Raw genomic sequence first — 52,948 nt, 5'->3', positions numbered from 1 at the left:
CTGCGCCGCCGATACCGCCAGCGCCGCCGCTGCCGCCCGCGCCGCCACTGCCGCCCGCGCCGCCACTGCCGCCCGCGCCGCCTTCACCGGCCGTGCCGCCTTGCCCACCCGCGCCGCCCGAGGCGCCTTGTCCACCCGCGCCTGCCGCGCCGCTGCTCGAGCTCGAGCTCGACGTCGATAAGGTGCTGCCTTCGTCTCCACACGCGGCGAGCGCGACGGTCGAGGCGAACATGCAGGCAAAAAAAGCGTCGCGGACGTGGGCCATGAATCCTCCGTTCGAGGCGCGATGAAAGCATGGCGAACGGGGAATTTGGAGCCCGCGTTGCGTCACGAACGGCGCGGATCGGGAGAAACGCGGGTCCCGGTCGGGAAAGCACGCACGCTTTGCCCGCCCTCGCCGGAGCCACGAACGGTGGGGTTCACCGGTTGTCCACCGTTGGTGTTCGAATCATCTTCGACATGTCGCTTTTTGTCCGCGCGATAGACGGATTCGCGCGGACGAACGAAACGCGACGGGTGCGGAGACTCCGGGGGGAGATTTCGATGCACGACCTATCGACGTTCTCGCTCGATGACATGATCAGCTGCGGCGCAATGCTGCGCGGCCTCGGAGCCGAGGCCCGGAGCATGGAAGACACGGCCGGGCGCGTCGTGCGCGCTCTCCACGAGAACCTCGCGTGCCCCACGGCAGGCGCACGCGCATGCGCGCTCGTGAGATTCTTCGAGACCCAAAGGTTCGAAGCGCTGCCGGCGGAGCGACGGAGATTCGCGCTGCGGATGGCCGGCGGCGAAGCGCTCACGCCGGAGACGACGTGTTTGCAATTGCTGGCGAGCGCAGGCGACGAGTCGGCCTGGAACGATCCGATGGCGTCGGCCGAGCACCTCGCGATTCCCCTGCCGAGCGAGGAGGCGCTCGCGCGAATGCCGATGATCGCGCGGCTCTGCGCGCAGCTCGGGATCGGGACGAGCTCGGTGCTCAAGCCCTCGCGGTTCACGGAGCTCGCCGAGCGGACGTACGACGTGTTCCACGTGGAGCACGCCGCCGAGAGCCCGTACGTGCCGGCGAAGGCGAGCTTCGTGGAGCGTCACAAGATCCGCTCGGTCGTCGGCTGCGGCGGCGTCTTGCCGAGCGGGCAAATGTTCGCCGTGCTCTTGTTCTCGAAGGTGCACGTGACGCCGGCGACGGCGCAGCTCTTCCGGCCGCTCGCGCTGGCGATCAAGCTCGCGATCCTGCCGTGGTCGTTCGTCGAGCAGGCCGACGCTGCGCCAAACGAGGCGACGCGGGCGGCGCGAGAGGGGGTGCGCCCTTGCGCCCCGTGACGCTCGACGGCGAGACCGCGGTGCTCCGGGCCCGGGTGGCGACGCTCGAAGCGCTGCTCGCGGAGCACGAGCGGGCCGCGGCGGAGCGCGTGCAGCGGATGGAGCAGCTCGTCGCGGATCTGTCGGCGCGTACGCAGGTCTTCGAGGCGACGCTGCGGAGCATCACGGACGGGGTCGTCGTGTGCGACACGTCGGGGCGCATCACGCACGTGAACGAGGCGGCGGCGTCGATCATGGGCTCGAACCGGTCCGGCGGCGCTCCGAGCGAGGACTGGGAGACGCGGTACGGCATCTACTACCCCGACGGCGTGACGCCGTTCCCGAGGGAGGAGACGCCGCTCTTCCGCGCGGCGCACGGCGAGCAGGTCGACGACGTCGAGATGCTCGTGCGGCACGCGAAGAGGCCGGAGGGCGTGCTCATCGAGACGATCACGCGGACCATCCACGACGAGCGAGGCGAGCGGCTCGGCGCCGTGGTGGTCTTCCGCGACGTGACCGAGCACAAGCGGCACGAGCAGGAAATGGCGCAGCAGCTCGTCGTGGAGCGGGAGAAGAACGAGACGCTGGAGCGGCTGCGGATCGCCGTGCACGAACTGTCGACGCCGATCCTCGAGGTCTGGGACGGCGTGCTCGCGCTACCGCTCATCGGCGTCGTCGACTCGAAGCGGTCGGCCCAGGTGATGGAGACGCTGCTGGAGTCGGTGGTGCGGATGAAGGGCCGGTACGTGATCCTCGACGTGACCGGCGTGGACGTGCTCGACACGGCGACGGCCGATCACCTGCTGAAGATCGTGCGCGCGGTGGAGCTGCTCGGCACGCGCTGCGTGCTCAGCGGCGTGAGGCCGTCGGTCGCGCAGACGCTGGTCGAGCTCGGGGTTTCGTTCGGCAAACTGGTGACGCTCCGCAACCTGAAGCACGGCCTCAAGGCGTGCATGCGGTGGAAGGAGACGGACGCGGCTAGTGCAAAAGGAAGCGGCTGAGGACGAACAGCGCGATCATCCCAAGCGCGACGCCCACGCCCGCAGCGAGGATGAGAACGCCGCGTCCGCTTGATTGCGCGCCCTGCGGGGCCATGGGCTCCATCGGCGCATGCGGCGCATGGGCGAGCGGCGCTGAGGGGATGTTCGGGCGCGGCATGCTCTGCGGCACGCTCGGCAGGCGCATCGCGCCGTGCGAGGCCGTCTGCGCGGGGTGACGCATCGGCTGCATCTCGTGCAGGGCCGCTTCGAGGCGCGCCGCGAGCACACCGGCGGTCGGGCGACGATCGCGATCGCGGCGAAGGCAGTCATCGATGATCGACGCGAGCGCGGGAGGCAGGTCTGGCCGGCGCGAGACCACGGGGTCGGCGTCGCGCGTCATGATGCGGACCATGAGCGCGTTGTAGTTCGGCGCCTCGTGCGGGAGCGTGGCCGTGAGGGCCTCGTGCATGACGACGCCGAGCGACCAGACGTCGGCGCGGCCGTCGATGTCGTCGCGGCCCGCAGCCTGCTCGGGGCTCATGTACGCGGGCGATCCGACGACGGTGCCCGTGCGCGTGAGCGTGAGGTGCTCGGGGTTGCCTTCGAGCATCTTGCTGATGCCGAAGTCGAGGATCTTGAGGACGAGCTCGCCGGTCTGCGCGCGGTGCGCGTAGAGGTTCGCGGGCTTGAGGTCGCGGTGGATGATCCCCTGCTGGTGCGCGCTGTCGAGCGCGCGGACCACGCCGACGAAGAGATCGGTGAGCATCGCCGGGTCGAGCATGCGCTCGCGCGCGATCCACGCGTCGAGCCCCTCGCCGTGGAGGAGCTCGAAGACGAGGAAGGGCGAGCCGTCCTCGGCCTGTCCGAGATCGAGGATCTCGACGATGCTGGGGCTTCGCACGCGGCCGCTCGCCTTCGCCTCGTTGAAGAAGCGCTGCAGCGACACGGCGTCGGCCGCGACGTCGGGGTGCAGGATTTTGAGCGCGACCTCGCGGTCGATGAGCTCGTTCTTTGCAGCCCAAACGGTGCCGCTCGCGCCGGATCCGAGCATCCGGACGAGGCGGTACCGTGACTGGATGAGATCGCCAGGGTTCAACCGGCTGGGGAGGATACCAAAGCTCGGCCCGCCGGCGTAGCCGAGAGACGCGCGGCGGGCGTTCCTGTCCTACGGATCAAGTGTCGTAGTAGAGGAAGAACTCGTAGGGGACGGGGCGGAGGCGCACAGCGTCGAGCTCGCGCTCGCGCTTGTACTCGATCCACGTGTGGATGATGTCCCGCGTGAAGACGTCGCCCCGGAGGAGGAACTCGTGGTCGCGCTCGAGGGCCGTGAGCGCCTCGTCGAGCGAGCCAGGGCACTTCGGCACTTCCTTGAGCTCCTCGGGCGAGAGCGCGTAGATGTCCTTGTCGAGCGGATCGCCGGGATCGATGCGGTTCTGGATGCCGTCGAGGCCCGCCATCATCATCGCGGCGAAGGCCAGGTAGGGGTTGCACGAGGCGTCCGGGAAGCGGACCTCGATGCGGCGGCCCTTCGGCGAGTTGCCGGCGGCGACCGGGATGCGGATCGCGGCCGAGCGGTTGCGGCTGGAGTACGCGAGGTTGACGGGCGCCTCGTAGCCCGGGACGAGACGGCGGTAGCTGTTCGTCGTCGGGTTCGTGAGGGCCGCGAGCGCCTTCGCGTGCTTCAAGATGCCGCCGATGTACCAGAGGCCGATGTCCGACAGGCCCGCGTAGCCGTCGCCCGCGAAGAGGGGCTTGCCGTCCTTCCAGAGCGACTGATGGCAGTGCATGCCGCTGCCGTTGTCGCCGAAGAGGGGCTTCGGCATGAACGTCGCGCTCTTGTTGTGGCGCTTGGCCACGTTCTTCACGACGTACTTGAACCACATGAGCGTGTCGGCCATCGACGTGAGCTTGTCGAACCGCACGCCGATCTCGCACTGGCCCGCGCTCGCGACCTCGTGGTGGCCGACCTCGACCACGACGCCGCTCTCGATGAGCGTGGTCATCATGTCGCCACGCACGTCACCGAGCGAGTCCGTGGGCGAGACGGGGAAGTACCCCTCCTTGGAGCGGATCTTGTGCCCGAGGTTCGGGCCCGCCTTGCCCGTGTTCCACGCGGCCTCCTCCGAGTCGATCTCGTAGAACGCGCCGCGCGGCGAGTTGTCGTAGCGGACCGAGTCGAAGACGAAGAACTCCGCCTCGGGGCCGAAGAACGTGGTGTCGGCGATGCCCGTCGCGCGGACGTGGTTCTCCGCCTTCTGCGCGATGTACCGCGGGTCGCGGCCGTAGGGCTGGCCCGTGACGGGGTCGGAGATCTTGCAGATGAGCGAGAGCGTCTTCTGCGCGTGGAACGGGTCGATCTTCGCCGTCGTCGGATCGGGCGTCATCGACATGTCCGACGCGTTGATGGGCTGCCAGCCGCGCACCGAGGAGCCGTCGAAGCCGATGCCCTCTTCGAACATGTCCTCGTTCAGCCGAGCCGCAGGGATCGTCGTGTGCTGCCAGATGCCCGGCAGGTCGATGAACTTGAGGTCGACGAACTTGCAGTCGTGATCTTTCGCGAATTGAATGACGTCTTTCGGCTTCATGATTTGTTCTCCGTCAGATCGCGTCCTCGCCGCGCTCCCCGGTGCGGATGCGGACGGCTTCGTCGACCGGGACGACGAAGATCTTTCCATCGCCGATGCGACCGGTCTTCGCGCTCTTCTCGATGGCGTCGATGACGCTCTGGACCATGTGGTCCGGGACGACGATGTCGAGCTTCACCTTGGGGACGAAGTCGACGACGTACGCCGAGCCGCGGTAGACCTCTTTCTTGCCGCCGGTGCGACCGAAGCCCTTCACCTCGGTCACGGTCATGCCCTGGATGCCGACCTCTGCGAGGGCATCCTTGACCTCGTCGAGCTTGAACGGCTTGATGATCGCCTCGACCTTCTTCATCTCTCGGACCTCTCGCTCGGGGGGCCGGACGTGGTCTACGGCCCCCACCGTTTCGGGAATGTTTCAGGCCCCGCGGGGGGCGAGAATTTCCGAGCCACCCCCATGAAGGACGGAAATTTGGTGACCTCCGTCGCCAACGACCGGGCGCAGAGTGCAAGAGGGCACGTGGGGGCGTTCGTCCGAAGCCCGCTCTTCCGCGCCTTCCGAGGGCAATCTGCATCCGCCTACGTCGTAGAGTTGTCGGCGGGTTCCACCTCGCCTACCCTCGCGGTCCAGTTCGCCCTTTTCCGTTCGTTGCCGATGACCTGATGGCCTCACCGACCTCGACGAAGCTACCGGTAGGTACCATCCTGTCGGGGAAGTACAAGATCACCCGCGAGATCGGCCGTGGTGGGATGGCGGCCGTCTACGAGGCCGAGAACATCGACATCGGCAAGCGGATCGCGATCAAGGTCCTCGCGCAGGAGCTGACGACGTCGATGGTGGTCGTCGAGCGCTTCTTCCGTGAAGCGCGCGCCGCCGCCGCGATCCGCAGTCCGTACATCTGCGACGTCTACGACTCGGGTCGCCTCGAGGACGGACCGCCGTTCCTGGTGCTCGAGCTGCTCGAAGGCGAGTCGCTGTACGAGCGGATGACGAAGGTCCGCTACTTCGACGTCCCGACGACGCTCGCGATCATCACGCAGGTCTGTCGTGGCCTCACGAAGGCGCATGCGGCGAACATCGTCCACCGCGATCTCAAGCCGGAGAACATCTTCCTCGGCAAGGACGAGGACGGGCAGCTTCTCGCGAAGATCCTCGATTTCGGGCTCGCGAAGTTCTACACGCCGCTCGACGGCTCCGGCGGCGCGCAGCAAGCGCGGTTGACGCGCGAAGGCGCGGTGTTCGGGACGCCCGCGTACATGAGCCCCGAGCAGGTGCGCGGGCAGGGCGCCGTGGATCATCGCGCCGATCTCTGGGCGCTCGCGTGCATCGTCTACGAGTGCTTCACGGGACGGACCGTGTGGCAGACGGAGCAAGGCGTCGCGATGACGTTCGCGCAGATCGCGAGCGCGCAGCCGCCCGATCCGCTCGTCTATCGGCCCGATCTGCCGCCGAGCTTCAAGGCGTGGTTCGACAAGGCGCTCGACCGGAAGATCGATCTTCGCTTCCAGACGGCGCGTGAGTTCGCCGAGGAGCTCTCGGCCGCGTTCGAGACGGCGCGGCCCGAGTTCTCCGGGCTCTTCCCCGCCGATCAGCTGAACTCGATCCACAGGACCATGCCCGCGCCGCCGCCCTCGAAGTCGGGCTTCACCGCGACGGGGAGCGAGCTGCCGATGGTGTCGATGTCGCCGCCGTCGTCGACGATGCCAAACGCCTTCGGATCGATCCCGCCGTCCGTGCGCGGAGGTCCTTCGTTGGACGGCGGATCACCGCGGCACACGAAGTCGACGTTCGAGGCGCCGCCAGGCACGCTGGAGCCGCTCGGCCCGGGTTTGTCGCAGGCGCCCCCGCGCCCGAAGACGAGGGCGCTCGGGATCGTGACGGCCTTGGTGCTGGTCGCGCTCGTGGGCGGCGGCTACGCGGCCTGGTCCAAGTTCAAGCCGAGCTCGAAGGGCGGCGAGGTCGGGACCGCGTCGTCGTCGACGCCGAGCGGGAGCGCGAGCGTCGCGGCGCCGCAGCCGCCGTCGTCGTCGAGCGTGCGCCCGGCGTCGACGGATACGCCGCCGACCGCGTCCTCGCTGCCGTGGAGGCCGTTCGTCGCGGATGCGCAAGCGACGCTCGCGAAGGGCGATCACAAGGGCGCGCTGAAGCTCCTCAAGGACGCGTTCGACAAGGGCGGCCACGGCGTGCCGCGCACGATGCTCGAGCACGTGCAGGTGGCGATCTCGGCCGACGCGGCGAAGTCGCCCTGCTCGCTCGTGGGCCTCGCGCGGCCGCGCTCGTACGATCTCGGATCGGCGCAGCCGCGTCGTGTCGCCGCCGGGCGGCCGTGGATCGCGCTCGGGCCGCGCGGCCCGATCATGACGTGGACCGATACGCACGAGGGCCCGGAGCACGCCTACGCGGTCGCGCTCGACGAAGCGCTGCGTCCGCTCTCGGATCCGATCGACGTGACGCCGGAGGGCGCCGCGGTGACACGGCCGGTGGTGACGGCGTTCGATGATCAGCTCGTGCTGCTTTACTCGGACGGGCACGGGACCGAGGCGGGCGTGCACGCGCGCTTGCTCGATCCGGACGGTCGGATCGGCGGGCCGATGGTGAAGATCGCGCCGCTCGGCGGGCCCAGCTCGGGGACGTCGATGCAGCGCGCGGCGGACGGCACGTTCCTCGTGGCCTGGTCGGCCGAGGCCGACACGGGCAACGACGAGCTCTTCCTGCGTCGTCTCTCGGCGAAGCTCGAACCTCAGGGCGAGGTCGTGCGCGCGACGGACTTCGTGCCCGCGGGCCCGCAAAAGCCGCGCGTGCGTTCGCCGATGGTCGGCATCGCGGGCGATGTCGCGCATGTCTCGTTCCGGCTGGAGCGCACGCCGAACCAGGTCGCGTATCACATGCGCTTGCCGCTCGCGAACGTGGGCAAGGGCGTCGAGGCGCGCAAGAAGGGCGACCGCAACGATCGCTGGATCGGCGACACGATCGTGGTGAACAGCGACAAGTCGAAGGCCGACATGACGGGGATCGCGTGCGGCAAGGACGCGTGCTTCCTCGTGTGGGACGGCGAGAGCAACTCGGGCGTGTCGGCGGCATACATCGATGCGGCGAACGCGGAGCCGCTCTGGCGGGACAAACGCTTCAGCAAGGTCGGCGGTCACCCGTCGGTCGGCGTCGACGCCTCGGGCAACGCGCGCATCGTGTGGTTCGAGAAGGGCGGCGTGATGACCGCGCCTCTCAGCCGCGACGGCGTCGGTCCTTCCACGAAGGTCGCCCGCGTGAGCGGCGCGCAGCCGAGCCCCGCGATCATCGCCGGCAAGGCGCCCGGCGAGTGGTTCATGGCGTGGCTCGACTTCGAAGCGGGGCAGCTCGAACCCTACGCGGCGCGCTTCGTCTGCAAGTGACGCGCATGCTGGTCATCCCGCCGCGCGCCGATCTCCGTGCCCAGCCCATCGAGACGCCTCGTCTCCTGCTCGCGCCCGTCGATCCCGCGGACTCGCCCGAGGTGTGGCTCGCGGTGAACGGGTCGCGGCCGCTGCTCTCGAAGTGGCTGCCGTGGGTGCAGTACTACACGGAGCCCGCGTCGAGCGTGCGTTTCACGGAGGCGTGCGTGGCCGACTGGGATCAAGGGCGCGCGGTGCGCTTCGCGATCCGGGAGCGCGCGGGGCGCACGTTCGCGGGCGTGGTGGGGCTCGAGTCGTGCGTGCACATGCATCGCTCGTGCGAGCTCGGGTACTGGCTGCGCAAGGAGAGCATGCGGCGCGGGCTGATGACGGAGGCGGCGCGCGCGGCGGTGGAGTTCGCGTTCCGGTACATGGGCGCGCATCGCGTGCGGGTCGCGGCCGCGACGGACAACCACGCCTCGCTGCGCGTGATCGGACGGCTCGGCTTCCGCTTCGAGGGCATCGCGCGGCAAGCCGAGTGGTGTGAGAACCGCTGGCTCGATCACGCGGTCTTCGCGCTCCTCGCGACCGATCCGCGTCCGACCTGAGCCTTCCCCTTGAAGGCCGCGCGCGGGCGGACGATGCTCCTCCGCGGGGGAGACGAACGTGCGGCGCATCCCGTTTCGACTGTTCCGCGGCACCCTCCCGCTCTTGCCGGTGTCGCCGGTGCTGGTGCTCGTCATCGGCATCGCGACGGCGTTCGCCATCGCGATGCTCGGGATCGCGCAGCTCCGTCGGATCAGCGACGACGCGTCGTCCCTGCGCGCCGCGGCGATCGCCGGCACGCTCGCCGCGCGGATGCGCGTCGCGACGGTGGAGGAGCGGCCCGAGATCGTGGGGCGGGCGGCGCGGCGCAGCGGCACGGAGCTCCTGCTCGTCGAGCACGGCGGGCAGATCCTCGTGGACGAGAGCTTCGGCCCGCCGAACAAGGCCGAGGTGCAGCGGCTCCTCGCGGCCGGCAGCGGCGAGACGCGCACGGCGCTCGGGCGCGTGCGGTTCGCGGCGCGCCCGCTGGATCCGCCGCTCGACGGGATCGCGGTGCTCGCGTTCGTCTCGGCGCCGAGCCCGCCGCCGGGCTACGTGCCGCTCGTGAACGCGGTCGCGGCGCTGACCGTGCTCCTGCTCGGCGTGGCGGTCTCCGTCGCGGTCGCGTTCACGAAGCAATTGCGCGACGACGTCGACTACGTGCGCGAGCGGATCGTGGACATGGCGCGGTCCGACGCGGCGCCGACGGGCCAGCCGATCCCGATCCGCTCGCTCGATCAGGTCGGCGTGCTGACGGCCGCGTTCAACCTGCTCGTCACGCGCTTCGCGGCCGCCGAGCGCAGCTATCGCGCGGATTTGCTCCAGGCCTCGGAGATGGACAAGGAGCGCTCGGCGTTCCTCGCGGGGCTCAGCCACGAGCTGCGCACGCCGCTGAACGCGATCCTCGGCTTCGCGCACGTGCTCGAGAGCGAGGTCGACGGCCCGCTCAGCGACGAGGCGCGCGAGTCGCTGGCGGTGATCCGGACGAGCGGCGAGCACCTGCGGCAGCTCATCGACGACATCCTCGAGCTCTCCGCGCTGGAGACGGGCACGCTGCAGCTCTCGCGCGGGCCCGTGGACGTCCGTCAGATCGCCGAGCAGGTCGTGCGCGAGGCGACCGCGACCATCACGGACAAACCGTTGCGGCTCGAAGTGATGGGGGAGAGCCGCCTCTACGCGTACGCGGACAAACGGCGCGTGCGGCAGATCATCACGAACCTCGTCTCGAACGCGGTGAAGTTCACGGCGCGTGGTTCGGTGACCGTGACGATCGAGGCGCGCGGATCGTTCGTGGCGATCGTCGTGCGCGACACGGGGCCGGGTATCCCGCGCGAGCAGACGGCGGCGATCTTCGAGGAGTACCGGCAGCTCGGCGACGCGCAGTCGCGTCGCAGGGGCACGGGGCTCGGCCTCGCCATCACGAAGCGGCTCGTGCACATGCACGGCGGCACGATCGACGTGAGCAGCGAGATGGGGCGCGGCTCGACGTTCACCGCGACCCTGCCGTACCTCGCCGATCCTGGCGCGCTCGTGGAGTCGCCGAGCGACTCGCGCGTGATCGATCTGTCCTCGGATCCGCCGCCGCCGCGCGCGCGCCTGCTCGACTCGATGACGCCGCCGCCGATGCCGCTTCCGCGGAGGGACGGGGAGCGATGAACGACGTCGCCCGCACCTTCACGCGCGCCATCCTGGGTCGCCAGCTCCTCACGGGCCTCGGGGGCTTGTGCGCCATCGCGCTGCTCGCGCCGAACCTCATCGTGCTCGACTGGACGATGACGAAGAACGTCCTCGCCGGCGGCGCCGTGCTCGTGGTCGTCGCGTTTGGCCTGTGTTTGCTCGTGACGTTGCTCCGGGTCTACAAGCATCGCGAGCTCTTGCGTTTGCTCTCGGGCGGCGCCGCGACCGTACGCGCGCAAGCCTTCGGCGATCTCGCCTCGCTGCCGAGCGCGATCACACTGCGGACCTTCGTCGTCGGCTCGGTCGTCTCCTTCGCGGGCCTCGTGCCTCCCCTCCGCCCGGAGAAGCTCGATCAGGGCCGCTCGATCAGCCTCCTCTGCCTCTCGATCACGATCGTCGGCGCCTCGTCGCTCATCCAGTACATGCTCATGCGCGCCGCCACGGTGCGCCTGCTCGAGCGCGTCCCGATCGAGCCCATCACCACGCTGCTCGAGTCGCAGGAGCTGCACCAGATCCCGCACCGCAGGCTCCTGCAGAAGTTCCTGATCGCCGTCGTCGCGCCCGTCGCGCTCGTCGGCGTGGGCGCGGTGCTCACGACGCACGCGCACATGCGCACGCTCACCGAGCAGAGCCGGAAGAACACGGCGCTGCTCCTCGCGAAGATCGCGCTCGATCCTGGGACGGTGCAGGGCAACAAGAACGCGCGCGAGGACGCCGTCGCCGCGGCCGCCGAGCACGGGTTTCTCGCGCGGATCACGGGCCCGCGGCGCGACGGTGAGCCCACGTTCCGGCGCGAGGCCGACGGCGAGCTCGTGCTCAGCGTGCCGCTCGAAGACGGACAGGCCGACGTGCGCTTCACGGCCGAGCTCGATCCCGCCGTGACGACGGAGGGCGTGGGGATCGCCCTCGCGTTCGTCCTCGTCGCGGCGCTGCTCGGCGTGCTCATCGGCCGGGCCCTCGCGTCCGACCTCAAGCTCGCCACGCACCGCGTGCGCTTGCTCGGCACGGAGAGCGTGCTGCGCGGCGTGACGCAGATCGCGCGGCCCGCGCGCTTCGAGCTCGTCGCGAGGCTCGGCCGGGCGATCGAGGTACTCGCCGAGCGGTTCCGCATCTTCGCCGGCGCGCAGGAGCGCGCGCTCGAAGCGCAGGAGGCCGCGCAGCGCATGCGAGGCCTCTTGTTCGCGAGCGTGAGCCACGATTTGAAGAGCCCGCTCAACGCGATCCTCGGCTTCGCGGAGCTCGTCGGCCGCGAGGAGCTCACCGTGAGCCAGCGCGAGAGCCTCGCGCTCATCGAGAACCGCGGCCGCGAGCTGCTCGGCCTCATCGAGTCGATCCTGGACACGGCGCGCGTCGAGGCCGGACAGCTCACGCTCATGCCGCGCGCGACCGAAGTCGCGCTTCTCGCCAGGGATGCGGTGCGCAAGGCGCGCGAGCTCACGGTCGACACGCAGACCGACGTCGTCGTCGAGGTCGCGGAGGGGTTGCCGACGATCCCCGTGGATCCTGCGTACACCGCGCGCGCGATCGCGGTCGTCGTGGCGCACGCGATCCGGACGTCGGCAGCCGACGCCGCCTCTCGCGCGGTTCGTGTGCGTGCCCTCCGTCCTGCCGAACCGGGCCAGGCCGTGCGCATCGACGTCGAGCTCGGCAGCCGCAACACCACGCGCGCCGAGCTCGAAGCCCTCTTCGCGCGTCGCGCCACCTCGCGCGGCCGCGGCCTCACCCTCGGCTTGAGCCTCGCGCAGTCGATCATGGAGCTGCACGGCGGCTCCGTGAAGGTGGAAGACACCCCCGACGGCGCGCCCGTCATACAGTGCTGGCTCCCCCTCGTGATCCCGGGCAGCCGCCCGCGGCTCTCCTCGAAGCCCGCGCTCGGCTGAACCGGCGCCTTCCCTCCTCCCTTCGTACGGGCTACGTCCTGCCGCATGTCCGAGCGCGTGATCTCACCGGCGTCCACCGCGGACGACGACCGCTTCGATCGGCTCTTCCGGCCGGACTCGCTCGACGAGTACGTCGGGCAGGACAAACACCGGCAGAACCTCAAGGTCTTCGTCGAGGCGGCCAAGCGCAGGCGCGAGCCGGTCGATCACACCCTGTTCTGCGGCCCGCCCGGCCTCGGCAAGACGACGCTCGCGCACATCGTGGCGCGCGAGATGGGCGTGAACCTGCACGCCACGAGTGGCCCGGCCATCGAGCACAAGGGCGCGCTCGCCGGCCTGCTCACGAAGCTCGAAGCGCGCGACGTGCTCTTCATCGACGAGATCCATCGGCTCACGCCGGCCGTCGAGGAGAGCCTCTACCCCGCGATCGAGGCGTTCAAGATCGACATCATGACGGGCGACGGACCGTACGCGACGACGATCCAGCTCGCGCTCAAGCCCTTCACGCTGATCGGCGCGACGACCCGCACGGGCCTCTTGACTGCGCCGCTGCTCTCGCGTTTCGGGTACGTCGTTCGCCTCGATTTCTATCCCGTCGAGGATCTCCAGCGCATCATCACGCGCAGCGCGCGGCTCATCGAGGTGCCCATCGACGACGCTGGGGCCCGCGAGCTCGCCGCGCGCGCCCGCGGCACGCCGCGCGTGGCGAACCGCCTCTTGCGCCGCGCGCGTGACTTCGCCGAGGTCCTCGGTACTGGCCGCATCACCGTGAAGATCGCCAGCATGACCGCCGAGCGCCTGGAGATTGACGCCGCGGGTCTCGACGAGATGGATCGGCGCCTGCTCATGGTGATCATCGATCATTACGACGGGGGCCCGGTCGGCATCGACACGATCGCCGCCGCGCTCAGCGAGCCGCGCGACACCATCGAGGACGTCTACGAGCCCTACCTCCTCCAGCAGGGTTTCCTCGGCCGCACGCCGCGCGGGCGCATCGCCACGCGAAAGGCTTACGAGCACCTCGGCAAGCCGATGCCCGTGAAAGGAACACCCCAGGGCGATCTATTCTCCTGAAGCGGAAGAGCGGCGGCGTGTTTCCCTTCTGCGCGACCGCGGATAATCTCGGTACGTGCTCCCCGCGCTCCCCGTGCTCGTCGTCGACGACGACGCCGTCAGCCGACATGTGCTGACGCAGGCGCTCGCGGGCGCCGGCATCCCCGTGGCCACGGCGGCGTCCGGCACCGAGGCCCTCGCGTGGCTCGCCGAGCGAGACGCGTCGCTCGTCCTGCTCGATCTCGTCATGCCACAGCCCGACGGCTTCGAGGTGCTGCGCCACCTGCGCGAAGACACGCGCATCGGCGATGTCCCCGTCGTGGTGCTGACGGCGCTCGACACCGACGACGACATCACGCGCGCCTTCGACGCGGGCGCCGACGACTTCGTCCGCAAGCCATTCCGCCCGGCCGAGCTCCTCGCGCGCATCCGCGGCCAGCTCCGCATGCGCGAGTACGTCGACGCGCTCTGGCGTCGCGAGCGAGACGCGCGCGTCGTCCTGGAGCTCACGCAGGCGCTCTCGTCGACGCTCGACTTCCGCGACATCCTCTTCACGGTCGTACGTCGCATCGCCGAGGTCGCGCGGGTCGATCGATGCAGCATCGTGCTCGTCGGCGACAACGTCGACACGGGCTACGTCGTGGCCGCGAGCGACGATCGCGATCTGCGCGATCTGCCCATCGTCCTCGACAAGTACCCCGAGATCCGGCGGACCCTCGAGACGGGCGATGTCCTCGTGATCGAGGACGCCGCGACGCACCCGCTCTTCGAGGTCGTTCGCGCGGATCTGCCGCAGAACTCTTTCCGCTCGCTCGCGCTCGTCCCGATCGTCTACGACGACAAACCCATGGGCGTGCTCTTCCTGCGGGCGCGGCAGCCGGGGACGATGCGTGATCACGAGCTCTCGCTCGCGCGCACGGTGGCGAACGCGACGGCCATCGCGCTTCGCAACGCGAAGATCCTGCAATCGCTGCGCGATCAGACGCAGGAGATCAACGTCGCTCGCTTCGAGGCCGAGCGCCGCCTCGCTGCGCTCGAACGGTACGCCGACTTCTTCCACTCGGCCGCGGACGGCATCCTGGTCGTCGACGTCGACGGCCGGATCCTCTTCTCGAACTCTCGCGCGCGGGAGATCACGGGCCTCACGGAGGAGCAGCTCGCGACGAGCCGCCTCGCTGACGTTGTCGATCCGAAGGATCTCCCGACGCTCGCGCGGATCCGCAAGAGCTTCAAGCAGAACATCTTCGCGCACATGGTCGACATCACGATCCGCCGATCGAGCGAGATCGCCTGCGAGCGCCGCATCATCAGCGTGAGCTCGAGCTCGGTGCTGCGCGAGGACGGCGGCGCGATCCTCGTGAGCCTGCGCGACGTGACCGACGATCGCGCGACGGCCGCCGAGCTGAAGAAGACGAAGGAGTTCCTCGAGCGCGTCATCGAGAGCTCGGTCGACGCGATCATCTCGACCGACAACGAGGGCGTGGTTCGTCTGTTCAACCGCGCCGCGGAGCGCATCTACGGCTACCGCGCGAGCGATACCATCGGCGTGATGAACGTGCGCGACCTCTACGCGCCGAACCGAGCCTCGCAGATCATGAAGCTCATCAAGTCGCCGGAGCACGGAGGCCCTGGGAGGCTCGAAGGCTACCGGACGGAAGTGCTCGCAAAGGACGGAACGTTGATCCCGGTGATCCTCTCTGCCGCGCTGATCGTCGAGGACGGTCGGCCCGTGGGTTCCGTCGGTCTCTTCACGGACCTTCGCGAGCGGCTGCGCATGGAGGCGAAGCTGACGAAGGCGCAAGACGAGCTCCGCGCGCGCGAAAAACAGGCGCTCATCGCGGAGCTCGCGGGCGCGGCCGCGCACGAGCTGAACCAACCGCTCACGAGCGTGCTCGGCTACGCGGAGCTCATCAACCGGAGGGCGGAGGACCCAGCGTCCGTCCGCTCCGCAGCGGCGACGATCCTCGGGGAGGCGGAACGAATGGCCGAGATCGTCCGGAAGATCGGCAAGATTACGCGCTACGAAACCAAGGCGTACGTGGGGGCAGCGAAGATCATCGACCTGGACCGGTCCAGCGAAGAGGACCCCAACCGAGCGCTCGGGTGAGAGATGGGTGCCGAAGGTCTCGAAGCTCCGATGCGGGAATCTCAGATCCCGATCACGCAAAGAAAAGCAATGCGCCGCGACCTGCCGGTCGAGTGGCTCGACGCGCTGCTCGTCGCCGCATGCGAAATGCGGCCCGACGCGAGCGCGGAGGAAGCAGCCACGTCGCTCGTCACCGCGGCATTCGAAGTGCTGCCCGACGCTGCGATCGGCGTCTGCGTGCCGGGCGGCAGCGAGGGACAGGTCGTCGTGCGAAGGGGCGCGCGCGGCGACGGCGTCGAGTCACCTGATCCGACGCGGCTCTTCCCCGAGTACGCGTTCGAGCGTGTCGTCGTCATCAACGCCGACGAGGGTTCGACGTTGCACCTCGCCTCCGACGACGAAGCGCGTTTCTCCGGCACGGGCTCGATGGATGCGTTTGTCGATCGCCTCGCGCTCGCGCTCGCCTCTGCGCTCCGCAACGCGCGCATGCACCGCGCCGCGCGCGCGCACGGCTCCGAGGTGAAGGAGCTCGAAGCGCAGGTCATCCAGGCGGGCAAGCTCGCCTCGCTCGGTCAGATCGCCGCGGGCATCGTGCACGAGCTCAACAACCCGCTCACGTCGATCGTCGCGTACTCGGACTACCTCCACAAGAAAGCGCTGCGCTCGGAGGCCGATCCCGCCGACGTCGAACGTCTCGCGCGCATCAACGAGGCCGCCGAGCGCATCCTGCGTTTCTCGCGCGACCTCATGGCGTACTCGCGCCCCACCGCGTCCGTGCCCGCGCCCGTCGCCATTCACGAGACGATCGAGCGCGCGCTCGTGTTCTGCGATCACGTGCTCGGCGAGATGAACGTCGCGGTCGAGCGCGAGTTCGGCGACGTGCGCCTCGTCCGCGGCGTCGGCGGTCAGCTCACGCAGGTCTTCGTCAATCTCTTCACGAACGCCGCGCACGCGATGCGCACGTACGGTGGACGCTTGATCATCAAGACCGCGATGTCCGAGGCCGGCGACGCGGTGCGCGTCACGATCCAGGACGAAGGTCACGGCATCGACGCCGCGCACATCGAGAAGATCTTCGAGCCGTTCTTCACGACGAAGACCGACGGCACGGGCTCGGGCCTCGGGCTCAGCATCGTGCGAAACATCGTCGCTTCGCACGGCGGGAAGATCCGCGCATACGGCCACCCGGAGAAGGGCACCGTCTTCGAGCTCGATCTTCCGCTCGCCGCATCTCCCAGCGAGCCCCCGCAGCGCTGACGGCGCGCTCTACTTCACGAGGAGGCGATCGCCCTTCTGCGGGAGGTCGGCCGACATCGTGCCGTTGCGCTCGTAGGGCGTGTACCGAGGCGGAACGCCGCGCGCAACGTTCGCGTCCGCGTCCGTCATGATCTGCCAGTGCAGGTGCGGCGCGAACGAGTGCCCCGAGTTGCCGCATCGACCGAGCTCGGTGCCGGCCGGGACGAACATGCCTTTGCGCACGCGAACGGTGCCCGGGATGAAGTGCGCGAAGAGCGAGTACTCGCCGTTCTGATGATCGAGCACGACGAAGTTGCCGTGCATGTCGTACTTGTTCGCGCGCCCCGGGACGTTGTCGGGGACGCCGTCGACCGCGATCACCACGACGCCGGGCGCGTCGGCGACGATGGGCTGGTTGTACGAGGGATGGTCCTCGTTGCGCTGTGACCGCGGCATGTTGTCGTCGATCACGAGATCGAGCGCGTAGGCCTGGTCGTTGTTCGCGCCGTAGTGCGTGCGATAGACGCGCCACTTGCCGACGACGGGGAGCCGGTAGAGCACCGTCCCGGGCGCGTAGCGGGGCATGTTCGGAGGAGGAGCGCTTCCGCCGCAGGCCGAGAGCAGGAGGCTTCCGGCGATCACGAGGGGAGCGAAGAAAGACGAGCGGGGGAGCATCCGCCCTTCACTATACCGAGTTCAGGGATTGACCTTGATCCCGATGACGAGGACGCCGCCCTTGTGGTTCTGGCCCGCAACGAAGAAGGTCTCGCCGGCCTTCGCGTTGACCTCGAGCAGCGGGAGGAAATCGCTGCCGCCGGGCTTCTGGATGCTCGCGCTGATGACGTAGCGCTTTGAATCGCCCTTTTTTGCCGGCTGAACCACGTCCTTCAGCGAGACCTTGAGCACCCGGTCGTTCGGCAGCTTCAGCGTGGAGGGGCTCGCCTTGGACGAGGTCTGCTTCGAGCGATCGAGCAGCTTGTAGCTGTTGTACGAGGAGAACGGCGGCTTCGCGAGCTCGGGCATCTTGCCGATCTTGGGGTCGATGCCCGTGCCGTCGTTCGTGCCGTGGAGGACCACGATCTCCATCGAAACGGACGCGTCCGCCTGCACGGCGGCGTCCTCCGCATGCGCCACGGAGGCGCCGTGCCCGAGCGACAGCCCGAATGCGGCCACGAGCAAAGCAAACAGCGGGAGCCTCATTGTTCTCCTCCAGCGGAATCGTCGGCCAGCCACACGACGGTGGTGGTGTGGTTCGACGTGGCAGCCTCCGCCGGCACGTAAAAGATCGTGCCGATTTTGGTGCCGAAGTCGACGGCCGCGACGGCCACGCCGGGCTCGGCATCTCCGTCCTGCGCGTCCGCGTCGGCCGCGCGAGGCGCCTCCGCAGGCGTGGGGGCCGGCGCCGCAGGCAGCTCCGCAGGCGTCGTGACCGCGGCCACCGGCGCGCCTTGCGGTTGCGGCGCACCGACATCCATCCGCCCCCAGATCATGAGGCCCGCCGCCGCCGCGACAGCGATCGCCGCGAGCGCGAAGATCCCACGCGAGTTGTCGTTCGACGGAGCCGACTTCGACGCCGCCTTGTCGAGGCCCGGCCGAAGCAGCGGTTTCACGTCGGCGCCCTTGCGCTCGACCGGTACTTCGAGCAGGGCGGGCGCGGCGTCCCTCGCGTCACGCGTCGAGCTCTCGTCGGCCGCGATGCGGGCCATGATCCCGTCGGTCAGGTCGATCGACGCGGCGCTCTCGGCGTTCTCCCGGACGATCGAGGCCGAAAGCGAGAGCGCGGCGACCTTGTTTCGCAGCACGCTGTCTCGCGAAAGGGCCTGACGAACCTCGCGCAGCCGCTCGCCTTCGAGCTCGCCGTCCACGTACATCATCAGCTCGAGGTCCGTCGGCGGCCGCTTCGTGCGCGTATCGTGCGCTTCTCCGTTCATCGTCTTCGTGGTCACGGCGCCTCCTCCGGCTCGGCTGGGATCTCGTCAGTATTGCCGCTCCGCGAACGCCCTTCCTCCGCATAACAATCCGCGAGCGCGCGCTGGAGCTTCTGCCGGGCGTGGAACAGCCGGCTCATGATCGTCCCCTTCGAGACGCCCATGGCAACGGCCATTTCTTCGTACGACATGCCTTCGACCTCACGCATCAGAATCACGCCTCGGTGGTAGGGGGGCAGGGCATCGAGGGCGGCCTGGATGCGGCCCGCGATCTCCCGCCGGCGCATGACGTCGATCGGGTCGGCGCCATCGATGCGAGAGACCAGCGGGAACTCCGTCGGCTCATCCGAAGCGGCTTGCCCGTCGACGAGCTCGGCGTCCCGACGCCCAGGCTTGCGCATGAGGTCGATCGCCAAGTTCGTGACGATCCGGTAGAGCCAGGTGAAAAACGACGATCCACCCTGGAAGGAGTTGAGATTGCGGTACACCCGCAGGAAAGCATCCTGAACCAGCTCGCGCGCGTCGTTCTCGTCCCGGACGAGACCCATCGCGATCGCGAAGGCACGGCGTTGGTGGCGCTCCACGAGCCGCCTGAACGCCGCCTGGTCCCCCTTCTGTGCCCGAAGGATGAGCTCACGATCTTCCTCTGCCTCCCGCCTTCGGGCCTCTTTGTTGGACGCCTCCTGCGAAGGCCTATTCACGCGGCCGAGACGGCCGATCGCGGCTTCGGGGAGCGGCGGGGCGTCAGGGAGATCGTCCGGCAGCCCCAGGGCGCCTTCAGTCTGGTCGTCCGTCGGATCGGCCGGCTCGGGCCGGAGGGACTCGTCCGGGGGCGTGGGAATGGGGGGCACGGCGAGGTCGTACTCTAGGCGATCGGCCTTCCGGCCGGAAGGTCAAGGCTCCTCACGGTCGTCGATCGGCTCGAGCTCGCCGAGCGTCACGCGGACGTCGAAGACCCGCTCGATGCGCGAGATCCGCAAGGTCACCGTCTTGTTGACGCCCGCGATGCTCGCGAGCCACCGAAGCTCGTTCGGATCGGAGACCGGCTTGCCATCGAAGGAGACGATGACGTCGTCGGGCGAGAGCCCAGCCCGATCGGCCGGCCCACCCGCGATCACCTTCTGCACCCACGCGCCCTTGCGATCCGGCCTGCGCAGGCGCCCCGCCTCGATCGGGTTCAGCGCGTCGACGAAGACCCCGAGCGCGCTGCGCCGGATCTTCCCATCCCGCAGCAACATGGGCAGGAGCTGCTTGACCATGTTGATCGGGATCGCGAAGCCGATGTTGTTCGCGTTCGCGCGGACGGCCGCGTTGATGCCCACGACCTCGCCGCGCATGTTGAGCAGCGGGCCGCCCGAGTTGCCCGGGTTGATGCTCGCGTCCGTCTGGAGGAAGTTGAAATAGCCGCTGGGATCGAGGCCCTTCACGTCGTCGCGCGTGCGGCCCTTCGCCGAGAGGATCCCCGCCGAGACGGTGTGCGAGAGGCCGAACGGGTTGCCGATCGCGACGACCCAGTCGCCCACGTCGATCCCATCCGAATCGCCGAGCGAGAGCGAAGGCAGCCCTCGCTCGTCGACGCGCAGGACCGCGATGTCCGTGTGCTTGTCCCGGCCGACGACCGTCGCCCGCATTTCACGGCCATCGATGAAGCCGACGACGATGTCCGTCGCGTCCTCGATGACGTGGTTGTTCGTCAGCATGAACCCCTCGGGGTCGTAGACGAACGCGGTGCCGAGGCCTTCGGAGACGGCGCGCCTTCGGCCGGACGAGGTCTCCTTCTCGACGCGCGCCTTCACCGTCGCCACGGCCGGATCCGCTTTCTTCGCGAGGGGCGCGAAGGAGATCGGCGTGCCCTCGGCCGTCACGATCGCCGGCCCAGAAGGCGCGGTCTGCGCGAGCGACGGAGGAGCCGTGGACGCGGAGCCGCTCGGGAGCGGGATGGCGCCGGGCGGGAGCGACGACGTGCCCTCGCCCGTGGGGGACGAACCGCCCGACGCGCCGCCACCCTTGCCACACGCCGACGCGGCCACGAGGAGCCACGAGATCAGGACGACGAGCGAGAGCGGCGGGCGACGTGAGCTCACGCTTCTTTGGATACCTCGGCGAGGCGCTCGCGCAACTCGTCGAGGGCCTGCGCAAGGAGCCGCTCCTCGTCGCCCGTGAGGTTGCCCTTCGTCTTCTCCTCGAGAAGCGTGAGGAGATCGATGTCCTGCTGGGCGAGGTCGAGGCTGCGCTCCGAGTGCCCATCCGGGCCGGGCATGTCGCCGAGGTGGACGTGCGCCGAGCCGATGATGGACATCACGAAGATCGAGAAGTCGAGCTTCGGGAGCTGCCCCATGGGCGGCTCGTCGCGATCGCCCAGGCTGCTCACGCCTCGCCTGCCTCGTCGGCTACGTCGTCGTCGTCGTCGTCGTCGTCCTCCTCCTCGACCGCCGCGCTGCTCGCGACCGGAGCCGCCGCCGCCGTCGCCGTCGCGACGGGCTGCGGCGCCGGGGCCGCCGGAGCCGAAGACGCCGCCGAGACGAGCGCAGGCTGCGGGATGCCGAGCCCCTCGGCCTGCGTCTCGAGCTCGGGGAGCTCGCCGAGGTAACGGTCGATGTCCGCCTGCGTGATCACGCCCGCGGCGAGGAGGCGCTCGCGCACCCGAAGATCATGGGCAAGCGCGGAGAAGTAACCCTGATCGGAAGCAGCTTTCATCGGTCGTCGTGTCTCCCTTGGTCGGACTTGCTCCCCCCCGGGTGCAGAAGTCTCAGCGCTTGCGCGAGAGCTGGACGAGATGTCCGCCGCCCTCGGCCGCATGGCCATGATCGTGGCCGTGATCATGGTCGTGGTCGTGGTCGTGATCGCAGCAGCCGCCGCCGTCGCCGAGGGCGCGCTCTTCGAGCTCGGCCTGCGCCTCCGCGATCTCGTCTTCGCTCGCCGCGCGCACGTCGTGCACGACGACCTCGAACCGGATCTTCTGGCCCGCGAGCGGGTGGTTCGTGTCCACGACGAACGCGTCCGGCAGCACCTCGACCACGCGCATCGCGATGGATTCGCCGTCGGGGGCCTGCGCGATGAACTCGTCGCCGGGCGTCACGTGCTCGCTGTCGGGGAAGTCGGTCTTGTCGACCTCGAAGACGCCCTCGTCGTCGTGCTCCCCGAAGGCGTCCGCGGGCTCGACGACGATCTCGCGGCGCTCGCCGGCCCGCATGCCCTCGACCGCCCGCTCGAGGCCCGGGAGGATCTGCGCATAGCCGTGGACATACTCGAGCGGCTCGCTTTCCGTCGCGCGATCGACCGTGTCTCCGTCCTCATCGAAAAGGACGTACGAGAGCGAGACGCGCGTATCGGGACCAATGGCGGGCTGGGACATGGGCCCGTGGATGTGCCACGTAGGTGCCGCCCCATCAAGCCCTGCGTAGGATCCTTCGCCACGGCCGCGCCCGGAGGCTCCCCCGTGCTATCACGGGGTCCGTCATGGCCAATCCGGGAGTGCATCTCGACGCGGGCGGACAGGCCCAGAACAACGCGGCCGAGCGGCCCGACCTGAACAAGGCGCTGTCGCGCGTCGAGGGCCGCGGAAAATGGCTCCGCTGGCTCATCATCCTGGTCGTCCTCGCCGGCGTCGTCTCCGGCGGGATGTTCTATCTGCAGAAGACGAAGCCGCCGCCGCCCGCGCGGTACGTGAGCGCCGCGCTCACGCAAGGCGACGTCTTCGAGACGATCCAGTCGACCGGGCAGATCAAGCCGGTCACCGAGGTGCAGATCGGCGCGCAGGTCTCCGGGCGCATCACGAAGGTCCACGTCGACTTCAACAGCCACGTGAAGGCCGGGGATCTGCTCGCGGAGATCGACACGCAGCTGCTCGGCGCGGAGATCGACGCGAACGCGGCGCAGGTCGCGGCCGCGAGCGCGAGCGTGAAGCGTGCCGAGGCGAACCTCGAGACGGCGAAGGTGCGGCTCGAACGGGCGCGCAAGGTGTTCAAGGAAGGCGTGGGATCCCAGGCGGATCTCGACGCCGCGCAAGGCAGCCACGACATCGCGCTCGCCGACGTCGCCGCCTCCAAGGCGCAGGTCGCGCAGCTCAGCGCGACGCTGCGGCGCTCGAACACGAACCTCGCGTTCACCAAGATCTACTCGCCCATCGAGGGCGTCGTGATCAACCGCGCGATCGATCCCGGACAAACCGTGGCCGCGAGCTTCCAGACGCCGACGCTCTTCGTGATCGCCCAGGACCTGCGCAAGATGCGCGTGCTCGCGGACATCGACGAGGCGGACGTCGGGCGCTTGAAAGAGGGCATGACGGCGGACATCCGCGTCGATGCGTTCCCCGGCGAGTCGTTCAAGGGGCTCGTGAGCCAGGTGCGCTACAGCCCCGTGAACCAGGCGGGCGTCGTGACGTACGCCGCGGTGATCGAGGTCGACAACCCCGACATCAAGCTGCGCCCCGGGATGACGGCGACGGCGACGATCCACTCGGCCGAGGCCAAGGGCATCAAGCGTCTGCCGAACGCGGCGCTGCGCTTCAAGCCCTCGCCGCCGATGACGAAGGAGGGCAAGCCGATCCCGCAGGATCCGCTCCCGTCGCTCTCCGCAGGCAAAGGGCGCATCTACGTGCTCGTCAACGAGACGCTGGGCGCCGAGCAGATCGAGATGCGCGAGGTCGACATCGGCATCACGGACGGCATCCACACAGCCCTGCGCACGGACATCGGCAACCTGAAGGTCGTGACCGAAGAGACCGACGCGGGGGCTGCAGGCGGGCGCGGCGGCCGCAGGCCGTTCTAGGCGGGGGACGTGATGAAGGACGCCCCGCCGATCATCGAGTTCGTCGAGATTCACAAGGACTACGTCACGGAGGCCGTCGTCGTGCGCGCGCTTCGCGGCGTGAACCTGACCATCCGGCGTGGCGAGTTCGTCGCGATCATCGGGCAGAGCGGATCGGGCAAGAGCACGATGATGAACATCATCGGCTGCCTCGATCGTCCGACGCGCGGCAAATACATCCTCGACGGGATCGACGTGGGCTCGCGGAGCAACGACGCGCGCGCCATCGTGCGAAACCACCTCATCGGCTTCGTGTTCCAGGGCTTCAATCTGCTGCCCCGCACGACCGCGCTGGAGAACGTCGAGCTGCCCCTCGTGTACCGAGGCGTCGCCGCCGCGGAGCGAAGGAAGCGCGCGCTCGCCTCGCTCAGCGCCGTCGGCCTCGGCGCGCGCCTGCACCACACGCCGAACCAGCTCTCCGGCGGTCAGCAGCAGCGCGTCGCGATCGCGCGCGCCCTCGTGACGCAGCCGCCGCTCCTGCTCGCCGACGAGCCGACGGGCAACCTCGATACCCGCACGAGCTACGAGGTGCTCGATCTCTTGCAGCGGCTGAACCGCGAGCAGGGCATCACGATCGTGCTCGTCACGCACGAGCGCGACATCGCCGACTGCGCGGGGCGCGTGATCGAGATGCGCGACGGCTCGGTGCGGCGCGACATCGTGAACGAGAGGCCGACGGACGCGGGGCGCGCGCTCGCGGAGCTGCCGGTCCAGGATGAGCACGGAGCCGCTTCGTGACGGCGATCCTCGCCGCGATCCGGCTCGCGCTGCGCGCCATCGTGCGCTCCAAGTTGCGCTCGAGCCTGACGGTCCTCGGCATCCTCATCGGCGTCGCGGCCGTCGTGATCGTGGTCGCGCTCGGCACGGGCGTGCAGGCGCAGGTCGTCGGGCAGATCTCGAACCTCGGCGCGAACGTCATCTTCATCTTCCCGCAGTCCACGCAGACCTCGGGCGTACGCAAGGACGACGTCAATCGCCTCACGGAGGCCGACGGTCGCGCGCTCATGGCGGAGGCGACGAGCATCGCGAACATCGCGCCCTTCAGCGCCACGGGAGCGCAGGTGATCGCGGGCGATCGCAACGCCGTGACGCAGGTGATGGGCGTGTCGCGCAGCTACTTCCCGGTGCGCGGTTTCTCCGTGGACAAGGGCCAGATGTTCACGGAGTCGGAGGAGCTGCTCAAAGCCAAGGTCGTGATCGTCGGCGAGACCGTGCGCGAAAAACTCTTCGGCACCGGAGATCCGATCGGGCAGTACGTGCGCATCGGCCGCTATCCGTACCGCGTCGTCGGTCTGCTCGCGAAGAAAGGGCAGTCGCCTTTCGGCGAGGATCAAGACGATCGCGTGCTCATGCCCATCGGCAGCTTCCGCGCGCGCGTGGTGCCGAGCCCGCCGGGGCGCGTGCAGCAGCTCATCGCCTCCGCGACGGACGAGCGGACCGTCGATCGCGCGGTCGCGCAGATCGACGCGATCCTCCGGCAGAGGCACGGGATCGCGCCTGATCAGGATCCGGATTTCGGCATCCGCACGCAGGCCGAGTTCCGCAAATCCTCGGAGGAGATCGTGGGCACGTTGACCGCGCTCCTCTCGTCGATCGCCGCCGTCTCGCTGCTCGTCGGCGGGATCGGCGTGATGAACATCATGCTCGTCAGCGTGACCGAGCGGACGCGAGAGATCGGCATCCGCATGGCGATTGGCGCTTCGGCGGCGGACATCATGACGCAGTTCCTCGTCGAGGCGATCGTGCTCAGCGTGATCGGCGGCGTGTTCGGGCTCGGCATCGGCGCGGGCGTGATCAAGCTGATCGGCGGCGCGCTCGGGTGGTCGCTGCAGCTACCGATCCCCGCGGTCGTCGCCGCGATGGGGACGAGCGCGGTGATCGGGATCGTGTTCGGGTTCTTCCCCGCGAGGAGGGCGGCGCTGATGGATCCCATCGTCGCGCTGCGGCAAGAGTGATCGGCCTCTCGCGTATCTTCTCCGCAATCGCGATCGCGCTGCGGGCAGTCCTGCGCAACAAGCTGCGCGCGGCGCTCACGGTCCTCGGCATCACGATCGGCATCGCCGCCGTCGTCACGATGACCGCGCTCGGCGACGGCGCGCGCTCCAAGATCAACGGACAGATCACGAACCTCGGCTCGAACGCGTTGATCGTCTTTCCGCAGTCGGCGCGGGCTTCGGGCGCACGCACGACGGGAGGCTCGAAGCTCTCGGAGTCGGACTGTCAGGCGCTCGAACGCGAGTCGACGAGCATCAAGGCCGCCGTGCCGTTCCTGCGTGCGTCGGCGCAGGTCGTCTACGAAGGGCAGAACGCGAAGGTCGAGGTGATCGGCTCGCGCATCGCGTACCTGCAGGTGCGCAACTGGAACCTCCAGAGCGGCGAGCCGTGGACGACGTCGGCCGAGAACGTCTCCGAGAAGATCGCGGTCATCGGCGCCGGGACGGCGAAGGAGCTCTTCGGCAAGGCCGATCCCGTGGGCCGATGGATCCGGATCGGCCGGCATCCGTACCGCGTGCTCGGCGTGCTCGAAGAGAAGGGCCCTTCGCCGTTCGGTCGGAGCCAGGACGACGTCGTGATCATGCCGATCACCACGATGCGATCCCACGTGCGCTTCACGCGGCCGGGCGAGACGGACGCCATCATGATGAGCGCCACGAGCCCGGAGACGACCGACCGCGCGAAGAAGCAAGCCGAGGAGATCCTCCGCCAGCGGCACCACATTCGCGAGGGAGAGGAGGACGACTTCCTCATCCGCTCGCAGGCCGAGTTCCAGCAGATGCAGGACAACATCTACGGCGTCCTGTCGCTGCTGCTCGTCGGGATCGCGGCCGTGTCGCTCGTCGTCGGCGGCATCGGCGTCATGAACATCATGCTCGTCAGCGTGACGGAGCGGACGCGCGAGATCGGCATCCGCATGGCGATCGGCGCGCGCGAGATGGACATCCTCGTGCAGTTCCTCGTCGAGTCGCTCGTGCTCGCGACGCTCGGCGGGGTCGTGGGGACGACGATCGGCTACGCCGCGATCGTCGGTCTCGGCGCGGCGCTCGATCTGCCGATGAAGCTCGCGCCCCAGGCGCTCGCCGTCGCGCTCGGGACGAGCACGGCGATCGGGCTCGTCTTCGGGTTTTTCCCGGCGCGGAGGGCCGCGCGCATGGACCCGGTGCAGGCGCTCGGCCGCGAGTGAAATGATTTGACCCCAAAAGGCCACGCGCCCCGGGCCTTTCGGCCGTGGGGCGCGCGATCGTTCAGCTCCTAGGTCGGGGGGTTTGGGGGCGCAGCTCTGCTTGCCAGAGCGGAGCCCCCAAGCGTCGACTAGTGGCTCGATTGGCTCTTCTTCATGAGGTCGGCGAACGTGCCGAACTTCGCCTCGCGGGCGACGCCGGCGCGGTACGACTGGTAGGCCTGCTTCTCGGCGTCCTCCTTGAGGGCGCGGATCGAGAGCTTCGCCTCGCCGCGGCGCGGGTCGACCTCGAGCACCTTCGCGTCGAACTTCGTGCCCACGGGGAACTCCTTGCGGAGATCGGTGCCGCGCGCCGTGCCCGTGTGGCCCGCCGGGATGAAGCCGCGCGCCGCGCGACCGGTGACGCCGAGGATGCGGACCGAGAGGCCTCCCTCGACGGCCTGCACGACGGCGACCTTCACGGCCTTGTACTGCTGCACGCGCTGACGCGGCTCTTCCTCCTCGCCGCTCGGCGGCGCGGGGTGCAGGCCGATCTTGTGCGCGCCCGGATCGCAGCTCGCGACCACGACGTCGATCTCGTCGCCGACCTTCACCACCTCGCTCGGGTGCTCGATCTGCTTGAACGAGATGTCCGCCGTGTGGCAGAGGCCGTCGATCCCGGGCTCGAGCTCGATGAACGCGCCGAACGGCTGCAGGCGCGCGATCTTGCCCTTGTGCTTCGTGCCGACCGCGTACTTCTCCTTCACCGTGTCCCACGGATCCGCGGTCGTGGCCTTGTGGCTGAGCCACAGCTTGCCCTTGTCGTCGATGCGGATGATCTTGACGTCGATCTCCGCGCCGGGACGGAAGAGGTCGTTCAGGCGCGCGCTGCGATCGTGGCTCGCCTCGGTCATGTGGATGAGGCCCTCGACGCCGCCCGCCTCGGGCAGCGCGACGAAGACGCCCCACTGCACGACCTTGCGCACGATGCCCTTGTGCACGCTGCCGGGCGTGACCTTGCTCAGCGCCTCGGTGCGGACGCGGCGCGCGTCCTCCTCGAGCATGCGCTTGCGCGAGACCACGATGTCCCGGCCCTTCTTCGCGTACTGCGCGACCACGAAGTCGAGCCTCTGACCGACGAGGTGCGAGAGGTCCGCGCCGTGGCGCAGGTCCACGTGCGAGGCCGGCGCGAACGCGCGCAGGCCGCCGAGATCGACCTCGAGGCCGCCCTTCACCGCGCCCGTCACGAAGCCGAAGACCGGCTCGCCGCTCTGCGACGCCGCCTCGAGCTGCTTCTTCAGCTCGTCGAGCGGCTTCGGCTGCCCCTTGCAGAGCACCAGCATGCCGCCGCGAACGCCCGTGCTTTGCACGCTCGCGATGAACTGATCGCCCTCGGCCGGCACTTCCTCGTCGCCGAGCTCTGCCCGATCGAAGAGGCCCGTCGCCTTGCCTGCGATGTCGATCCAGATCGCCTGGTCCGTCACCTTGCAGACCTTGCCGAAGACCTCTTCGCCGACGCTGAACGCAGGACGCTCGCGCTGGGCCGCAGCCGCCGCAGCGGCCTGTTTGTCCTTGCGACGATCCTTGCGCTTGCCTTGCGCCGCTTCGCCTCCGGCCTGGGCCTCGGAAGCCTCGCCGGCCTCCGCTTCCTCGCCGTCCGCGTCTTCGTCGCCTTCGCTCGCCTCGGCGCCTTCGACCCCGCCCTCTGCCGCCGGACCTTGCGCGCCCGGAGGACCCTTGCGCTTCCTGCGGCGCTTGCGCTTCTTCGCGTCGCCGCCCGGACCCTCGGCCGTCGCCGCAGGGCTCGCCTGCGGCCTTCCGCCGGGACCAGGCAAGCGGTTGCCGATGTCGTCTCCCGGCTGCTCGTCCTCCCACTCTTCGCGGGAGGGAGCGGCGGTGGACGAGGCGGCCTGGGCCTCGGTGCTCGCCTCGGGCTTCTGATTCTGCGGCTGCGCCTCGGGCGCCGCGGCGTCCGTTTGGACCTCTGCCGCCTCGGTGTTGTTGTTGTCCGTGTTCATCCGGGATCTCGGGCCGCGCTCGCGGCGCGCATCGTCGGGGGACGACCTTCGCGCATACGCGTAGCTCGGAAGGGGACGGAAAACATAACGTACCTCGCGCACAGGCGCGAGGTCTCTGCGCACAGCGCTCGAACTTCGAGACGCTTTTTCAACGTACGATGGGTAAAAACCGCTGCTGGCCGCCGCTTCGGTCGATGCGGAGGGAGCCGCCGCGACCGAGGTCGTGCACGCTCACCTTGGCCGCCAGCCGCTGCGCCACCTCGAGGAAGGCGCGACCCACCGAACTATCGGGCGCTGCTTGCACGACGGGCGTGCCCGCGTCGCCCCACTCCCGCACCGAAGGATCGAGCGGGATCTGACCGAGCAGCGGGGCGCCCGCGAACTCGGCGATCTTCTGACCGCCGCCCGAGCCGAAAAGCTCGTGACGCGCGGAGCAACCGTCACAGATGAAATAACTCTCGTTCTCGACGACGCCGAGGATGGGGATGCCCACTTTTTGGGCCATCGAGACCGATTTGTAAACGTCCTGGAGCGCGACTTCCTGCGGCGTCGTCACGACGACGGCGCCCGTGGTGCGCAGCTTTTGCGAGATCGTGAGCACGATGTCGCCCGTGCCGGGGGGCAGGTCGAGGATGAGGTAGTCGAGCGTGCCCCAGTCGACGTCTTTCATGAACTGGAGCAGCGCGTTCTGGATCATCGGCCCGCGCCAGACGACGGCTTGACGCGCGTCCTCCAGCAAGAAGCCGATCGACATGAGCTTCACGCCGAAGCGCTCGAGCGGCAGGAAGTGCTGGCCGTCGGACGAGGTCGGTCGGCCCATCACGCCGAGCATCGTGGGCACGCTCGGCCCGTACATGTCCGCGTCGAGCAGGCCCACGCGGCAGCCGAGTCGGTTCAGCGCGAGCGTCAGGTTCGCGGCGACCGTGCTCTTTCCGACGCCGCCCTTGCCGCTCATCACGAGCACGATGTTCTTCACGCCCGGGCAAGGATCGTCGGCCATGATGTTGCGCTCGGGAACGTTCGAGCTCCAACGAATCGACACGTTCGCCGCGCCCGCGGCCTTGAGCGCCGCCGTCACGTCGTCCTGGATCCGCGCCTTGTACGGGCACGCGGGTGTCGTGAGCGTGACGCCCACGGTGACGTCGTCGCCCTCGACGGCGACGTCGCCCAGCATGCCGATGTCGGTGAGGGGGCGAGACAGCTCGGGGTCCTCGACCTTTGCGAGCGCGTTTTTCGCGGATTCGACCGTGATTGCCATGATTTCCTTCGGGGCAGGCGCGGGGCAGCCGGTCTGTTAGGACCAGCCAAGGGTGTCGTCAACCCGTTCCGCGGTCGTCGGGGCGCGCTGCCGCCAAGAAAAACGGCCAGGGCGAAACAAAAAGAAAACGCGCCGCTCGGCACGACGGGCGGCCGAGCGGCGCGTCGATCAGGCGCTCAGTTGACGGAGCCGGCAGCCTTGCCGCCGATGCTGGCGCTGGCCTCGACGGAGACCTGCACCTCGACGCTCGCGTTGAGCGCGGCGCTCGCGGCCGTCGTCGCGCAGACGAGGGCCTTGCCGCTCGACGTGAGCGCGCCCTTCAGGTTCCCGCCGACCTCGACGAGGACCTTGCCGGCGTCGAGCGCGGCCTGACCACGCGTGATGCCGGTCTCGATGAGCCGCGGCAGGTGCTGCTCGAGCGCGGTGGCGAGCGCCTCGAGATCGGCGGTGGCGCCGGCCGAGAGCTCGATCGTGACCTTGGGCGGCGTGCACGACGCCTCGGCCTGGATCTCGGCGTTGCAGCTCGCCTGGCAGTCGGCGTCGAGCTCGCACTCGGGCGGCGTGATCTTGCCCTCGCAGTGCGGGGCCTGGAAGTCGACGGAGCACTCGCCGCGGCAGGTGCCGTCGCACTGCACCGAGGCGTTCGCGTCGAGCTCGCACGCGCCCGAGCAGGTGCCCTCGCACGTGCCGTCGCAGCGGCCGTTGCAGTTGTTCGCGTCGCCCGAGGAGCACTGGCCGTCACACTTGCCGTTGCAGACCGCGCTGCACGAGCCGCGGCACTCGACCGTCGCGCCGACGTCGGCCGTGCAGGCGCCCGTGCACTCGGCCGTGCACTTGCCCGCGAGCTTGCCGGGCTCGCACTTGGCTTCGAGCTGCGCCGGCGTGCACTTGGCGTCCACGTCGCAGCGCGCGTTGCACTCGGCGGCCGCGTCGAGGCTCGCCTCGCACTTGCCGCCCTCGACGAGCGCGACGAGCTCCACCTGCGCGTTCGCCTTGATCACCTCGTCGAAGCCGAGCTGCGCCTCGGCGCAGACGGCCTCGAGGCGCTTCGCGCCTTCCATGGAGGACCACTTCGTGGCGTCGCGCTTGGTCGCCGTGGCGATGCCCTCGCAGGCCGTGGTGACGTCGGCGATCATCTGATCGGCGAGGGTGATGAACGAGCCCGAGGCGGTCATGAACGACTTCACGCGGAAGTCGATGTCGAGGTCCGCGCCCCACCGCGCGTCGGCCCGGAACTCGTCGCAGCCGTCGACGATGTCGGCGACGTCGCTGCAACCGATGCCCGCGGTGATGCCGACTCCGAGCACGAAGGCGGGCGCGGCGACGAGGCGGATCCACTTATTTTTCTGCGTCATGTGAAGCTCTCCTTGTTGAAGAAGTGATGGGTACGTTGAAGCGCACGTGCACCTTTTGCGCCATGCGAAGTGCGACGTGAGCACCCTCCCGTCCATTCCCCGATGTCCTTGCGTATTTCCCGGATCACGGAGGGAGGGTGCGAAAGCTACGTGCCGCGCGTGGCGAAAACCTTTGCGCAGCAAGGGTCCATCGCGACCCGAAGAGACCAGCGTGTCTTACCAGCAGCTCGCCTCGCCGCCCTGATTCGGGTTCGCCGGGTTGGCGAGCGTGTAGGGGAGGAGCTGGCACTTCTGGTAGTTCTGCGAGCCCGGCGTGAGGTCGCACTCGGCGTGCTTGCCGCTCGGCGAGAGCGGGCAGTCGTCGTTCGACATGCAGGCCGCGCCCGAGGTGCCGAGATCGACGCAGCCGCGGCTTCCGTCGGTGGCCTGGAGGCAAACGGAGAGGCCGGTGAGCGGGCCGCAGTCCTGGTCGTTCACGCAGGGCTCGCAGTACTTGCCCTCGCCGACGCAGGCGCCGAAGCGGTGGAAGCACGCCTTCGGCCCGTCCGGCGCGGCGTCGCTCACGGGCTTGCACTCGAACGCGCGCCCGCAGTCGGAGTCCTTCACGCACTCGGAGGCGCAGCGCTTCGTGCTGTCGTTCGGGAGCGAGATGCAGTGGCTGTTCGGGACCTGGGAACAGTCGAGGTCACTGTTGCACGGGGCGCACGTGTCGCGCTGGATGCACGTCTTCCGGAGTACACAGAGCTGGCCCTCGAACATCGTGTTGCCCTGCCCGAGCGAGCTCGGCTCGATGCACGGGTCGTTCGACTCTCCGCAGAGGCCGTTGTTGCCCTTGGACGGATTCATGCTGCCGCAGAGCGCGCGCGACTCGCGGGTCGTGCCGCAGTAGAAGCCGCCGGGGCACTCGTCGTCGGCCTTGCAGTCTTGCTTGGTGCAGAAAGCATCGGCGTCACCCTCAGCGGCCGAGAGGCAGGAGAGCGGGGCTGTGCACTCGCCCGGCGCGCACGTGAGCACGGTGCAGGGCGTGTCGTCGGGGCATTTCCCGACGAGGCAGTTGGCGCGCCCGTAGCAGAAGTCGATGTCGAGCTTGCAGGTGTCAGGCGCGCCGCCGCACTGATCGAGGAAGCAAGGCGAGCCCGTCTGCGGGCAGGAGAGGGTCTTGCTGCACTCGTCGCCGAACGGACATTTGAAGCCGAATCCGAAAGGCTTCTGGTTCGGCTGGCACGTGAGGATTTCGCGCTTCGTGTCGTCCTCGACCGCGGGCGCGCAGTCCTGGGTGCCGTCGGGCAAGCAATCGACGTGCCCGGCGCACTCGAGGACGCAGCGGTTCCCCACGCACGTGTTGCCGGGCAGGCACGACTCAGGCGTGCACTTTCCCTCGCATACGCCATCCGCGGTCACAAAGCCGCCGAAGCAGAACGGCACCGGATCCTCCCCAGAGCAGGCGCCGAGCGCGCCACCAAAAAGGAGCGAGAGGAGCGAGAGGGCCGCGGCAAAGCCAAGGCGCGGCTGCCGGGGACGGAGAACGTGAGAATGCTGCATGATGACCTCGAAACCTCGGAGGCCGTCCCTCCGTGGATGTGGGTATGCATGGGACGGTGCCGTGTTCCACGCATCTTGCCTGGGTACGGATCCGGTCCGGGCGAGGCCTTTTGCAAGGAGGGTGCTTGACGCCCTGAACCCCCGCGAGGACCATTCCGACCTACCTCATTCCAGGCGCGGTGGCATCATGCGAAACGACGTGCTCTTTCGGTGCTTGGTTCTCGGTCTGACGGCAGCTTTCGGTTTGATCGGCTGCGGCAGTGACGAGGGCGATGGCAACGTGACACCGGGGTTCCCGGATCAAACGGGACAACTCCCGCGTGGATCGTGGGCGCTTCCGTATCCCGCGGGTCCTTTTGGCATCAGCAAGGGCTCGATAGCGCAGAATTACGAGCTGATCGGTTTTCCGAACGCGAAGGAAAATATCGGCGACGGCGTGCGATTCATCTCCTTCGCCGAGTTCTACAATCCGACGGGCGACGAGGTTTTTCCGGAAAACTCCGTGTTCCCCGCGGGCACGCCGAAGCCGAAGGCGCTCGCGATCATCATCTCCGCTTCGTGGTGCGGCCCTTGTCAGTACGAGGCGGCCGAGGTCCTTCCGGGCCTGCGCGCGAAGTACAACCCGACGGGTGGCGAGTTCCTGCTCGCGCTCGCGGAGGGAATCTCCGGCTCGCCGGCGACGCCCGACGACCTGACGAAGTGGGTGAAGAAGTTCGCCATCGACTACCCGTCGGTGACCGATCCGGGCGGCAAGCTCGCGGCGCTCTGGGAGAGCGATTCGTTCCCGGCGAACATCATCATCAACACGCGGACGATGGAGATCGTTCAGACCTACGCAGGTCCGCCTCCCACGACGTACTGGAAGACCTTCGAGAAAGTCATCGCAGGGACGTTGTAGGCGTATCGCCGCCTTTTGCGCGCGTGCCGCTCCTGCCCGTTTGCGGCATGATGCGCGGATGAACGCGCGAAAAGCTCATGTCCTCGGCGCCGCGATCGCCGGCCTTCTCCTCAGCTCGTGTGGCGGCGAAATGCCCAGCGCGAAGGCCGGCGGCGGCGCCACGGCGCCCGACTTCACGTTGCCGTCGCTCGACGGCAAGCAAGTCCGGCTCTCGGACTACAAGGGCAACAGCGTGGTCCTGATCGACTTCTGGTCGACCACCTGCGACCCCTGCATGATCGAGATGCCGCACCTCGTCGACCTCTACAAGAAGCACAAGGATCGCGGGTTCGTCGTGCTCGCCGTCTCGGCCGACGGGCCGGAGTCGCGCGCGCAGGTGAGCAGCGTGGTGCGCTCGAAGGACATGGTTTTCCCCGTCCTGCTCGACGAGGAGACCGTCGTGACGGCCCGCTACAACCCGAAGCGCGAGCTGCCCTTCACGGTGCTGATCAGCAAGGACGGTTCGATCGTGCACAAGCGTGGCGGATACACCGCGGGTGACGAGAAAACGCTCGCCGTCGAGGTCGAGAAGGCCCTCGCGGAGTGATCGGGCGCCCCGCCATGGTAGAAGGCCCCGCGTGAGCTTTTCCTCGCGCCGGGCCGCTGCCGCGCTGGCCGTCACCCTCGGAAGCCTCGCGATCGCGCCCGCGGCGAGCGCGCTCGACCTGCCTGGGCCGGCCGGTGAGCCGATCGGGCTCGACGTCACCAACACCACGGTCGTCGACTACCGCTGGGACAACCGCAACAACGATCCAAGGGCGTTCAACCCGCGGCCGATCGTCGATGACGACTACGGCGAGTGGATCAACCGCCTGAACGTGCAGGCGACGTGGTGGCGCTTCCGCGTCGGCGTGCGGCTCGACTCGGCGCTCTACTACCTGACGACGACGCGGAGCGAGGCGCAGGTGATCGCGCAGCGCCAGATCGACGCGGTGAAGCAGGCGGATCCGAACGCCCAGGTGCCGCAGACGCTCGACTACGCGAACCGCTTCTACAACGAGCTGAACACGCGGTTTCTGAACAGCGTGTACCCGGCCAAACTCTACCTCGGGTACAACCAGCCGGGGCTCGACGTCACGATCGGCGATTTCTACGCGCAGCTCGGCCGCGGCCTCGTGCTCAGCGTGCGCAAGATCGACGAGCTCGCGATCGACACGACGATCCGCGGCGGCAAGGTCGTCTTCGACAAGAAGCTCGGCCCGGCGCGGATCGGCGCGACGCTGCTCGCGGGGCAGATGAACCCGTTGCGCTTCGACGAGGTGAGCGGCCGGCGCCTACACGGCGCAGGATCGCCCTTGTTTTTCGGCTTTCCGGACGCGAAGCCCGCGACGACGTACGCCATCAACGGGCGCCCCATCGTGGCCGAGCCGAGGCCGAGCTACCTCGAAGACACGATCTTCGGCGGCCGCGTCGAGGGCGGGATCGACGCCGTCCAGTTCGCCGCGAACGCGTCGGTGCTGATGCGCAAATCCTTCACCGAGGAGAACCTCGCGTGCAAGAACGCCTGCCCGACGGGCGATTCGACGTGCGTGGACCACTGCTACGCGCAGTTCCCCGAGTTCACGGTCCTGCCGGGAGGCCGCTCGCACAACCAGATCCGCACGTTCAGCGGGTCTGTGAACGTGCCGTCGCTCGCGGGGATCGGCGACCTCTACGTGGAGGTCGCGGGGCAGCAGCTCCGGGACGGTCACGTGGGCGCGATCGACGCGCAAGGCGTGGCGACGGAGCGACAGGCGGACGTGTCGGGCTACGCGGTGTACGCGAACGCGAACTTCGGCCTCGGGAAGCTGCAACTTTCCTTGGAGGCCAAACATAACCGGAAGTTCTTCCCGCTCGGCTCGAACATCGACGTGACGACGCCCGGCTACAGCGCGCCCGAGTACAGCGTCGTCGCGTACAGCGCGCCGCCGACCGCGGAGCCGATTTACATCGAGCCGATCGAGTCGCCGAACGTGTGCATGACCGGCGGTCGCGCGACCGCGAACTTCAAGTACGACGATCACACGTCCGTGTACGGCTGGCTCGGTCGTTACCGGAGCTGGACCGAGGTGCCCACGAACGACCTCTGTCAGTCGATGGACGACCAGTTCCGCACGGACACGTGGGACACGGCCGTGGGCATCGACATGAGCCGCGAGCAGGGCAAGTCGCACGCGCGGGCCTGGATCGGCGCGCGCATCGCGGAGCGCGCGGTGCCCACGCTCGGCACGCGGGCGCCGGGCGAGACGGACGTCCTCTATTACGAGGGCTACATCCGCTACGACCTCGTCAAGCACCTGAAGGGCCCGTTTTCGTTGCAGCTCCAAGGGTTTCACCGGAACCGCTACCTGCCGGCGACGCACGGGCGGGTGTGGAACGAGGGCGAGAACTACACGGCGCTCCACTGGTCGCCGCACCTCTCGGCGGTCTTCGGCTACGAGTACTCGACGCGGCCCGGCTGCCAGCCCGAGCTCGCCGGCGAGGACGAGTTCAAGGTGGTGCTCTGCCACTACCTGAGCGGCGGTCTCACGTACCGATCGGGCAGCACGGACTCGTGGGCCTCGCGGCTCGTGAACACCGTGAACCTGTTCGTCGGACAGCGGCGCGGCGCGATCCGCTGCGTCTCCGGCGTCTGCCGCCTCTTCCCGCCCTTCGAGGGCGCGCGGCTCGAGGTCGTTTCGCGGTTCTAGCGCAACAAACCGCTACTTCGCGCGGAGCATCGCGCAAGCGACGCCCGTGCGCACGCGCGGGTCCGCGTCGACCGCGAGCAGCGCGGCCCGCCCGAGCTCGCCGAGCGCCACGAGCGACGTGCCCGCGACCTTGCGCGCCTGCTCGCTCTTCGAGCGCGCGTCCTCCGTGAGGAGCGGGAGCACCTCGCGCGCGCCCGCCCGCGCGAGCGCGGCCTTCGCGAGCAGCGCGCGCATGCCTTTGCCCTTCGCGATGCCGAGGAGCTTTTGCGTGATCTCCGCGCGCTCCTTGGGCTTGGCGCCTTCACCTTCGGCCGGCGCCATCTCCAGGCCGCGGCCGAGCGCCGCGATCGCGACGTCCTCGTCCGTGTCGCCGCGCGCCTTCACGAGCGCCTCGCGCACGCTCGGCGTATCGAGCGTCGCCGCGTGGATCGCGAACACCCGCTCGCGCGTCGAGCCCACCTCGATCGACCGAGCGAGCACGCCCGCGGCGTCCTCCGCGCCCGGCCCCGGCTGACGGACGAGCACGGCCGCCGCTGCGATCTGCGGCAAGCCTCGCTCGACCTGCGCGACGCGCGCGAGCTGCGCGCGCCCGCCCGCGTCCAGCGCGCGGGACGAGGCCCACGCGCCCACGATCGCGACCCGCTCGTCCTCGTCGGCCTTCACGAAGAGATCCTTCAGCGCGAGCACGACGCGCTCGCCGCCGAGGTTGCCGACCGCGTCGATCGCCTGCAAACGCGCGGGCGGGTGCGGATCGAGCCGCGCCGCTTCGAGCAGCGCCTCGGTGTCGTTCGGATCGAACGCGTCGAACGAGGCCTTGAGGGCCGCGAGGCGCACGGCCTGATCACCATGAGCGAACAGGCTCCTCCGCTGCGCGCCGTCCGCGTACGCGACGAGCCCACGCGCCTCCACCGCGCGCCACGCGCCCGACGCGCCCTTCGATGCGAGCGCTGCGCGCGCCGCCGCCGCGAGATCGTCGCGGTCCCACAGGCGCGCGTCGAAGCGGATCAGCGCTGCGATCGCTGCGACCTCATCGCTGCCTGCGGCGCGCGCTTCGAGCACGTCGTCGAGCCCTTCGGCGCACGACGGCAGCTCCTTCAGCTTGCTCACGCCCGCGTCCCCCTTCGCGGCCTTCACCTCTTGTTCGAGCACCACGCGCGCGATGCGACGCGCTTCGCCTTCATCGACAGCGTCCTGCGCGGGATCACTCGCGAGCGCGCGCCGCGCTCCGCCGAGATCGCCTTGCTCCGCGGCGCGCAGGGCCGGGCCTCCGCCGCAGCCTGCGGCGAGAGCGAGGACGAGGAGACTTCCAAGGGCGCGCGGGAATTTCGTGCGGCGAGCGATCATCGGGCGTTCCTTTCGAGCTACCTGACCTCGCCCCGACTCGCAAAGCCTTCCGTGGCCCGCGCGCGCTCGACCCTTTCCCCCGCGCCTCCGGTGCGTCACCCTGCGCGCTTCGGGCAGCTCTTTGTCTCCCGATCGCGCCCATCGCGTCCGCTCCCCTACAGGCCTCGGCGTCGCCGAGGGCCGTCCGTTCATGCGTTTCGACGTCATCGCCAACATCACGGCTCGCCTCTACCGACGAAGGCCCTCGCTCCTCGACGAGATGAAGCGCGTCTCCGCGGGCGTCGCCGAGGTTCACCCCACGACGCACGTCGACGAGCTCGACGCCGTCTGCGCGCGGATCGCGGCGCGCGGCACGGACCTCGTGGTCCTCTCCGGCGGCGACGGCAGCTTCATGGCCGGCGTCACGGCGCTCGCGCGGGCCTTCGGCGAGAGCTCGCTCCCGCGCCTCGCGCTCCTGCCCGGCGGCACTGTCGCCACCGTCGCGCGGAACTTCGGCATGCAGGGAGATCCCGCGCGGCTGCTCGCGCGGCTCTTCGCCTCCCGCGCGCTCGCCTCGCGCCAGAGGGCCACGCTGCGGGTGCGCGAGGCGCGCGAGGGCGCGACGACGACGCGCATCGGCTTCATCTTCGGCACGGGCCTCGTCGCGCGCTTCTTCGACATCTACTACGCGGACGGCGCGGGCGGGTACGGGGGCGCGGCGCGGATCGCCGGCCGGATCTTCGTCGAGTCGTTCGTCGACGGCCCGTACGCGCGACAGGTGCTCACGCCCATGCCGTGCACGATCGAGGTCGACGGCAAGCGCCTCGCATCCGATCGCTGGTCGCTCGTGTGCGCCTCCGTCGTGCGTGACCTCGGCCTCGGCATGCGCGTCAACTACCGCGCGGGCGAGGACCTCGATCGCCCGCACCTCGTCGCGAGCCCTCTGTCTCCACGCTCGCTCGGCCCACGCGCGCCGCTCGTCCTGCTCGGCAAGTCGATCGGCGGCGCGGGCTCCTTCGATGATCTCGCGCGCTCGTTCGTCGTGCGTTTCTCCCCCGAGGGACCCTACGTGCTCGACGGCGACGTGCTGCGCGCCTCGGAGGTCACGGTCTCCGCGGGCCCGCCCATCGACGTCGTCACGCTCTGATCCGCGTCGTCACGCGCGGTGCCGCGTCGGCGCTTTCCTCGGGGTCGCGCCCTTTCGCGCGCGCACCTTCGTCGAGACCTTCGGCACGATCTTCGTCGCCGTCCCCTTCTTCGAAGCGATCGTCTTCGCTCCGCGCGGGACCTTCGCCGTCGCTGCGACCTTCGCCGTTCCCTTCACGAGCGAGGGCCTCTGCCTCGTCGTCGCGGGCGCTCGCACCACTGGCCGCTTCGCAACGGCCTGCGTGATCCTCCCCGCGCGGAGGGCGTCGCGCGCCATCGTCACGAAGTCCGAATCGGTCACGATGCCGAGCAGCCGGTGCGCCTCATCCACCACGGGCAAGCAGCCGATCTTTTGCGTGAGCATGATGTCCGCCGCCTCGGCTGCGTCGTCGTCCGGCCCGATCGTATCGACCGAACCTCGCATCACGTGGCGCACGCACGTCTTGCGCTTCGCCTCGGCCGCATCGTCCGCGGACAGCTTCTCGAGGACGCGGCCCGTGGCTGCCAGGAGGTCGCGGTGCGACAGCAGGCCCACGAGCACGTCTCCATCCAGCACGGGTAGGTGACGTACGCGCTCGACGGTCATGAGCTCTTCCGCGAACAGGATGTTGTCGCCGAGCTCGAGCGTGCTGACGGGCGCGCTCATGATCTCTCGCACCTTCACGCGATCCTCCTTGCTCCCGCGCGCGTCGTGCGCACCGCGCAAGGCGATGACGCGCGACGCGCTGCACCACGCGTCACGCGTGCATCATGCGAGCCACGCGCTCGCATGACCGAATCGTGACGGGACGCAGGGCGACGGCTGAAGCGCGCATGTGACAGTCGGCCTCGTGCAAACGGACGTTCCGGATTCAAAGCCCTCCATCACGGTCGTCGCCACCTCGAAGTGGTCGCTGTCCGAGCTTCTCCACATCGCCGCGCTCGTCGCGATGCACGTGGGCCTCGTCATCGCGTTCGTGCGTGGCCCGACGTGGCGTCTGGTCGCGCTCGCCGCCGCGACCTACTTCGTGCGCATGTTCGCGATCACGGCCGCGTACCATCGCTACTTCTCGCATCGCAGCTTCAAGACGAGCCGGCTCTTCCAGCTCGTGCTCGGCTTCCTCGGCACGACGGCCGTGCAGAAGGGTCCGCTCTGGTGGGCCGCGGCGCACCGCGTTCACCACAAGCACTCCGACACCGAGCGCGACGTGCACAGCCCCCTGCGCCGCGGCTTCTGGTACGCGCACCTCGGCTGGTGGATGGGTCGCGAGCACCAGGAGACGCGGATCGATCTCGTCCCCGATCTCGCCGGGTATCCCGAGCTCCGCTGGCTCGATCGCTACCACGTGATCGGCTCGGCCGCGCTCATCGCCGCGGTCACGATCCCCTTCGGCTTCGACGGCTTCCTCTGGGGTTACGTCGTCTCGACGGTCGTGCTCATGCACGCGACGTTCACGATCAACTCGCTCGCGCACGTCTGGGGATCACGCAGGTACGCCACGAAGGACACGAGCCGCAACAACGCGTTCCTCGCGCTCCTCACGCTCGGCGAGGGCTGGCACAACAACCACCACCACTACATGTCGAGCGCGAACCAGGGCTTCTTCTGGTGGGAGATCGACATCAGCTTCTACGTGCTGCGCGCGCTCGAGAAGCTCGGCATCGTGTGGGATCTGCGCCGGCCGCCCGAGCGCATCCTGCGCAAGGACCTCGTCGCGGAGGTGGGCGAGCGAGCGCCGCTCCTCCTCGGCAAGGAGACGTCGAGCGAGGAGGACGTCGCGCCCTCGCTCGCTCGCACGGTGAGCCGCGTCAGTTGACGGTGGACGAGCTCTTGGCGGGGCCGGGCAGCGTGCTCTGCGCCCCGCCGACGCTCTCCGTCCGCGGCTTGCGTTGCTCACGCTGACGCTCGACTGCGGCGCGCACGAAGCGCGAGAAGAGCGGGTGGGCCGCCTGCGGGCGGCTCTTGAACTCCGGGTGGAACTGGCAGCCCAGGAAGTAGGGGTGATCCCGGAGCTCGACCATCTCCACGAGGCGCTGGTCCGGCGAGGTCCCCGAGAGCACGAGGCCGCCCTGCGCGAGCGCGTCGCGGTACTTGTTCGACACCTCGTACCGATGGCGGTGACGCTCGCTGATCGACGTCGCGCCGTACGCCTCGGCCGCGACCGAGCTGCGCTCGAGGACACACGGATACGCGCCGAGCCGCATCGTGCCGCCCTTGTCGAGCACGCCCTTCTGGTCGGGCATCAGGTCGATGACCAGATGGGCCGCGTTGCGATCGAACTCCATCGAGTTCGCGCCGTGCAGCCCGCAGATGTGCCGCGCGAACTCGACCACGGCGAGCTGCATGCCGAGGCAGATGCCGAAGAACGGCACCTTCTGCTCGCGCGCGTAGCGGATCGCCTCGATCTTCCCCTCGGTGCCGCGGTCGCCGAAGCCGCCGGGCACGAGGATCGCGTCGAGCGCCCCGAGCAGCTCCGCCGCGCCCTTCTGCTCGATCAGCTCCGAGTCGATGTACTCGAGGTCGACGCGCACGTCGTTGTGCAGCCCGCCGTGCACGAGCGCCTCGTGCAGCGACTTGTACGCGTCGCGCAGGTGCACGTACTTGCCGACGACGCCGATCTTCACCGTGCCGCGCGTGGGGCGCTTGAAGCGCTCGACCACCCAGTGCCACTGCGAGAGGTCCGGCTGACGCGCCCAGATGTTGAGCTTCTCGGCGATCTTCTCGTCGATGCCCTCGGCGTGCAGCACGATCGGCAGCTCGTAGATACACCCGACGTCGACCGCCGCGATCACGCAGTCCACCTCGACGTTCGAGAAGAGCGAGATCTTCTCCTTCATGCCGCGCGAGAGCGGCCGGTCGCAGCGGCAGAGCAGGATGTCCGGCTGGATGCCGATCTCGCGCATCTCCTTCACGGCGTGCTGCGTCGGCTTCGTCTTGAGCTCGCCCGCGGTCGCGATGAAGGGCACGAGCGTCACGTGCACGCTGACCGCGTTCTGGCTGCCGCACTCGACCTTGAGCTGGCGGATCGCCTCGAGGAACGGCAAGGACTCGATGTCGCCGACCGTCCCGCCGATCTCGACGATCGCGATGTCCACGCCCTCGGCGGCCGCGCGGATGCGGTGCTTGATCTCGTCGGTCACGTGCGGAATCACCTGCACGGTGGCGCCGAGGTACTCGCCGCGCCGCTCCTTCGAGATGACCGACTCGTACACACGTCCGGTCGTGAAGTTGTTCTGGCGCGTCATGCGCGCGAGCGTGAAGCGCTCGTAGTGGCCGAGGTCGAGGTCGGTCTCCGCGCCGTCATCGGTCACGAAGACCTCGCCGTGCTGGTACGGCGACATCGTCCCGGGATCGACGTTGATGTACGGATCGAGCTTGATGTGGGTGACGCGCAGGCCACGCGCCTCCATCAGCGCGCCGATGGAGGCGGCGCCGAGGCCCTTGCCGATCGAGGAAACCACCCCACCCGTGACGAAGACGAATTTGGTCCGCTTGCTCATGAACCGCCGCTCCGGCCCCGCGTGGGCGCATCTCTTCCGAGCCGCGCTCGGTTGGTTTGTCCATACGCCATCGGGCGGCTCTGCCCGCTTCGGGCAAACACACTGCCGATCGCGTACGAGGGTTTGGGACGCATCACTTCGCTCGATGGAAGTGACGCCCCAAGCGTCAACCAGGGCGCAGTCTAGGCGTCCAGGGTGGCGCGTCAACGCGTGAGCCGCCGAAGAAATAGCAGCCATTTTCCCGCGTGAAAGCCGCGACGCACTCGGCGAGCGGTGCTAACGTGGTCGATCCTGGTGCCGAGGCGCCGCGCCGATGCGTCTTGCCCGTGTCCTCCTTCCGTCCTCGCCGGTCCCGCGGATCGCGCTCGAGCGTGACGGCTGCCTCTACGACGTCGCCGAGCTCGAGCGCAGGCGTCAAATCCTCGACGAGGGCTCGACCACCGCCGAAGATTTTTTCGCGCGCGTCTTCGCCGTCGGCGGCGCGGGCCTCGACGTCCTGGACGACGGGCTCTGCGCAGGCGTGCGCCCCACGGAGGCGCGGCTCTGGCCCGACGAGCTGCTCTGGCTGCCGCCTTGCTTGCCCGAGCGCGCGCTCCTCGTGCAGCTCGTAGCCACGGCCGAAGACGAAGAGCCTCGCTACCACCTCGGCAACCCGCGTGGATTGTTGGGGCACCAAGAGTCTGTCCCCTTTCCGCCGAGCGAGCCGCGGCCCGACGTCGAGATCTCGATCGCAGCGCTGCTCGGCGACGAGCTGCGCGCCGCGACCGTGGACGAGGCCGAGCGCGCGATCCTCGGCTTCACGATCCTCCTCGGATGGGTCGCGCGTGAACGCGAACGAACGAGCGGACGTTCTTCCGCGCGCGACTTCGCGACCACGCTCGGTCCGGTGCTCGTCACGAAGGACGAAGCCGGCTCGCTCGACGACGCGCGCGTGCGCCTGCGCGTGGGCGGCGTGATCGAAGAGCTCGCGCGAACGGCCGCGCCGTCGCTCTCGTTCGCGGAATCGCTCGCCTTCGTCAGCCGCCACGTCACGTTGCTGCCGGGCGATATCGTTGGTGCTCCACCGATCGAAGGCGGCAGCGAGGCCGCGCGTCGCCTCGGCCTCGCGTTCGGCGCGACGCTCGAAGTCGCGGTGGATCGTCTGGGAAAGGTCGCGGCGCGGCCCGTGCTCGGACCCGAGCCGCCGCCGTTTCGCCGCTCGAAGAGCTAAAACCTGCCGACGAGCCCGAGCCCCGTCATGTTCGGCGCCACGATCGGCACCGGCATGATGAACGCGCTCTGCTCCGCTTCCGTGGGCTTCGGCGCGACCGCCTCGGTCTTCATGATGATCGCCTCGGCGACGAGCGCGAGCCCGCCGATCTGCGCGAGCCCGCCGAGCCCCGTCAGAAGCCCACGCAGCCAGATCGATCCCGAGCAATCGGTCGACGAAGGATCGCCGCACTTGTTCTCGGCGATCGCCATCCACGGCCCCACGATCGGGATCTTCAGCGACTCCGCGCCCGGCGCGTCGGGCCAGCTCGTCGCGGCCACGAAGCCGACGCCGTAGGCGATCGCCGTGATCGCGAGCCCGCCTCCGATGAGCTTCGGCCGCACCGACGACGGCGGATAACGCGGCGGCGGTGCTTCTTCCGTCTCCTCGGCGAAGCTCTGCGAAGAGCCGAGCAAGAGCGCGAGCGTGACGAGGATCGAGGCGCGCTTCATCCCGTTCGTCACTTCTTCTTCGGCGGCGTCGCCGCGGCGGCCTTCGCGGGCAGGTTCACCTTGTACTGCACGACCTTCGGATCGCCCTCGAACGGCAGGCAGTACTCGCCGATGAACGAGCGCTTGATGCACTGCTCGACCGGCGTGCCCGCGAACGGCGCGCCGACCTCGACGTCCGTGATCTTTCCGATCTTGCCGTCGAACGTGACCGACACCGGGCCCTCGCCGGTCGGCCCGTTCTCGACGACGGTCGCGCAGTTCGCGGCCTTCGCTTGCCCGCGCTTCAGCGCGACCGTCATCTGCGCGATCTGCTCGTCGTTGAGCTTCGCCGGCTCGGACGCGCCGGTCCACTTCGTGTCCTCGCCGGTGTCGCCGGCCGGAGCCTCGCTCTTCGCGCTGCTCTCGTCGGTGGTCTTCGCCGGCGGTTTCTCCCAGGTGGAGTCGTCGCCGGCCTGCTTCGGCTGAGCGCCGCCGCAAGCCACGAGCAGCATGGAAATCGAAAGCCCCAGGGTGAGGTGTGAGGTCGAGGTGTGAAGAGCCACGGTCTTCTCCGGTCCCAAAGAGAGGGTCGAGTTTGACTCGACCCTAGCAAGGTCTCGCGCCGTCCGCACAATGAAAGCCCACGAATGCCCTCGTCGGATGCGCTCTACCGACCCGGACGTTGTAGGAAGCTCCCATGCACCAAGGCAGCCGTCTTCGCCCCACGCTCGCCGGCCTCGCGCTCCTCGCCCTCACCGCCTCGGCGCGCTCGGAGGTCCCGGCCCCCGCGAGCGCCCCGGCGCCGGCGCAAGCCGATCGTCCGAGCGCTGAGGCCTCGGCGCGCCCCCGCGCTTCGATCGAGGCGGGGCCGATCCTGCAAGCGATGGAGAAGCTCGCGGCGGACGTGAAGGGCTGGGGCGGGACCGTCGGCGTCGCGCTCGTGGACGTGGGGACGGGGGAGACGGTTGCCGCGCGTGAGGGGCATGCAGCCTTCAACCCCGCCTCGAATGCGAAGCTCGTGACGGCCGCCGCCGCGCTGCGCCTGCTCGGGCCGGGGCATCGCTTCGCGACGGGCCTCTACGGCAAGCTCGACGGGGATCGCGTCCCGGAGCTCGTGCTGCGCGGGCAGGGGGATCCGTCGCTCGACACGGGGAATCTCTGGCCGATGGTGCGCGAGCTCGTGACCGCGGGCGTGCGGCGCGTGGGCGCGATCGTCGTCGACCAAAGCTACTTCGATGATCGCTTCGTGCCGCCGGCGTTCGACGAGCAGCCGAACGAATGGGCGCCGTTCCGCGCGCCGGTCTCCGCGGTCGCGCTCGACGAGAACACGGTGACGCTCTCGGTGCGCGCGGCGGAGAAGGGCAAGGATGCGCAGGTGCGCGTCGATCCGCTCGGCTTCGTGGATGTCGTGGGAACGGTGCGCACGACGAAGAAGGGCGATCCGGAGAAGATCACGCTCGAGCTCACGCCGAAGGGTGATCGCCTCGTCGCGCGCGTGGGAGGCCATCTGCCCGAGAACTCGCGCGTCGTGCGGGTCCGGCGGCGCCTCGACGATCCGCGCCTCGTGCCGGGGCATGCGCTGCGCGCGGTCCTCGCGTCGGCGGGCATCGAGGTCGAAGGACCCGTGAAGCTCGGCGGCGCCAAGGAAAAGCGCCTGCTCGCGTCGCATCGATCACGCCCGCTCGGCGAGCTGCTCGCGCTGCTCGGCAAGGACAGCGACAACTTCTACGCCGAGATGATCTTCAAGGCGGTCGGCGCTGAGAAGAAGGCGCGCCCGGGCACGGCCGAGGGCGCGGCGGAGGTCATCACCGCGTACCTCAAGGAGATCGGCGCGTTCGAGGAGGGGATGGTCGTGAAAAACGGCTCGGGCCTCTTCGACGCGAACCGCGTCACGCCGCTCGGTACGACCTCGCTCCTCCGCGCCGCGTATCGCGACGTGACCATGGGCCCCGAGTTCCTCGCGCACCTCGCGGTCGGCGGCGCCGATGGCACGCTCCGCGGACGCTTCAAGAACCTCGGGGATCGCGGCATCGTCCGCGCCAAGACGGGCACCTTGAACGCGGTCGCCGCGCTCTCCGGTTATGTGCTCGGGCCTCCCGGACGCGCGCCGCTCGCGTTTTCGATTTACGTGAACGGCATTCCCGACAAGGTCGGCCTGGCGCGTGGCGGGATCGACAAGGTCGTCGAGTCGGCCGCGCGTGCTCTCTGGAAGGACCGGTAGCCCGAGAGCATCGCTTGCTCAGATCGCGCACGGCGTGCCCGTGCGTGTATGACACGAATGTCATACCCCCTTGAAAGCCAAAGGCCACGTGGAGGGTTTTTCCACGTGGCCCAGGGTGGCAAGGATCGCGCGGGGGGGTGCCCCGCCGAACCTCAGTAGTAGTCGCGCATCTGCTTGCGGATCTTCACGAGCGCCTGCTCCTGGAGCTGGCGGATGCGCTCGCGGGACAGGTTGTACTTGTCACCGATCTCCTTGAGCGTGAGCTCGTCCTCGTCGTCGAGGCCGAAACGCCAGCGGATGATGCGCGACTCGATCGGCGTCAGCGTGGTGAGCAGCCGACGAACCTCGTCGCTCCACTTGCGGTTCGCCAGGTGATCGAACGGCGAGAGCGCGTTCTCCTCCTGGAGGAAGTCGATGAACTTGCGCCCGTCCTCGTCGCCGACCGGGCGATCGAGGGAGAACGGGGTCTCCGCGTAGAAGTCCTTCACCTTGTCGAGCTTCTCGCGCGGGACGCCGGTCTCCTTCTCGAGCTCCTCGATCGTCGGCTCGTGACCCGTGCGCGCGATGATCGCCTGGGTCGCGCGGGCGACGCGGTTGTACGTGTCGAGCATGTGCACCGGGATGCGAACCGCGCGGCCCTTATCGGCGAGGGCGCGGCTGATCGCGTGCCGGATCCACCACGACGCGTACGTCGAGAAGCGGTAGCCGCGGTTGTGATCGAAGCGCTCGACGGCCTTCATGAGGCCGATGTTGCCCTCCTGAATGAGGTCGATCAGCGGCAAACGACCGCGGTTGTAGCGGCGCGCGATCGACACGACGAGGCGCAGGTTCGCTTTGACGAACCGGTTCTTCGCGTCGTGCTGCGCCTGGAACGTCTTCTCGACCCGATCGAGGTAGCGCTTGTACGACGGCGACATCGGGAGCGTCGGGCGCGGCGGCCGGATCGGCGCGCCTTCCTCGGTGTCGGCGATCGTGTCCTCCTCGAAGTCCGGCTCGCGCACGAGATCCCGCGCGATGCTGCTCGCGCGCGACATCCAAAGGCGGTCGGAGTCCGGCAGGCGGATCACGTTGGCGAGCTCGTTCGTGAGCTGGGCCCAAGCCTTCTCGTGCTCGGGCGCGAGCTTGTACTTCTGCTTCTTCGCGATCTTCACGAGCTTCTGCAGCTCTTCGATCTGCGGCGCCTTCACCTCGTCCTCGCCCGCCTTCGCCACGTCCTCGGCGAGCGCGTCGAGCACGAACTCGGCCGCGGGCAGGTACGAGAGCAGCGCGACCCAGTGATCGACCTCCGTGCGCTCGACGGCACGCGCGGTCTCGAGCTCCTCCTCGGGGCCCATCACCGGATGCAGCGCCATGTCGCGGAAATACCGCGCGAGCATGGAGTCACCGCCGCCCTCCTCGATGTCCTTGAGCTCGCGGTCGGCGTTGGTCCGGGGAGAATCCGGCCGGCTGAGCGGCGTGAACTCGAGGTCGATGAACTCGGCCGTCGTCGGCTCCGGATCGTGCATCTCGGGCCGCGGGCGAATGGCGGCGGCCTCTTCCGCGGCCGCGCCTTCGTCATCCAGCATGCCGATGTCGATGTCCGACGCGGCGAGCGGCTCCTTCGCGAGCGGCGTGGCGGGCGTCTTGCTGCGCGCGTCGTCGAGCTGCGACTCGTCGTCGACCGGCGCCTGCGCTTGCTCGGGCTCCTGGCCCTTCGGCCGGCGCTCGATCGTTCCGCTGCGACGAACCGGGCGCGCGCTCGCGACGGCGGCGGCACCGCGGCGACCGGGCGAGCTGCCGCGGGCGGGCTTGGGGGCCGCGGCGGTGCGCGTCGTGGAGCCCGTCATCGCGGCCTTGGTGGAGGGGCGGTTGGCATCGGGGCGGCGGGCGGTCGACGTGCTCATCTTGCTCTTCGTTGCGGTGGAGGGTTTTTCGTTCACTTCTTCGGAATCACCCTTTCGAGAGTGGAAGCTCTCGGCCGGGTCAAGGAGGGATCGGTCCGGGCTCGTCGGGGTATCGAAGCTCGCCATGGCTGGGCCCTTGTTCCCGCTGCCCGATGGGGGGCTGAACGGGGGATTGTGCGGTTTGATTCCGGTGGATCCTCTCCGAGAAGAAATCGGCTGGCTCGGGCCGCCGTTCACGGATGCAATGCTGGAGACTGGATCGCTCGTCTTCTCAATGAATTCTGCAAATTTCATGCCGTCATCGGTGTATGTTCCCGAATTTCCCGGTCCCGGGTCGGGCCTTCCGGCGGCCGGCATGCTAGGAGCATCCTCCGACGAGGCATGCAGGGGGGCCGGCTCCCCGTCTTGCGACGTGACGGGCGACGGGCTGCCTCGATGGCGGCGGTGTGCTCCCATGCTTACGCGCTCCGTTGTAGTCGATGATGCCGACTGAGAACACGTCCAGTCGGACATTCGTCCTGCGTGTCGTTCACGAGCTCCGCCGCGATCGGCGAAACTGTTGGATGTTTTCTGGGGCTACCCTGGTGCAGGCGATAGCCCATGGAATCTTGGCTTCGTGTGCTGGCCTTCTCGGGCAGACGCTGATGGGTAGGCAACTTGCTTCCTTCGGCGCCCTTGTCGACCCCCGCGCCGCCCTGCATCATCCGATTTTTCTGGCTTCTATCGGTCTCGGGGCGTCCCTTGTAAAGACGGCAGCCAGCACCTTCTCCATCTACGGTCAGAAGAGGGCTGTCTTTCAGGTCGGAAACGCAATTCGGCGCACGATCACCGCCGCGATCGTGCTGCAAGGACAACCGCCGAGCGCGGCCGCCGCCTCCCTCGCCGCGATCACCGTGCGTATTCGCGATGTCGAGCGCGGCGTCGATGAAGGCGTGCTCGCGGCCGCTCGTGCGATTGCACACCTCGTTCCGCTGGCCGTGGCGCTTCTCTGCCTGTCCTCGCGCCTCGCGATCGTCGCAATCCTGCTGCTCGCGCCGTTCGCGTTGATCCTGGCCTTCGCGCGGCGGTTCGTCCGGTCGCATCACGCGCGGTCGGCGCGCCTCGCAGAGGGCCTGCATTCCGCTGTAGACGAGCTGGTACGGCACCTGGATCTATGGCGAACGTACGGAGCCGCGCGGAGGGTCCACGCAGCGCTCGGAAGGGCAGGCGACGAGGCCGGTCGCGCCGCGGCGCGCGCGGAAGCGACGCGAGGCGCGATCTCCGGTGCGAACGAGGTGCTCGCCGCGGCCGCATTGCTCGGCATGGTCGTATGGATCGAGCAGGCCCAGCCCTCCCTCGGCGATGGGTCGCTCGTCGCTTTCGCGGCGGTGTTTTTTCTGACGTATCGGCCCTTGCGTGACCTCGGGGATGCGCGGACGGCGATCGAGCGAGGCGCGGCGTCCCTCGAGGTGCTCGAAGCAAGCGTGCAGGTCGGAGGCGCTGAGGCCGCGCTCGAAGCGGCCGAGGCAGCGAGTGTGCAAGCTGCGCGCAGTCGGTTTCGGCTGGCGAAGTTGTCGGTCGAAGGGCTGCGTTTCGACGTGGGCGGCGTGAGCGGGCGGGCCGTACGGTTCACGGCCGAGCCGGGGCGGATCGTCGCGATCGTGGGCCCGACGGGGAGCGGGAAGACGACGCTGCTCCGGGGGCTGCTCGGGCTCGTGCCCGCGACGGAAGGGGCGCTTCGTTATGACGGCGCGGAGCTGACGCGCGCAGGGGTCGGTCCGGACGAACGGCCGTTCGCGTGGGTGCCGCAAGAGGCAGCGATCGTGTCAGGGACGATCGAGGAGAACGTGGGGCTCGGCGCGAAGGATGCGCCGGCCGAGGAGATCCAGCGCGCGCTCGCCGAGGTCGGAGGGCTCGGGCTCGCCGCGGCGCGAGGCGGGGCGAGGATCGCGGCGGGAGGGCACGAGCTCTCGGGCGGAGAGCGGCAGCTCGTGGCGATTGCGCGCGCGGTCGCGAGCCATCAGCCGGTGCTATTGCTCGACGAGCCGACGTCGGGGCTCGATGCCGAGGCCGAGGCGCGCGTGCTCGCGGCGCTCGCGGCGCAGCGGGGCGCGCGGACGATCCTGATCGTGACGCATCGGCCGGGGCCGCTCGCGATCGCGGATGAGGTGATCTCGTTCGAGGGATCGGCGGCCGTGACGGCCACGACGCTCGCGGCTCAGAACTGAGACAAGAAGCGCGGATCGCTCTCGAAGTTCAGGCGGATGTTCGGGATGCCGTAGCGGAGCATCGCCAGGCGATCGAGGCCCATGCCGAACGCGAAGCCGCTGTACCGCTCGGGATCCAGGCCGCAGTGACGGAAGACGTCAGGGTGGATCATCCCGCAGCCGAGCACTTCCAACCACCCCGTCTGCTTGCAGACGCGGCATCCGGCGTACGTGCCGTCGGGCTTGCGGCAGAAGACGCAGCCGCAATCGACCTCAGCGCCGGGCTCGACGAACGGGAAGTAGCTCGGTCGGAAGCGCACCGGCAAACCCGGGCCGTAGAGGCGCTCGATGAAGGCCGTGATGACGCCCTTGAGCTCCGCGAAGCTCACCTTCTCGTCGACGAGGAAGCCGTCGATCTGGTGGAACATCGGCGAGTGCGTGACGTCGTCGTCGCGGCGGTACACCGAGCCCGCCATCACCACGGCGAGCGGCGGCTTGCGCAGCAAGAACTCGCGCGGCTGGACCGTCGTCGTATGCGTGCGCAGAAGCAGGCCCGGCCCGAGCCAGAAGCTGTCCTGCATGTCCGTCGCAGGGTGATCGGGCGGGAACGCGAGCTTCGTGAAGTTGTTCTCTTCGAGCTCGATCTCGGGCCCGGCCTCGGCGACGAAGCCGAGGTCGCGGAAGATCGCGAGCAGCTCGTCGCGGACCTGCGCGATGGGATGGAAATGGCCGCGGCCGAGCTCGAGGCGGCCCGGCAGGCTGAGGTCGTAAGGGATTCCGCGCAGCTCCGCCTCGCGGGCGGCGCGCGCGATCGCCTTGAGCCGCGCTTCGAACGCGGCCTCGACCTCATCTTTGAAGGAGTTCACGCGGCTGCCGACCGTGGCCTTCTGGTCGGCGGGGACGTGGCGCATCAGCGCGAGGACGGCCGTGAGCTCGCCCTTCTTGCCGAGAACGCGGGCGTGTTCGAGGCGGAGGGCCTGCTCGCTCGTCGCGGCCGCGAACGCGTCGCGGTACCGCGTGCCGAGCGCGGACAGGCCCTCCTCGATGGCCTTGATCGCCTGGACGGGATCCGCGGCGCTCACGCCCCGATCTCCCGGCCTAGCGGCTTCCGCCCGCGAGCTTCACGACCGCGCCGAACGACGCCGGATCGTGGATGGCGAGCTCCGACAGGATCTTCCGATCGAGCGCGACGTTCGCCTTCTTGAGCGAGCTCATGAGGCGGGAGTACGTCGTGCCGTTCGTGCGGGCACCGGCGTTGATGCGGACGATCCAGAGGCGCCGGAAATCCCGCTTCTTCAGCTTGCGGCTGATGTAGCCGTACTCCCACGCGTGGCGCAGGACCTCGACGGCTTGGCGGTAGCGGTTCTTCCTGCCAAGGAAATAGCCCTCGGTCAGGTTCAGGACGCGGTTACGACGACGACGGGCTTTGAACCCACGCTTGACTCTCGGCATTGGGCGCTCCTCTCTTGCTCGGGATCAGCGGTAGGGGAGGAGGAGCTTCACTCGCCCCTCCATCGCGGTGTCGACGGTGTCGTTCTTGCGGAGACGGCGCAGGCGCTTCTTGCTCTTCTCCTGCATGCAGTGATTCAAGCCGCCCTTGCTCCGGCGGATCTTGCCCGAGCCAGTGACGCGAAATCGCTTCGCGGCGGCCCGGTTCGTCTTCATCTTCGGCATGATGCCTTCTCGCTCCCGTGAGGGTGCGCTCTGCCTGGCCTCGCTCCGACCGTCGGAGCGCCGTTCGAAACCAAGGTAGATGCGGCGGGGCGAGCTTTATGGCGGACGGGTGAGGGGGTTGTCAAGGCCGCGAGGAGCCCCAAGAGCTAGCCTCCCGACCCATGCTCGTCCGCGCCACCTTCGAAGAGCCCTCCAGCGACGGTCCCCCCGTCCGTACCATCGTGAGCTTCCACGCTGGACATTCGCTCCTGGAAGTCGCGCATTCGCGCGGAATCGCCATCAACGCGCCCTGCGGTGGTCGTGGTTCATGCGGGAAATGCATCGTCCGCGTGCTTGCAGGGGCCGCGCCGCCGACCGAGGAGGACCGGGCGGTGCTCAGTGAAGGGATGCTTCGCGAGGGGCTCAGGCTCTCGTGCCGGATCCGCCCGCGCACGCCCGTCACGGTCGAGGTGCAGAGCCGGTTCGATCTGCGCGCGGCGCCGAGCGTGACCCGGCTCGCGGCCGGGGAGCTGCCGAAGATCGTGGATGCCGCGGTGGATCTCGGGTCGACGAGCGTGCAGCTCCGGACGATCGATCCGAAGACGGGCGAGGTGCTCGGCGAGGCGAGCGTGCTGAACCGGCAGGTGCGTCGCGGTCACGACGTGATGACGCGGCTGACGCACGCGTTGCAAGGAACGCAGGCGCGCGAGGAGCTGACGGAGGACGCGCGCGAGACGTTGCGGCTGCTCGAAGGCGCAGCGCGAGGGCGGATCTTTCCGGAGGACGGCACGATCCGTCGGTGGGTCGTCGCCGCGAACAGCGCGATGACGACGCTGCTCTGGGGCGCGGACGTGACGAGCTTGGCCGAGGCGCCGTACACACCGCCGTTCTTCGACGAGCGGACCGGGCCGGCCGCGGAGCTGGGTTTGTCCGGGGAGACGCTCACGACGTTCCCG

Annotated in this window: 47 protein-coding genes (1 of these 47 running past the window's edge); 22 read left to right on the top strand and 25 right to left on the bottom strand. The window is 69.0% G+C overall.

What is annotated here, in order from left to right; genetic code table 11:
* The coding region (locus QHF85_RS29595; RefSeq protein ID WP_281330704.1) for a hypothetical protein at nt 1-265 on the bottom strand (265 nt) is incomplete at its 3' end.
* Nucleotides 266-543: 278 nt separating this feature from the next.
* Between QHF85_RS29595 and QHF85_RS29590 the strand changes: the two genes are divergently transcribed.
* Together QHF85_RS29590 and QHF85_RS29585 are read left to right on the top strand one after the other, a co-directional pair.
* Nucleotides 544-1,320, top strand: coding sequence for a hypothetical protein (locus QHF85_RS29590; RefSeq protein WP_281330703.1), 777 nt, complete (start codon nt 544-546; stop codon nt 1,318-1,320).
* On the top strand, nt 1,317-2,300 hold the full coding sequence (locus QHF85_RS29585; RefSeq protein WP_281330706.1) for an STAS domain-containing protein: 984 nt from the start codon (nt 1,317-1,319) through the stop codon (nt 2,298-2,300). The genes QHF85_RS29590 and QHF85_RS29585 overlap by 4 nt, the downstream gene beginning before the upstream one ends.
* Here the strand turns inward: QHF85_RS29585 and QHF85_RS29580 are convergent.
* The 3 genes from QHF85_RS29580 to QHF85_RS29570 all read right to left on the bottom strand — a co-directional run bounded on the left by QHF85_RS29580 (nt 2,278) and on the right by QHF85_RS29570 (nt 5,216).
* Nucleotides 2,278-3,375, bottom strand: coding sequence for a serine/threonine-protein kinase (locus QHF85_RS29580; RefSeq protein ID WP_281330702.1), 1,098 nt, complete (start codon nt 3,373-3,375; stop codon nt 2,278-2,280). The two genes, QHF85_RS29585 and QHF85_RS29580, sit on opposite strands and share 23 nt — an antisense overlap.
* A 76-nt stretch (nt 3,376-3,451) precedes the next feature.
* Nucleotides 3,452-4,864 (bottom strand): type I glutamate--ammonia ligase, encoded by a 1,413-nt coding sequence (glnA, locus tag QHF85_RS29575; RefSeq protein WP_281330701.1) that lies wholly within the window; start codon nt 4,862-4,864, stop codon nt 3,452-3,454.
* A 13-nt stretch (nt 4,865-4,877) separates the two neighbouring features.
* Nucleotides 4,878-5,216, bottom strand: a complete 339-nt coding sequence (locus QHF85_RS29570) for a P-II family nitrogen regulator (RefSeq protein ID WP_136930265.1) — start codon at nt 5,214-5,216, stop codon at nt 4,878-4,880.
* Nucleotides 5,217-5,524: 308 nt separating this feature from the next.
* On the opposite strand from QHF85_RS29570, the gene QHF85_RS29565 reads away from it, so the two are divergent.
* Genes QHF85_RS29565 through QHF85_RS29535 form a run of 7 tightly spaced genes read left to right on the top strand, consistent with a single transcriptional unit; the run spans nt 5,525 to nt 16,768 of the window.
* Complete coding sequence (locus tag QHF85_RS29565; RefSeq protein ID WP_281330700.1) at nt 5,525-8,251, top strand: serine/threonine protein kinase; 2,727 nt, start codon at nt 5,525-5,527, stop codon at nt 8,249-8,251.
* Between the two features lie 5 nt (nt 8,252-8,256).
* Entirely contained in the window at nt 8,257-8,838 is a 582-nt protein-coding gene (locus QHF85_RS29560) for a GNAT family protein (RefSeq protein ID WP_281330699.1), read from the top strand.
* 58 nt (nt 8,839-8,896) lie between these two features.
* Entirely contained in the window at nt 8,897-10,471 is a 1,575-nt protein-coding gene (locus QHF85_RS29555; protein ID WP_281330698.1) for a HAMP domain-containing sensor histidine kinase, read from the top strand.
* The gene (locus QHF85_RS29550) at nt 10,468-12,372 is read left to right on the top strand and encodes a HAMP domain-containing sensor histidine kinase (RefSeq protein WP_281330697.1); all 1,905 of its coding nucleotides are present in this window, start codon (nt 10,468-10,470) and stop codon (nt 12,370-12,372) included. The genes QHF85_RS29555 and QHF85_RS29550 overlap by 4 nt, the downstream gene beginning before the upstream one ends.
* Before the next feature lie 45 nt (nt 12,373-12,417).
* Nucleotides 12,418-13,446 (top strand): Holliday junction branch migration DNA helicase RuvB, encoded by a 1,029-nt coding sequence (gene ruvB / locus QHF85_RS29545; protein ID WP_136930269.1) that lies wholly within the window; start codon nt 12,418-12,420, stop codon nt 13,444-13,446.
* 55 nt (nt 13,447-13,501) lie between these two features.
* The gene (locus QHF85_RS29540) at nt 13,502-15,532 is read left to right on the top strand and encodes a PAS domain S-box protein (protein WP_281330696.1); all 2,031 of its coding nucleotides are present in this window, start codon (nt 13,502-13,504) and stop codon (nt 15,530-15,532) included.
* A gap of 30 nt (nt 15,533-15,562) precedes the next feature.
* Nucleotides 15,563-16,768 (top strand): ATP-binding protein, encoded by a 1,206-nt coding sequence (locus QHF85_RS29535; protein ID WP_281330695.1) that lies wholly within the window; start codon nt 15,563-15,565, stop codon nt 16,766-16,768.
* Nucleotides 16,769-16,777: 9 nt separating this feature from the next.
* Here QHF85_RS29535 and QHF85_RS29530 read toward each other — a convergent pair whose 3' ends face one another.
* From QHF85_RS29530 to QHF85_RS29495, 8 genes are read right to left on the bottom strand one after another with little or no spacing between them, the layout of a single operon-like run.
* Entirely contained in the window at nt 16,778-17,422 is a 645-nt protein-coding gene (locus QHF85_RS29530; RefSeq protein WP_281330694.1) for a M23 family metallopeptidase, read from the bottom strand.
* Nucleotides 17,423-17,443: 21 nt separating this feature from the next.
* Nucleotides 17,444-17,947 (bottom strand): hypothetical protein, encoded by a 504-nt coding sequence (locus tag QHF85_RS29525; RefSeq protein ID WP_281330693.1) that lies wholly within the window; start codon nt 17,945-17,947, stop codon nt 17,444-17,446.
* Nucleotides 17,944-18,693: a hypothetical protein gene (locus QHF85_RS29520; protein ID WP_281330692.1), complete on the bottom strand. Its 750-nt coding sequence runs from the start codon at nt 18,691-18,693 to the stop codon at nt 17,944-17,946. Before QHF85_RS29520 ends, QHF85_RS29525 begins: the two co-directional genes overlap by 4 nt.
* Nucleotides 18,690-19,526: a sigma-70 family RNA polymerase sigma factor gene (locus tag QHF85_RS29515; protein WP_281330691.1), complete on the bottom strand. Its 837-nt coding sequence runs from the start codon at nt 19,524-19,526 to the stop codon at nt 18,690-18,692. Before QHF85_RS29515 ends, QHF85_RS29520 begins: the two co-directional genes overlap by 4 nt.
* A 42-nt stretch (nt 19,527-19,568) precedes the next feature.
* A complete protein-coding gene (locus tag QHF85_RS29510) occupies nt 19,569-20,759 on the bottom strand; it encodes a trypsin-like peptidase domain-containing protein (protein ID WP_281330690.1) in 1,191 nt (396 codons plus the stop codon).
* Nucleotides 20,756-21,046: a DUF1844 domain-containing protein gene (locus QHF85_RS29505; protein WP_281330689.1), complete on the bottom strand. Its 291-nt coding sequence runs from the start codon at nt 21,044-21,046 to the stop codon at nt 20,756-20,758. Before QHF85_RS29505 ends, QHF85_RS29510 begins: the two co-directional genes overlap by 4 nt.
* On the bottom strand, nt 21,043-21,372 hold the full coding sequence (locus tag QHF85_RS29500; RefSeq protein ID WP_281330688.1) for a hypothetical protein: 330 nt from the start codon (nt 21,370-21,372) through the stop codon (nt 21,043-21,045). The genes QHF85_RS29505 and QHF85_RS29500 overlap by 4 nt, the downstream gene beginning before the upstream one ends.
* A 52-nt stretch (nt 21,373-21,424) precedes the next feature.
* On the bottom strand, nt 21,425-22,030 hold the full coding sequence (locus QHF85_RS29495) for a peptidylprolyl isomerase (protein ID WP_281330687.1): 606 nt from the start codon (nt 22,028-22,030) through the stop codon (nt 21,425-21,427).
* Nucleotides 22,031-22,134: 104 nt separating this feature from the next.
* On the opposite strand from QHF85_RS29495, the gene QHF85_RS29490 reads away from it, so the two are divergent.
* From QHF85_RS29490 to QHF85_RS29475, 4 genes are read left to right on the top strand one after another with little or no spacing between them, the layout of a single operon-like run.
* Nucleotides 22,135-23,445, top strand: coding sequence for an efflux RND transporter periplasmic adaptor subunit (locus tag QHF85_RS29490; RefSeq protein WP_281330686.1), 1,311 nt, complete (start codon nt 22,135-22,137; stop codon nt 23,443-23,445).
* Between the two features lie 12 nt (nt 23,446-23,457).
* Entirely contained in the window at nt 23,458-24,222 is a 765-nt protein-coding gene (locus tag QHF85_RS29485) for an ABC transporter ATP-binding protein (RefSeq protein ID WP_281330705.1), read from the top strand.
* Nucleotides 24,219-25,439: an ABC transporter permease gene (locus QHF85_RS29480; protein ID WP_281330685.1), complete on the top strand. Its 1,221-nt coding sequence runs from the start codon at nt 24,219-24,221 to the stop codon at nt 25,437-25,439. Before QHF85_RS29485 ends, QHF85_RS29480 begins: the two co-directional genes overlap by 4 nt.
* On the top strand, nt 25,436-26,665 hold the full coding sequence (locus QHF85_RS29475) for an ABC transporter permease (protein WP_281330684.1): 1,230 nt from the start codon (nt 25,436-25,438) through the stop codon (nt 26,663-26,665). Before QHF85_RS29480 ends, QHF85_RS29475 begins: the two co-directional genes overlap by 4 nt.
* Before the next feature lie 128 nt (nt 26,666-26,793).
* On the opposite strand, the gene QHF85_RS29470 is transcribed toward QHF85_RS29475, so the two are convergent.
* The 4 genes from QHF85_RS29470 to QHF85_RS29455 form a co-directional block, all read right to left on the bottom strand.
* Nucleotides 26,794-28,659 carry a S1 RNA-binding domain-containing protein gene (locus tag QHF85_RS29470; RefSeq protein WP_281330683.1) on the bottom strand — a complete coding sequence of 622 codons (1,866 nt, stop codon included), beginning with the start codon at nt 28,657-28,659 and terminating at the stop codon, nt 26,794-26,796.
* Between the two features lie 148 nt (nt 28,660-28,807).
* Nucleotides 28,808-29,917 carry an Mrp/NBP35 family ATP-binding protein gene (locus QHF85_RS29465; RefSeq protein WP_281330682.1) on the bottom strand — a complete coding sequence of 370 codons (1,110 nt, stop codon included), beginning with the start codon at nt 29,915-29,917 and terminating at the stop codon, nt 28,808-28,810.
* Nucleotides 29,918-30,093: 176 nt separating this feature from the next.
* Nucleotides 30,094-31,272: a hypothetical protein gene (locus QHF85_RS29460; protein WP_281330681.1), complete on the bottom strand. Its 1,179-nt coding sequence runs from the start codon at nt 31,270-31,272 to the stop codon at nt 30,094-30,096.
* A gap of 216 nt (nt 31,273-31,488) precedes the next feature.
* On the bottom strand, nt 31,489-32,814 hold the full coding sequence (locus QHF85_RS29455; RefSeq protein WP_281330680.1) for a hypothetical protein: 1,326 nt from the start codon (nt 32,812-32,814) through the stop codon (nt 31,489-31,491).
* 187 nt (nt 32,815-33,001) lie between these two features.
* Here QHF85_RS29455 and QHF85_RS29450 point away from each other — a divergent pair, with 187 nt between their 5' ends.
* From QHF85_RS29450 to QHF85_RS29440, 3 genes are read left to right on the top strand one after another with little or no spacing between them, the layout of a single operon-like run.
* Nucleotides 33,002-33,712 carry a TlpA disulfide reductase family protein gene (locus tag QHF85_RS29450; RefSeq protein WP_281330679.1) on the top strand — a complete coding sequence of 237 codons (711 nt, stop codon included), beginning with the start codon at nt 33,002-33,004 and terminating at the stop codon, nt 33,710-33,712.
* A gap of 58 nt (nt 33,713-33,770) precedes the next feature.
* Nucleotides 33,771-34,298, top strand: a complete 528-nt coding sequence (locus tag QHF85_RS29445) for a TlpA disulfide reductase family protein (protein WP_281330678.1) — start codon at nt 33,771-33,773, stop codon at nt 34,296-34,298.
* 31 nt (nt 34,299-34,329) lie between these two features.
* Nucleotides 34,330-36,420: a DUF6029 family protein gene (locus tag QHF85_RS29440; protein WP_281330677.1), complete on the top strand. Its 2,091-nt coding sequence runs from the start codon at nt 34,330-34,332 to the stop codon at nt 36,418-36,420.
* Between the two features lie 12 nt (nt 36,421-36,432).
* On the opposite strand, the gene QHF85_RS29435 is transcribed toward QHF85_RS29440, so the two are convergent.
* A complete protein-coding gene (locus QHF85_RS29435) occupies nt 36,433-37,764 on the bottom strand; it encodes a hypothetical protein (protein WP_281330676.1) in 1,332 nt (443 codons plus the stop codon).
* Between the two features lie 190 nt (nt 37,765-37,954).
* Here QHF85_RS29435 and QHF85_RS29430 point away from each other — a divergent pair, with 190 nt between their 5' ends.
* The gene (locus tag QHF85_RS29430) at nt 37,955-38,890 is read left to right on the top strand and encodes a diacylglycerol kinase family protein (protein WP_281330675.1); all 936 of its coding nucleotides are present in this window, start codon (nt 37,955-37,957) and stop codon (nt 38,888-38,890) included.
* A 9-nt stretch (nt 38,891-38,899) separates the two neighbouring features.
* On the opposite strand, the gene QHF85_RS29425 is transcribed toward QHF85_RS29430, so the two are convergent.
* Nucleotides 38,900-39,553, bottom strand: coding sequence for a CBS domain-containing protein (locus QHF85_RS29425; protein ID WP_281330674.1), 654 nt, complete (start codon nt 39,551-39,553; stop codon nt 38,900-38,902).
* Nucleotides 39,554-39,719: 166 nt separating this feature from the next.
* Here QHF85_RS29425 and QHF85_RS29420 point away from each other — a divergent pair, with 166 nt between their 5' ends.
* Nucleotides 39,720-40,685 carry an acyl-CoA desaturase gene (locus QHF85_RS29420; protein WP_281330673.1) on the top strand — a complete coding sequence of 322 codons (966 nt, stop codon included), beginning with the start codon at nt 39,720-39,722 and terminating at the stop codon, nt 40,683-40,685.
* Here QHF85_RS29420 and QHF85_RS29415 read toward each other — a convergent pair.
* Nucleotides 40,678-42,369 carry a CTP synthase gene (locus QHF85_RS29415; RefSeq protein WP_281330672.1) on the bottom strand — a complete coding sequence of 564 codons (1,692 nt, stop codon included), beginning with the start codon at nt 42,367-42,369 and terminating at the stop codon, nt 40,678-40,680. The two genes, QHF85_RS29420 and QHF85_RS29415, sit on opposite strands and share 8 nt — an antisense overlap.
* Before the next feature lie 313 nt (nt 42,370-42,682).
* Between QHF85_RS29415 and QHF85_RS29410 the strand changes: the two genes are divergently transcribed.
* A complete protein-coding gene (locus QHF85_RS29410; protein WP_281330671.1) occupies nt 42,683-43,579 on the top strand; it encodes a fumarylacetoacetate hydrolase family protein in 897 nt (298 codons plus the stop codon).
* Here QHF85_RS29410 and QHF85_RS29405 read toward each other — a convergent pair.
* Together QHF85_RS29405 and QHF85_RS29400 are read right to left on the bottom strand one after the other, a co-directional pair.
* Entirely contained in the window at nt 43,576-44,070 is a 495-nt protein-coding gene (locus QHF85_RS29405; RefSeq protein WP_281330670.1) for a hypothetical protein, read from the bottom strand. The two genes, QHF85_RS29410 and QHF85_RS29405, sit on opposite strands and share 4 nt — an antisense overlap.
* An 8-nt stretch (nt 44,071-44,078) precedes the next feature.
* Complete coding sequence (locus QHF85_RS29400; RefSeq protein WP_281330669.1) at nt 44,079-44,612, bottom strand: hypothetical protein; 534 nt, start codon at nt 44,610-44,612, stop codon at nt 44,079-44,081.
* 134 nt (nt 44,613-44,746) lie between these two features.
* Here QHF85_RS29400 and dacB point away from each other — a divergent pair, with 134 nt between their 5' ends.
* Nucleotides 44,747-46,270: a D-alanyl-D-alanine carboxypeptidase/D-alanyl-D-alanine-endopeptidase gene (gene dacB, locus QHF85_RS29395; RefSeq protein ID WP_281330668.1), complete on the top strand. Its 1,524-nt coding sequence runs from the start codon at nt 44,747-44,749 to the stop codon at nt 46,268-46,270.
* Between the two features lie 152 nt (nt 46,271-46,422).
* On the opposite strand, the gene QHF85_RS29390 is transcribed toward dacB, so the two are convergent.
* Nucleotides 46,423-48,153, bottom strand: coding sequence for a sigma-70 family RNA polymerase sigma factor (locus QHF85_RS29390; protein ID WP_281330667.1), 1,731 nt, complete (start codon nt 48,151-48,153; stop codon nt 46,423-46,425).
* Nucleotides 48,154-48,992: 839 nt separating this feature from the next.
* On the opposite strand from QHF85_RS29390, the gene QHF85_RS29385 reads away from it, so the two are divergent.
* Entirely contained in the window at nt 48,993-50,360 is a 1,368-nt protein-coding gene (locus tag QHF85_RS29385; RefSeq protein ID WP_281330666.1) for an ABC transporter ATP-binding protein, read from the top strand.
* Here the strand turns inward: QHF85_RS29385 and pheS are convergent.
* From pheS to rpmI, 3 genes are read right to left on the bottom strand one after another with little or no spacing between them, the layout of a single operon-like run.
* Complete coding sequence (gene pheS / locus QHF85_RS29380; protein WP_348652773.1) at nt 50,351-51,385, bottom strand: phenylalanine--tRNA ligase subunit alpha; 1,035 nt, start codon at nt 51,383-51,385, stop codon at nt 50,351-50,353. The two genes, QHF85_RS29385 and pheS, sit on opposite strands and share 10 nt — an antisense overlap.
* Before the next feature lie 52 nt (nt 51,386-51,437).
* Complete coding sequence (gene rplT / locus QHF85_RS29375; protein ID WP_281330664.1) at nt 51,438-51,791, bottom strand: 50S ribosomal protein L20; 354 nt, start codon at nt 51,789-51,791, stop codon at nt 51,438-51,440.
* 24 nt (nt 51,792-51,815) lie between these two features.
* Nucleotides 51,816-52,013: a 50S ribosomal protein L35 gene (gene rpmI / locus QHF85_RS29370; RefSeq protein ID WP_153819534.1), complete on the bottom strand. Its 198-nt coding sequence runs from the start codon at nt 52,011-52,013 to the stop codon at nt 51,816-51,818.
* Nucleotides 52,014-52,174: 161 nt separating this feature from the next.
* Here rpmI and QHF85_RS29365 point away from each other — a divergent pair, with 161 nt between their 5' ends.
* On the top strand, nt 52,175-52,948 hold the 5' portion of the coding sequence (locus tag QHF85_RS29365; RefSeq protein ID WP_281330663.1) for an ASKHA domain-containing protein. The gene runs 762 nt beyond the window's last position; the window shows 774 of its 1,536 coding nt (coding positions 1-774); the start codon lies at nt 52,175-52,177; its stop codon lies beyond the right edge, outside the window.

Source organism: Polyangium sp. 6x1, assembly GCF_029946515.1.
GTDB lineage: Bacteria > Myxococcota_A > Polyangia > Polyangiales > Polyangiaceae > Polyangium.
The sequence above is the reverse complement of the archived record's forward strand: the minus strand, read 5'-3'. Positions and strand labels throughout refer to the sequence as shown.

Excerpts from the sequence above, each read along its gene's own strand:
- QHF85_RS29495 (WP_281330687.1), bottom strand. The coding sequence starts at position 22,030 with ATGTCCCAGCCCGCCATTGGTCCCGATACGCGCGTCTCGCTCTCGTAC.
- QHF85_RS29525 (WP_281330693.1), bottom strand. The coding sequence starts at position 17,947 with ATGAGGCTCCCGCTGTTTGCTTTGCTCGTGGCCGCATTCGGGCTGTCG.
- QHF85_RS29560 (WP_281330699.1), top strand. The coding sequence starts at position 8,257 with ATGCTGGTCATCCCGCCGCGCGCCGATCTCCGTGCCCAGCCCATCGAG.
- QHF85_RS29535 (WP_281330695.1), top strand. The coding sequence starts at position 15,563 with ATGCGGGAATCTCAGATCCCGATCACGCAAAGAAAAGCAATGCGCCGC.
- QHF85_RS29405 (WP_281330670.1), bottom strand. The coding sequence starts at position 44,070 with ATGAAGCGCGCCTCGATCCTCGTCACGCTCGCGCTCTTGCTCGGCTCT.
- QHF85_RS29415 (WP_281330672.1), bottom strand. The coding sequence starts at position 42,369 with ATGAGCAAGCGGACCAAATTCGTCTTCGTCACGGGTGGGGTGGTTTCC.
- QHF85_RS29410 (WP_281330671.1), top strand. The coding sequence starts at position 42,683 with ATGCGTCTTGCCCGTGTCCTCCTTCCGTCCTCGCCGGTCCCGCGGATC.
- rplT (WP_281330664.1), bottom strand. The coding sequence starts at position 51,791 with ATGCCGAGAGTCAAGCGTGGGTTCAAAGCCCGTCGTCGTCGTAACCGC.
- QHF85_RS29445 (WP_281330678.1), top strand. The coding sequence starts at position 33,771 with ATGAACGCGCGAAAAGCTCATGTCCTCGGCGCCGCGATCGCCGGCCTT.
- dacB (WP_281330668.1), top strand. The coding sequence starts at position 44,747 with ATGCACCAAGGCAGCCGTCTTCGCCCCACGCTCGCCGGCCTCGCGCTC.
- QHF85_RS29550 (WP_281330697.1), top strand. The coding sequence starts at position 10,468 with ATGAACGACGTCGCCCGCACCTTCACGCGCGCCATCCTGGGTCGCCAG.
- glnA (WP_281330701.1), bottom strand. The coding sequence starts at position 4,864 with ATGAAGCCGAAAGACGTCATTCAATTCGCGAAAGATCACGACTGCAAG.
- QHF85_RS29565 (WP_281330700.1), top strand. The coding sequence starts at position 5,525 with ATGGCCTCACCGACCTCGACGAAGCTACCGGTAGGTACCATCCTGTCG.
- QHF85_RS29450 (WP_281330679.1), top strand. The coding sequence starts at position 33,002 with ATGCGAAACGACGTGCTCTTTCGGTGCTTGGTTCTCGGTCTGACGGCA.
- QHF85_RS29460 (WP_281330681.1), bottom strand. The coding sequence starts at position 31,272 with ATGACGCAGAAAAATAAGTGGATCCGCCTCGTCGCCGCGCCCGCCTTC.
- QHF85_RS29470 (WP_281330683.1), bottom strand. The coding sequence starts at position 28,659 with ATGAACACGGACAACAACAACACCGAGGCGGCAGAGGTCCAAACGGAC.
- QHF85_RS29465 (WP_281330682.1), bottom strand. The coding sequence starts at position 29,917 with ATGGCAATCACGGTCGAATCCGCGAAAAACGCGCTCGCAAAGGTCGAG.
- ruvB (WP_136930269.1), top strand. The coding sequence starts at position 12,418 with ATGTCCGAGCGCGTGATCTCACCGGCGTCCACCGCGGACGACGACCGC.
- rpmI (WP_153819534.1), bottom strand. The coding sequence starts at position 52,013 with ATGCCGAAGATGAAGACGAACCGGGCCGCCGCGAAGCGATTTCGCGTC.
- QHF85_RS29390 (WP_281330667.1), bottom strand. The coding sequence starts at position 48,153 with ATGAGCACGTCGACCGCCCGCCGCCCCGATGCCAACCGCCCCTCCACC.
- QHF85_RS29485 (WP_281330705.1), top strand. The coding sequence starts at position 23,458 with ATGAAGGACGCCCCGCCGATCATCGAGTTCGTCGAGATTCACAAGGAC.
- QHF85_RS29530 (WP_281330694.1), bottom strand. The coding sequence starts at position 17,422 with ATGCTCCCCCGCTCGTCTTTCTTCGCTCCCCTCGTGATCGCCGGAAGC.
- QHF85_RS29570 (WP_136930265.1), bottom strand. The coding sequence starts at position 5,216 with ATGAAGAAGGTCGAGGCGATCATCAAGCCGTTCAAGCTCGACGAGGTC.
- QHF85_RS29455 (WP_281330680.1), bottom strand. The coding sequence starts at position 32,814 with ATGCAGCATTCTCACGTTCTCCGTCCCCGGCAGCCGCGCCTTGGCTTT.
- QHF85_RS29435 (WP_281330676.1), bottom strand. The coding sequence starts at position 37,764 with ATGATCGCTCGCCGCACGAAATTCCCGCGCGCCCTTGGAAGTCTCCTC.
- QHF85_RS29430 (WP_281330675.1), top strand. The coding sequence starts at position 37,955 with ATGCGTTTCGACGTCATCGCCAACATCACGGCTCGCCTCTACCGACGA.
- QHF85_RS29590 (WP_281330703.1), top strand. The coding sequence starts at position 544 with ATGCACGACCTATCGACGTTCTCGCTCGATGACATGATCAGCTGCGGC.
- QHF85_RS29500 (WP_281330688.1), bottom strand. The coding sequence starts at position 21,372 with ATGAAAGCTGCTTCCGATCAGGGTTACTTCTCCGCGCTTGCCCATGAT.
- QHF85_RS29490 (WP_281330686.1), top strand. The coding sequence starts at position 22,135 with ATGGCCAATCCGGGAGTGCATCTCGACGCGGGCGGACAGGCCCAGAAC.